Here is a 57,671-nt window from a genome sequence, read left to right as displayed (position 1 = left end):
GCAACAAACATTGCAACCTGCAGGGTGGAGCCGATGGCAATTTCAACCGCGACATCCATTTTATTCTTATAAGCCATTAAGACAGCAGATGCGTGCTCAGCTGCATTCCCTACAATTGCAACGATTATGACCCCGATAAACAGCTCCGACCAGCCAAATGATTCTGCAACATATTCAAACGTATGGACAAGGTGCTCGGAAATAAAAGCAACGGCAAGAGTTGCAATCAACAAGACGGCGATCGCTCTTCCTTTTCCCCATTCCGGCTCCTCATCATGATGCTCTGATGAGGTGTCACTCTGGTATACCCCTCGATGTGTGACCAATTTGAAAAATAATGCAGCTAAATAAAGCAAAATAAGAGTAATGGAAATCCCAGTACTTAATGATAATTTCTTTGTTTCGTTCATATCCGTAGAAAATACTTCAGGGATCACAAAGGCCACAATGATAGCAAACATCAACAATCCCGAATTATGCCGGGCATCGAATACATTAAATTTCTGCCGCTTATATTTCAACCCGCCGACAAAGAAAGAAAGTCCTGCAACCAGCAGAAGATTTCCCAACACAGAACCTGTTAATGAAGCAAGAACAACTCCTACTAAGCCTGCCTTTAACGCAAAAACAGAAATAATCAGCTCAACGGCATTTCCGAACGTTGCATTTAACAAACCACCTATTCTTGGTCCCGCCACAATCGCTAAGCTTTCCGTAGCTCTGCCCATGTAGCTGGATAACGCAATAATCGTTAAGCAGTATAGAATAAATAAAATAATGCTTGGCCAGTGCATGAAAGTCCCAATAATGGAGACAGGTACTCCAATAAAGGTCAACATCATAAAGATTTTATTTGTCACAAACTTTACCTCCAGAATCTATTTCTTTCTATTTCTCTTTCCCCACTTTTACTACAAAAAAACATTACCACTAATATAAATTCTAAAACAACATTTTCCTTGCAAAAAATTAATATTCCCGCTACCATCATTTAAGGAATATTTTACAAATGAGGAAAACTTACATGAAACAAAATCATTTTCTTTTATGGATTCTTGTCTCTCTTGTCGCCATTTCTGGTTTTTCCCAAGGAATGCTGCTGCCATTGATTGCCGTCATTTTTGAAAAAGGTGGTGTGTCATCGTCGTTAAACGGTTTGAATGCTATAGCTCTTTATATTGGGATTTTACTTGTTTCTCCATTCATGGAGCTGCCTCTTAGAAAATATGGATACAAACCAGTCATTATTGTTGGCGGCGGACTTGTAGTGGCCTCGCTTGCGATGTTCCCCCTTTGGAAATCGTTTTGGTTCTGGTTTATTTTAAGGATGCTGATTGGAATCGGTGACCATGCCCTGCATTTCGCCACCCAGACTTGGATTACCTCGTTCTCCCCAGCAGAAAAGAGAGGCCGTAATATATCGTTATATGGTTTATTTTTTGGAATTGGCTTTGCATCGGGACCATTGATGACCCCTCTTGTTAATATTAATGAAGCACTACCCTTTATAGTCTCCTCGATTCTTTGCTTAATCGGCTGGGTATTTGTGTTTACGTTAAAAAATGAACAGCCTGAACAAGTGGTAAACGTTAATTCTTTTTTAGCTGCTTTCATGCAGTTTAGTAAAGCCTTAAAATATGGATGGATAGCCTTTTTACCAGCATTAGGCTATGGCTTTTTGGAATCTTCCCTAAATGGCAGCTTTCCCGTTTATGCATTAAGAATAAATATGAATGTTTCAACCGTCTCTCTAGTTTTATCAGCTTTTGCGATTGGCAGCATTATCACACAGCTTCCTTTAGGAGTGTTGAGCGATCAATTAGGCAGGAGAAAAGTACTGATGACTGTTCTTTTTTTCGGATTCTGCAGTTTTACGGCAGCAAGTTTTTTAGAACATTCTACAATTGGTCTATTCGTAACCCTCCTCGTTTCCGGAATGCTCGTTGGCTCAACCTTTTCGCTTGGAATCAGCTTCATGACGGATTTACTGCCAAAAAGCCTGCTGCCGACAGGAAATTTATTATGCGGCATTTTTTTCAGCCTTGGGAGCCTTTGCGGTCCAATCATCGGAGGCATTTTTATCACATACCTGCAAAATATAAGTTTCTTTTATATTATTAGTACTATTCTTCTATCTCTTTCATTTATTATTTTTATTTTTGGAAAAAGACCTCAGCTTCAGTCCAACTAAGAAAGCTCGATTTAAGTAACAATTTGATACCTTCCCCATACAATGTGTGGTAGAATAAAATTAAATACAAATAGATCATTTAAGAATTTTGCTGTCATCACTTGATGACAGCTTTCGTGTTTTTTAAGGGGAGTGAGGTTGATTATTCTTATCAATTGCACATTGTTAAAAATAATTTTAATTAATAATGATTCTCGATTATATTCAATGAACTTACGCTCTATATCAAACATTATCAATAAATATTTATGAATATCATTCTCAATTAGATATAAATTTTATCAATTAAAATTGACTAGCAAAGTTTATTGCGCTATAATCTGATTCAAGGAGGGGATACAAATGGGTTCTGAAGCAAAGTCCCTGTCAAAAGGGATTCAAAAGGTTAGCTTATTAGATAAAATAAAACCGCATGCCGAGCTGATTGCTGCAGGTTTAAGCGGTGTGTTTATTATTGCTGGATGGCTGTTCGATAAAAATGGTCAAGGTGCAGATTCCATAATTGCCTATTTACTTGCATTTGTAATTGGCGGCTTTGCCAAGGCAAAAGAAGGAATTGAAGCCACCTATGAAAATAAAGAATTAAACGTAGAAATGCTGATGATTTTTGCAGCAATTGGCTCTGCCATTATCGGTTACTGGACAGAGGGAGCTATATTGATCTTTATTTTTGCGGTCAGCGGCGCCTTGGAAACCTATACGATGAATAAAAGCCATAAGGAAATTTCCTCCTTAATGGAGTTACAGCCGGAAGAAGCACTCCTTTTCGTTAACGGAATAGAAAAACGAGTACCAGTCTCTGAGCTCCGTGTTGGAGACCATATTTTGATTAAACCCGGAGAACGGGTACCATCTGATGGGAAGATTATAAAGGGTTACACGAATATTGATGAAGCTGCGATAACAGGCGAGTCGATGCCGGTTTCTAAAGGGAACGAGGAAGAAGTCTTTGCTGGGACCGTCAATTTGACAGGGTCAATCACAGTTCAAGTGACAAAGGCTAGCGGTGATACATTGTTTCAAAAAATCATTCAGCTTGTGCAATCAGCCCAAAGTGAAAAATCACCGTCACAGCTTTTTATTGAACGTTTTGAAGGAACTTACGTAAAGGTCGTCCTTCTAATAGTAATCGCGATGTTTTTCCTGCCGCATTTTTTATTAGGATGGAGCTGGCATGAATCATTTTATCGAGCAATGATTCTATTAGTTGTCGCTTCTCCCTGTGCCCTTGTAGCATCGATTATGCCCGCCACCCTGTCGGCAATTTCAAATGGTGCCCGCCATGGAATTTTGTTTAAAGGCGGTGTCCATTTAGAGAATTTAAGCCATTTAGGCGCCATTGCTTTCGATAAAACCGGCACACTGACAAAAGGAAAACCGGAAGTGACCGAAATCGTCATAAAGAAAGGTCTTGACCAAGAAAGCTTAGTATGGAAAGCCGCTTCGATTGAAAGTCACTCGAATCATCCCCTTGCACAAGCGATTGTCAAATATGCTAAACAATCACTTAAAAAGGAGCTTTTCCATCCCGACTCGCTTGAAGATGTTCCGGGCTGGGGAATTAAAGCTGAAATCAACGGTGAACAATGGAAAATTGGGAAAGCTGCTTTTGTCGGCAAAGACGTTGACCATTTTGCAGATGGAAAAGCAAAAGAACTTGCTGGCCAGGGAAATACCCTCGTCTTTATTGAAATTAATGGTACTTTGAGTGCCATGTTTGCCCTCAAGGATGTAGTTCGTGAGGAGACAAAGGTCGCTATTGACCAACTGAAAAAACAAGGAATTAAGACCGTCATGTTAACTGGCGACAGTGAAAAAACAGCCCGGGCGATTGCCGCAGAAAGCCACGTTGATGAGTTTTTCGCCGAATGCCTGCCTGAAACAAAGGTGGACCATCTTAAAGAACTGAAATCAAAATATGAAACGGTAGCGATGGTGGGGGATGGCATTAACGATGCGCCGGCGCTCGCTGTTGCGAATGTCGGGATTGCCATGGGAGAAGGAACGGATGTCGCTCTTGAAACGGCTGACATCGTTCTAATGAAAAATGACCTTCCGCGAATTGCTGAAGCCGTAAGACTTTCGCAGCGGATGAACAGAATCATCAAGCAAAATGTCATTTTCTCTATCTCTGTCATTATGGTGTTAATCTGTTCCAATTTCTTCCAGTTCATCGACCTGCCATTCGGAGTCATCGGCCATGAAGGAAGCACCATCCTAGTAATACTTAATAGCTTGCGGTTATTGAAATCATAAGACCACATAAATAGATAGACATTTAAAAAACCGGGTAACTAAACCCGGTTTTTTCGCCATTTATACGGTTAGTGATATCCGTTAGAGCCGTTTGCAGATCCGGACGTCTTATTTCCCTTGCTGCCTTTTCCTTTTTGTTTCGTACCGCCATCTTTTTTCGTATGTTTCGTCACTGTTCAACCCTCCCTCAATATGGTGGGGCCCCTGCATTTGCATCAACTAGGCCCTACGTCTAGTTTGAACAGATAAAACATTTTCATAAAGGTAACTATTAGCAATTGTTACGGTATTTTTCACTATAAAAAGCATTTATTTCTCCGCCAAGAATGATAATAAAGGCGGAAATGTACAGCCAGATCATTAACACAATAATTGCTCCAATACTTCCGTAAGTAACCGAATAATTACTAAAGTTTCCAACATAAAAAGAAAAGCCAAGCGAAGAAACAATCCAGCCAAAGGTCGCAAAGGCTGCCCCAGGAAAAGCGCTGCGACAGCGAAACTTCACATTCGGTGCAATCCAGTACAAACCCGTGAAAACAACAAACAAGATGATCGCACTCACAACAACGCTAAGAGTATTCCACAGTTTAAGAAATAATTTGGAATAGCCAAATTGCGAAAAAATAAATTGGCCGATTTCCCGGCCGAATATCGGTAAAATAAGGGCTAATAAAAAAATAAAGATCATTCCAAACGTTAGAAGAATGGCCATCCCTCTTGCGACAAGGAATGATCTGCTTTCCGGGACATTATAGGCCTTATTAAATGCCCTCACAATCGCATTTATCCCGTTCGATGCCGACCAAATGGTACCGATAATACCAAATGAGAGCAAGCCCCCGCTGCGATGTCTCATGATTTCATTGATGGTTTTTTCAATAAACTGCATTGCATCTACTGGAGCAAATTCCCGAATGATTCCCAGCATGTCCTGCTGAGGAATTGGGATATAAGGAATCAACGTAAATAGCACAATCAGAAGCGGGAAAAGTGAAAGAAGAAAATAATAAGCAAGCTGCGCGCTTAACCCCGGAAGATCATCTTCACTAATCCGATGCCAAAGCAAGCGTATTAAAGAGGAGCGAACATTCCCTTTATTCCCCATCATCACCTCTCCTTTTTAATAATTAGTTACTTTTTCTACAAGTAGTTCCTCCATTAACTCATCGTCATTGCTCTTTTTGAAGGTATCCTTTGTTTCCTTTAGCATTTCAGTTACTTGCGGTGTTAATTCACGAATTTCATCCACTTTTTCAGCTAGATAGGAAAACTCTTCACTTACCTGTTTAATCGTTGTTTTTATTTTTGCCACTGTTTCTCCTGGATGGCGAACCGTTTCATACACCTTGCTTGAAGTCTTTTGAACGTTCTCCTTCATTACTTGACGGGTATATTTATCCAATAAACTAACTGCACCGCCAGCAAGAGCGCCAAGAAGCATTCCCTTCCAAAAAAGATTTTTCTTTGTCATATGTACCCTTTCCTTTCCTCAATCAAACATGGTCTTACTATTTATTTTGCTTGATACTGTCTCACGATGCAAGTCCTCTCTTTTACCTATATGGCTTTAGTCAAAAGGTTTGTATTGACAGAATAGGGTTATCGTGAAAAGATGAAACTATTAGCTTGAAGGGGTGGATGTACATGGATTTATCACAAAAAACAGTAGAAAATGTTGAATTTATGATTGAAACAATAAAAGAAAAATTAAGAGTCTTAAACCTAGGAGCCATCAAGCCCTCACACTTTGACGAGGAAATGTATGAAGAGTTAAAAGAAATTTACGAAATGGTTCTCAGAAAAAACTCCTTCAGCCCAAATGAAATGCAAGCCTTGGTAGAAGAATTAGGAAACTTGAGGAAAAAATAAAAAAATTCAAAAGGGCCCCATGTGAAAATTCACAAGGGGCCACTTTTGTTTTTTATCCATCTTGGTCCGTTAGTATTACTGGGCCGTCTTTGGTGATGGCAATAGTGTGTTCGTATTGTGCAGAGTAAGTGCCATCAACAGTTCTGGCTGTCCAGCCGTTGTTATCCATTTTTGTATAATGCATGCCAATGTTCACCATCGGTTCAATTGTAAACACCATGCCTTCTTTAATCCGAGTGCCTTTTCCAGGCAGGCCGTAATGCGGTACATCCGGTTTTTCGTGGATGACCGTACCAATTCCGTGTCCAATAAAGTCCCGAACAACAGAAAGGCCTTCCCCTTCGACATATGCCTGAATTGCATGACCGATGTCTCCGATGCGGTTACCAGCCACAGCTTGTTCAATCCCTTTATAAAGAGCTTCTTTTGTTACATTTAATAAATGATCAACTTCTTTTGATACCTCGCCGACTGCATAAGACCAAGCAGAATCTGCCAGTGCTCCATTATAATTGACAACCATATCAATCGTTACAATTTCACCTTCTTTTAAAGGCTCTTTCCGCGGAAATCCATGGCATATTTCATCATTGATACTAGCGCATGTTGCATATTCATAGCCTTTATATCCTTTTTGCTCGGGAGCTGCATTATGTTCGCTTAAGAATTTCTCTACAAATTGATCTATCTCCCACGTTGTAACTCCAGGTTTAATCATTTTTGCAATTTCTTTATGGCAGGCCGCTAGAATTTCACCAGCCTTTTTCATCGCTTCAATTTCGCGTTGTGATTTCAGAACAATCATTGCACAGAGTCCCCTTCCTTTTTTATTTATTTTATGTATGTATTAACTATTTTTTATCTCGGATACAAGAATACCGCAACTCGTGCAAGCTCATTTGCAGCGAAAACTGGCTTACAAGTAAATATCCTCGATTCATTTCAGTGAACACTATTAATATTAACCTTATCGAGTCTATTTTTCAAAATTGTTTTTTGTTCTTAATATGGTACTTTCTCATTCTTTTTGGTAAAATGAACGTAAATATACTATTTATAGGTGTGTGAGACAAATGATTGGTGACCGCGTAAAAAAATTCCGCTCAGAAAAGAAAATGTCACTATCCGAACTAGCTGAACAAGCCGGCGTAGCAAAATCTTATTTAAGTTCACTTGAAAGAAATTTACAGCAAAATCCTTCCATCCAATTTCTTGAAAAAATAGCTCATGTTTTGAATATTTCTGTTGAACATTTAATTCATGAACAAGTAGATAAAACCGAGTTAGATTATGATTGGATGAATTTAGTTAAGGAAGCTATGAATTCTGGAGTTTCCAAGGAGCAATTTCGTGAATTTCTAGAGTTTAATAAATGGCGTAATAACCAAGGAAATCAATAAATATTCAAAAATGCCGCACCGAAAAAAGCATCCTGCATAAATTGCAGAATGCTTTTTAATTTTTATGTACTCACGAGTTATCTTTTTGTTCCTTCTGATTTAGAAAGGTCTGAACTTCTTCTATTGATAATCCTAACATTTTTGCCTCACATATAAGTTCCAGCCATTCTTCATCCATTACCCCGACCACTCTTTCCTGTACAATCACTCGTTTCACCCCTAAAATACTTTATGTATTCCAGGTAACCCGGCCATCATAGTAAGCATCACTTACCTTAGATCCTCGGCTTTGCGTCCCTATCTTTCAACAGGTTTGCCTTTTTCTGCGTGATATTGCCTCAGTACTACACCCTAAACCTAACAATGTTGGGACTATTTGCTCATTCATTTATCAGTAAGTTCATTATATCTAGTCCTTTTTTATCTGAGTGTTATATTTTGTCACACCTTTTTAATTTTCTAACTACTTTTTCCATCAAATTTTACCAAAATTCTACAAAATGCCAGTTAATCTCATTGGTTCAATAAAAAATAAAGAAAGTTTATCGTCGAAACTTTCTTCGTTTTTCATAAATATTGAAAAATTATCTTCCATTATACTTAAAAAATTTGTCTATTCTGTGACAAAAAGCATATAATATAATCAACACACATTATACCTAATATTATAAATTTTCTAATAATTGGTGGTGAATTTGAATGACAGTTGTTCATGTGCTAAATTTTTCGATTCCTATTGCCTTTATCGTTTTTGCAGGATTCATGCTGGATAAGATGTGCAAGCCCTCTAATCATGAAGAAAAAGCTGGCGAAGAGTGATGTTGATTCTAAAATACACTCTTAATCGCACAGCTTTTTTTATTTTAGCTTGTTTTGTATCTTCACTTCATAGTTTTTAAAAATGGACGAGTTTGTTGTTTTTCTGCGCTTTGACATCAGCTGATTATAGCGGAGAAGTTTTTCATTCAGCCTTTTTTTCAGATTTGCCCGTTCCTTGCTGTCGTCACATTTATTGATTAAGTCTTCAATTGTCATCAATTCCTGACGTAAGCCGCTTTCCTCCTGAGTATACCCTGCATTTTTCAGCAATTTATAGGCCATTCGCAATTCTTCAGGAATACCCGCTAGATCCTCCAGCTTCATTGGTTTACCATACCCTGGGAGGTTGTCAAACTCGCTGTCCTCGTAAGCTTTTTTAATACGGTCTTCTGAGATAATCTGAAACATATCCATGTGTTCAGTCCTCCTTTATAACCATTACTCCCATTATAACAAAAATTTGCTTCTCGTGAAAAAGTCAATGTCAAAATTTTTCGGTAATCATTTCTCCATGATAGGGAATGCTACTGTTGATAACGAAAGGAGTGTTGACTTTGGCACGTGGAGAACATTTTAACCATAAAAACAAAAATCATCCTGGAAATTTCCCTAAGCACGGCCAGCCAGCGGAAAAAACTTCTAAAGAAGAGTTCGGGGACGAGGAATTCCTGGTGACCCGGGAGGCCTTTAAAAATAGAGTAGAGGAAGATGAAACCCGCGGGGATACTGCCCGCTTACTGCCGGAACAAAAAGACTAAAAAGGCGTGAGAAATTTCACGCCTTTTTCTCATTTATTCAGCTCAAATAAACAGCTGCAAATTCAGTTGGTTTTTACGAACTCTTCCGCTTTTTTTAATTTAAGCTCAAATTTCTAGTGAACTTAGAAAATTCAATGGTTCTTAGCCATTGTGCTAATTTTTCAATATCCTGTGAGAAGATTCGATCCTTTTTAATAGATGCGACCTGTTCGCGTCCTTTTGTATAAAAATTCTTCGTTTGAGAAGCCATTTTATCCACACCGCGGTATTCGACCGCCTGCATCGCACAAATCATTTCGATTGCTAAGACTCTCCTTGCATTTTGGATAATCTGATAGGCATGTCTTGACGCAATCGTTCCCATGCTGACGTGATCTTCCTGGTTAGCCGAAGATGGAATCGAATCCACGCTTGCCGGATGAGCCAATGTCTTATTTTCCGAAACTAATGATGCAGCAGCATATTGCATAATCATCGCCCCGGATTGCAACCCAGGCTGGGGACTTAAAAACGGCGGCAGATCATTTAATTGCGGATTTACTAACCGTTCAATCCGTCTTTCAGAAATATTGGCAAGCTCGGCTACCGCAATTTTCATAAAATCCATCGTAAACGCAATCGGCTGGCCATGGAAATTCCCGCCGGAGATAACCATTTGTCCGTCTTTAAAAATCAATGGGTTATCAGTTGCGGCATTGATTTCAATTTCCAGCTTTTCTTTCACATAATCAAGGGCCTGCCAAGAAGCCCCATGAACCTGTGGAATACACCGCAGTGAATAAGCATCCTGCACCCTAAGTTCCCCTTGCTGTGTCGTTAATAAACTGTCACTTAAATATTTGCGGATTCTTGCTGCCGTATCGATTTGCTGTTGATACCCTCTCGCCGTTTGAATTTCCTCAGCAAACGCATCAATAATGCCGTTCAAACCTTCAATCGTCATGGAAGCAATGAGCTCGCTTTCGTATGCCAGCTGTTCCGCCTCCAAATAGCCGACAACCCCCATGGCCGTCATCGCCTGTGTGCCATTGATAAGCGCAAGACCCTCTTTCGCCTCTAACGTAATCGGCAGTAATCCCTCCTGCTGAAGGGCCTCGTGAGCGTCGATCCGCTCTCCTTTGTAAAAAACTTCGCCCTCGCCGATCAATACTAAGGCTAAGTGAGATAATGGAGCCAAGTCCCCGCTTGCACCAAGAGATCCTTGCTGAGGAATGACCGGAATAATATCTTTATTTACCAACTCCAAGAGCATATCAATTACCACCGGGCGAATACCGGAATATCCTTTTAATAAAGCATTCGCACGAAGCAGCACCATAGCCTTTGCAACAACCTCCGGGAACGGTTCACCGACACCGCAGGCATGAGAACGAATTAAGTTTAATTGTAGGTCCTGTACATTTTCTTTATCAATAAGTACATCGCTAAATTTTCCAAACCCTGTTGTAATGCCATATACAACTCTTTCTTCTGAAACAATTTCTTCCACGGCTTGACGGCTCTTAGCAGCAGCCTTGATACTCTCCTCTGATGCACGCACCTTTTGCTGTCGAAATAATACTTCCTTCATTTCTTCTAATGTTAGGCTGTTTCCTGTTAACGTAATCATTTAATCCCACTCCTCTACCACTTTAGTAAAATAAAGAAAGAGGCTGGATTCCTAATCTCATCAGATTTGGAGTCCAGCCTCTCTATTGCCGTTTTCAGATAATAAATTAAAATTTAGGAGATGCAACATGTCCTATCACCTATTCAAAAAATTATTGGTTTGATAATTATTGTATGAGAAGGAAAGCTATAATGTCAAGGTAATTTTCTGAATTTTAGTACAATAGCACTTTAGCAGGATAATAAATGAAAGGGATTAAATGCCGTTTTCTTGTGAGATTTGTTCCCAATTGCCTTCATTAGAAACATTCCGGCCGCTTTCTTCGTGAGTTTTGTTTCCAATAGCCCTCATTGGAAACATTCCGGCCGCTTTCTTCGTGAGTTTTGTTTCCAATAGCCTTATTGGAAACATTCCGACCGCTTTCTTCGTGAGTTTTGTTGCCAATAACCCTCATTGGAAACATTCCGATCGCTTTCTTTGTGAGTTTTGTTCCCATTGCCCTCGTTGAAAGCATTTTTATTTCCGTAAAGAAGAGTGGCAATTTGAACAAAGGGGCAATTCATCATTTTGATAAATTGCCCCTTTGTATAGTGTTAATCAAACTTCAACCCTTTTAATGCTTCAGCCAACGCATTATTCAATGGTTCCTCATCTTTTTGTTGGTTTTTTAGATACTTTTGCACCGTACGTTTATCCACTTTACCAACAGATTCTTTTTTACGGCGTGCTTCGAAAGCAGATAGCTTTTCACGATATCCACATTTACATACGAAAATTTGACCCTCGCCTTCACCGCGAAGCTCTAGTTTTTTATGGCATTGTGGGCAGCGTGCGTTTGTGGTGCGTGAGACATTTTTACGATGGCCGCATTCACGATCTTGGCACACGAGCATTTTGCCTTTTTTTCCGTTTACTTCAAGCATTGGTTTTCCACAGTCTGGACAATTTTTTGTAGAGATGTTGTCGTGTTTGTATTTTTTATCACTTGCTTTAATTTCAGCAACGATTTCTTTTGTATAGTTTTTTATTTCGCTGATAAACACTTCTTTTTTCAACTTACCATGGGCGATTTGATCAAGCTTTTGTTCCCACTCGGCTGTTAAAGTTGGAGATTTAAGATCTTCAGGCACTAAATCCAACAATTGACGCCCTTTAGAAGTTAAGTGAATGTCTTTGCCACGCTTTTCGATTAAGAATGAATTGAATAGCTTATCAATAATATCTGCACGTGTAGCAACAGTACCTAATCCACCAGTCGATTTTAACGTGTCCGCCAGTTGTTTATTTTTTGTTTCCATATATTTCACTGGGTTTTCCATTGCTGAAAGTAATGTTGCTTCATTAAAACGTGCAGGCGGATTGGTTTGACCTGATGTTTGCGCGATTAGTCTTACATTTAAGGTGTCACCTTTTTCGATGCGAGGTAAAATCTGTTCCTTGATGTCATCGGCTGCCTCATCATCTTCAAATCGATTCTCGTATACTTCTTTCCACCCGGTCGATAAAATGGTTTTTCCTTTCGCTACAAAATTTTCATCACCGATTTTTGCTCGAAGTGTTAATTGCTCATATTCAAATGCCGGAAATAACACGGCTAAGAATCGTTTTACTACTAAGTCATAAATTTTTCGTTCCTTATCTGTGAAGGCTGACAAGTTTACATAACCTTCTGTAGGAATAATGGCGTGGTGATCCGATACTTTGCTGTCATCGACAAATGCTTTCGAAGCTTTAATCGGCTTGCTTAAAATCTTATTGGTTAACGGACGGTACTCTCCAATTCCACATGCTCTCAAACGTTCCGGAAGTGTTCCCACTATATCGGATGAAAGGTAACGTGAATCTGTACGAGGATACGTTAAGACTTTATGCTGTTCGTACAGTTTTTGCATAATATTTAACGTTTCCTTTGCAGAGTAGCCAAAGATTTTATTTGCATCGCGCTGTAGTTCTGTTAAATCGTAAAGACCTGGCGAAAATGACTTCTTTTGTTTTTTCTCTATTTCTGTAACAATGGCATTTTGTTTGCCCAGTTTTTTCACAATCGCATCGACTTTCTCTTTATCAAAGCTGCGGCTGTTCCCCTTTGCATCCTGCCATGTCAATTTTAAATTATCTGATGTTTGGGCTTCGATGCCGTAATAGGTTTGTGCTTTAAAGTTTTTGATTTCTTCCTCACGGGCGGCAATCATAGCAACCGTGGGTGTTTGAACACGACCGCAGTTTAATTGGGCATTGAACCGGGTTGTTAATGCACGTGTTGCATTTAGTCCGATATACCAGTCAGCTTCTGAACGTGCGACAGCTGATGCATATAAATTGTCATAAGATTTGCCTGGCTTTAAGTTGGCAAAACCATCTTTAATCGCTTTATCGGTAACTGAAGAAATCCATAGACGTTTAATTGGTTTATTAACTTTTGCTTTATCAATAATCCAGCGTGCAACTAATTCCCCCTCTCTACCTGCGTCTGTAGCCACGATTATTTCTGTGATATCATTTCTAACCAGTTGACTCTTAACAGCATTAAACTGTTTTCCAGTCTGCTTAATTACAGTTAATTTCAAACGTTCAGGCATCATAGGCAGATCTTCTAAATTCCATGTTTTATATTTCATATCGTAATTTTCCGGATCAGCAAGGGTGACTAGATGTCCTAGTGCCCACGTAACGATATATTTATTTCCTTCAAGGTACCCATTTCCTTTTTTATTACAATTAAGCACACGTGCAATATCACGTGCCACAGAAGGCTTTTCAGCAATTACAACACTTTTTGCCATATTTAAAACATCCTTTCGAGTTTCCATAAGTTAAATATAACATACGTCCCTATTGGATTCAGTTATTCCGAAAATTCCAATGCCTTCTATCAAAGGAACATTAAGCTCTATGTGCGCGTCACCATTGCTTTTTCTTTCTAATCTGCTTAAAAAAAAACTTAAAGTATATATTTCCCTCTTGCTATTCCAGAGTTTAGATAAGAAAATCAAACCCAGTCATAAAAGTTCAAAAACCTGTCGCAAAATTGTACTAAAATGTTCACAACTATACCTTTTAGTACTATAATCAGAGTATAAACAACTTCAAATTAATAGGCGGTGGAATCAATGGAATTATCGCAATTCATGGCTCCAACTTCAATTTCTGGCATAATTACATTTATCGTATTATTTTCCACGGGTGTTTATTTCAATCTAAAAGTATATGGCAGCAAACTTCAGTAAAGACAATATCTTTACTGTTTTTTTATACCTTTTTCTACTATAGCTTTCGGTTTATTTTTCCAAATAAAACCGCTACAATAATAAAAAGAAGATTTTGAAAAAGGAGATTATACATATGAGTGATTTTCAAATGAACCTGGAAAAATACGCAGAGCTTGCCGTTAAGGTAGGCGTCAATGTTCAGAAAGGACAAGTATTGGTTATAAACGCTGCAATAGATGCTGCAGATTTTGTCCGCCTAGCGGTAAAAAAAGCATACGAAGCGGGTGCGATGAACGTTATTGTTAACTGGAACGATGATATTGTGTCTAAAACAAAATATGACTTAGCTCCTGACGAGGCTTTCAATGAATATCCAGAATGGCGTGCAAAAGAACAGGAAGAGCTTGTGAAAAAGGGTGCCGCCTTCATGTCAGTTGTTTCCTCCAGTCCTGATTTATTAAAAGGGGTAAATCATGAGCGAATTGCTAATTTTAATAAAGCTGCTGGTAAAGCGCTCTCAAAGTTTCGCCAAGCAATTCAATCAGACAAAATCAGCTGGACTGTGGTAGCTGCCGCTTCGCCAGCCTGGGCTGCCAAGGTCTTCCCTGACGTGCAAAGCGATCAGCAGGTCTCCATGCTCTGGGATGCTATTTTTAAAGCAGTCCGTGTTGATACTGATAATCCTGTGGAAGCTTGGAAAAAGCATGACGAAACACTTCATGAAAAGGTTAACTATTTAAATGAAAAACGTTACGCTAAGCTGCATTACAAAGCACCCGGCACTGATTTAACAATTGAGCTTCCGAAAAGCCACCTATGGGTCGGTGCCGGCAGCATCAATGAAAACGGTGTTGAGTTCATGGCCAATATGCCAACTGAGGAAGTTTTCACTGTGCCGCTTAAAACAGGTGTCAACGGAACCGTCGCCAGCACGAAACCGCTTAGCTACGGCGGAAATATCATCGACCGCTTTTCAATTACATTTGAAAATGGAAAAATTGTCGGTGTGAAAGCAGAGGAAGGCGAAGAAGTTCTTAAACATCTAGTTGAAACCGATGAAGGTTCACATTATCTGGGTGAAGTTGCGCTTGTCCCTTATGACTCGCCAATTTCACAATCTAACATTCTTTTCTTTAATACATTGTTTGACGAAAATGCCTCAAACCATTTGGCTATTGGCAGCGCCTATGCCTTCTGTATCGAGGGCGGAAAGAAAATGTCCTCCGACGAACTGAAGGAAAATGGCCTGAATGAAAGCATTACACATGTTGACTTTATGATTGGTTCCGCTGATATGGATATTGACGGAATTACCGCTGACGGAACAAGTGAGCCGGTCTTTAGAAACGGAAACTGGGCATTTTAATATAAAAAAAAGAGCGGGTCCGCCTGCTCTTTTTTCATTAGGGTAAAAATACTATTGCTAAATGCTCCTATCTATGGTTAAAATTTGATTCATGTAAGTAAAGTTGGAGGTACATTGTATGTGGAATGAATTTAAACAATTTGCAGTGAAGGGTAACGTCATGGATCTCGCTGTCGGGGTAATCATCGGGGCTGCTTTTGGTAAAATCGTTTCCTCGCTGGTGGATAATATTATTATGCCTATCATTGGCTTAATTGTGGGTAAAGGTCATATCGACTTTACCAAACTTGCCTTTGGAAACATAAAATACGGTCTGTTTATACAAAACGTTGTAGATTTCTTTATTATTGCCTTCTCCATTTTCATTGTTATTAAATTCCTTAACCGTTTCAAAAAGAAAGAGGAACAGGAAGAAGCTGTCGTTGAAGAAGTTCCTGATCGTACGGAAGTGCTTTTAGCTGAGATTCGTGATCTTTTAAAAGAAGATAAAGAAATTTTACGAAAAAGTGAAACATCTTGACCACTTCTTCGTATAACTTAATGTAAGACATTATTGATGAGGTGAAGAAAATTGTATAATACACAAACATCGTCTGAATTTATGCCTTCTGTATTACGGACATTTGCCTTTTCACTTGCCATCGCCTTCTTAGGTACCATGGCTGGTGTGTACGTGCCGCCTAGTTTATTTTTACCATTAGCAATTCTAGAATTAGTGATGATTTTCTCAGCTGTATTTTTCAGAAGGAAAAAAGCGATTTCCTATTCGTTCTTATATATCTTTACGTTTATCTCGGGGATAACTTTGTATCCGATTGTCGCCTATTACGCCTCAACTGCAGGTGCTAATGTTGTCGCAATGGCCTTTGCCACTACAACGGTTGTATTTACAGGGATATCTATTTATGCGGCGAAATCAAAGAGAAACTTTTCCTTCTTAGGCGGATTCCTATTTGCTGCCTTGCTGGCATTAGTGGCAATTTCAATTTTCAACATCTTCTTTCAGCTTAGTTCAACCGGAATGCTTGCCTTCTCCTTTATCGGAGTATTAGTATTCAGCGGCTACGTTCTGTTTGATATCAGCCGAATGAAACACTACGGCGTAAGACCAGAAGAAGTGCCAATGATGGCATTAAGCTTATATTTAGACTTCATCAATCTATTCATCAGCATTCTGCGTATTTTCGGGATTATGGGAAGCAGAGACTAACACAAAAGGGAGCTTGAATTTTCAAGCTCCCTTTTTCGTTAATACACCTTTCATGAAAAACGTGACACCGATTTTTTTACAAATAGTTAAATAATGCATTAAAGCTAACAAGACCGACCCTGTATTCATCCCGATAATGACCCCATCCATCCGCCATTCCTGCATTGAGCCGAGCCAAAGAATAAGACCAAAAGAAATTACCGTCGACCAAATAATATGAATGAAGGCCTCTTTGATCATATCAAGACCGATCATAAACGCCTGCAGCGGCATCACAAAGTAATGAAACAGGAAAAACGGCCAGAGCAATTGCAAATAAATAGCGGATGTATTCGATTTGAAAAATAACGAAGTCAACTCAGGTGCAAAAAAGTAAAAGATAGCTACGGCAACAATTCCGTACCCAAGCGTAAGAACCATAACCTGCTGAAGTATTTTTTGCAGGCTGGAAAAATCCCGGTCCGAATGTATCTTAGAAACGGCTGGAATCAGGACAATTAACAACGAATGGGCAATAAATCCCGGGAAAAAGCCGATTGATATCGCTACTCCCATCAGCATGCCGAACTGTTCTGTTGCCTGCATAGCCGAAACCCCGGAATGTACTAAGGCAGCCTTAATCAGGAAAGGCTGGATGGCACCAGTGAAAGCAGAAAACAATCGCATGCCGGTTGTGGGAATCGACACTGCCATTAAATTCTTTCTCACTATTTTTCTATTGATGTTGGAAAACGGCTGTTTTTTCATCTGCTGGAACTGGATAATGAACATAAAAACCAAATATAGAAAAACAACGATTTCACTGCCAATTAATGTTCCAATAGCGATGAGCAGCGAGGATTCCGCATTGAATTCGAATAACCGAAACACCCCAAAAAGCACTGCGAGCTGAACAATTTTTCGTAAAAAGTTAGAGATTGCAATTTTCCCCATCTGCTGCCCGCCCATAAAATAGCCTCTGGCCACCGATGTAAAAGAAATAACAGGAATCAGAATGATAACAAGCCAGCGGACATAGGGATGATACGAATTGAAAACGGGAATGAATGGCAGCAGCATGGTCCCGATCACTAATAAAAGACAGGTAAAAATAATCGTAATCGAGATCGCGTGATACAAAATATTACGATGGTAGCGCTCCTCACGTTCAGCAATAAACTTCGAGATCGACACCGGCAATTCAAAGCTGGAAATGAGGACAATTAAGAAGATGGTTGGCAAAATGGACATATACAAACCCAAACCATGCGACCCCAGCTGCCTTGCAAGAATCATATTTACTAATACTTCAATTCCCTCTCCTAAAAATGCAGTTACGGCTAAAAACAAAATACCTCGATAATAAATTGCCAATTTTAGATTCTCCCTTTGCTGTAGTCTCACTGATTAAAGAATTACATTATAAGTTATGAGACAAGTCCGGAGAATAGTATAAAAAAGGGTGTCAGGCACCATGTGAAAAATTTACATCGTGCCTGACACCCTTAAGGTTACGCATTTTTGGCAGCCGCTCGTTTTTTAACCATCCACGTCATAAACAAAATAATGGCAATCAGGAGTATTTGAATTAAGAAGGTTTCCCATGTTGGGTACATTCCAATCCAATCAATATATGGCAGGCTCTGTACTGTGCTCATAGATAGCACATTTGAAATCTGCAGGGCATGGATGCTTACTCCTAAAATTTTAAAGGCCAAAAGGTAAATTAGAATCGTTGCCGCCTTAAAGAAAAGACGGATTGGAATCTTAACACTGTAGTGAATAATCAAAAAGCCTACAACGCCAAGAATGACGATCGCTAAGACCACACCGATTATCAGCTGCTGTAAACTGATATACGGAGTAATTCCAGTATAAAAAATAATCGTTTCGGCCCCTTCCCGAAATACCGATAGGAAACTAATAAACGCAAAGGATATTAGACTTCCTTTGGCAATTGCCTGCTGCATTTGTTGGTTGATATATTTATTCCAGTTACCAATGCTTGATTTATTATGAAGCCATGCCCCGACCGTCAGCATCATCAATACGGCCACAACACCTGTAATTCCTTCAATATATTCACGGCTGGAGGCAGCAACAATTTTTGAAAAAACAAGATTGATCACAACGGCGAGGACCGCGCTGGCAAGGATCCCTGCTGCAACCCCGGCCCATATCCACTTTTGCTTGCTTGCCTGACCCATTTTCTTTAGAAAAGCAATCAGTGTACCCACAATTAAAATCGCTTCTAACCCTTCTCTAAGCAAAATAAGCGCGGCGTCCCACAAGCTATAATCAGTCTTACTCGTTAAAGGTACAAGCCTTGACTGAAGATCCTTTAGGATTTCTCCAGCCTTATCAGTATCAACCATTTTAGAGTTTAAGAGACTAATCGCAGCCGGAATTTTGGTTTCGATATCATTGTACAGCTTGCTGTCCCTTGTTTGGACGTCGCCTTCAACCATTGGCCAAATATTGAGAATTTCATTTAAGACTGTACTTGCTTTTTGGAAATCCTTGTCCGAAACTGCTGTTTCCGCACTGTTTAATAAAGCAGAAACATCTGTCAAAGTGTAGTTCCCTTTTACACCCTTTGCAGTTTTCCCGGCAAGGAAATTATCCACTTCTTTCTTTAGTTCGTCGGCATTAACATTTGCTTTTTCAAGATCGGCCGGTTCTTGTGTAATCGCAATTCGAATAAGTGCATTATATTTTTCGATATTCCCATAAGCGGCAATACTCACATCATGAACCACCTTTTCCAACACAGTCCATTGATTCATGATTGCTTGGTATCGTGCCTTAAGTACAGCCCGATCCCCTTTTGCCAATGAATCTTTAAAATTGGCAATCAGCGGCAGCAGCTGTTTCACTTTTTCTTTCGCCTGTTCCTTATCCAAAGGATTTTGTTCCTGGTCATATAAAACTACTGCACTTGACAGCGCCGATAGGCTTTTGGACAATGCTTGGCTGTTTACCTTTTTATCCGCCACCAGCCCTTGGACCTTTTTTAGTTCTTCGTCCACGTTTTTTGCCTGCTGGCTGTCTTTCTTTTTGATTGTCGCCCATTCATGTCCAAATTGCTCCATATTTTTCACAACAGTTTCTACATCTCTGGCTTTTGCCTTCATCAGGCTGTCACCGATCAAAACGAAGAGTTCGTCGTGATTCTCGGAGGCTGACACTGCCTCAAAGTTGGATGTTTGGAATAAAAGCATAAACGCAAACAGCAAAATAAATAGCTTCCCTATTTTCATCATGTCTCTCCCCTTGGTTCAAAAAACACAAGCGCTCATGAGAAGAGCGCTAGACTTTTAATAAAGGAAACTACTAATTAAAAAGTGTTTCCCCGATATAACCGCCCTTTATCGTCCCAGGTAAGCAGGCAAAAATCGCACTGCCGCGGTGTGATGTGTATTCATTCAACTTATCCATTTGGGCAAGCCGCTTTTGAATCGGAATGAATTGCTTACTTGGCGTACGTTGAAAACATAAGAACAATAACCCAGCATCAAAGCTGCCTGTTTTTACATCCATTCCGTTTGAATATGAATAGGCACGGCGTAATATTTGCTGCGACCCATCCCCGTGTGATAAGCGGACATGAGAATCAACTGGAATTACGTACTCTCCGTTCTCCTTTTTACTCTTTAAATCTAGTTTATCGAATTCATTACTTTGACCTAAAGGTGCACCGCTGTCACGGTATCTCCCAAACGTATTCTCTTGTTCTCTTAAATTCGTTCTGTCCCACACCTCAATGAACATTTGAATTCTTCGCACAACCAAGTAACTTCCGTCAACTAACCAGTTAGGTCCATCACCAGGCTGAACCCAAACCTGCTTGTTCAGCTGCTGTTCATTTTTAAAATTAGGGTTAACTGTACCGTCTTTAAACCCGAACAAATTTCTTGGCGTTTCCCCCTTTGGATCCGCCTGCTTTGTCCGTTGAAATCCCGGCTGGGCCCAGCGTAAAATCGCCTTTCCTCTGGCAATCCGAATTAAGTTTCTGACAGCATGAAAGGCTACCTGCGGATCATCTGCACAAGCTTGAATACAAAGGTCTCCCCCTGTCCATTCCTCTTCTAAAGCATCGAGTGGAAATTTAGGCAAATCGACTAATTCTTTTGGCCGCCTATGTTTTAAGCCAAAACGATCCTTTCCATCTTTTACAAAAAGACTTGGTCCTACCCCAAAGGTAATCGTTAAATTGGATGGAGAAAGACCTGCTGCTTCGCCTGTATCTTTTGGGGGTAAAAATTCATTGCTGGATAGTTCCCCGACAGGCTTTCCTTCTGTCATTAAGGCCGCTGCCTCCGTCCAGTCCTTAAAAAGCTTTACCAAAGCTGGCTTTTCATATGCCGTCACATCTAAAGCCGCAAAATAGACATGGTCCTGCGTCTTTGTGGTAATACCGCTTTGATGTTTTCCATAGAAAGGGATTATATCATTTTGCACGGTATCGGTTGCTTTACTTTCTGTAATCGAAAGCAGCCCGCCGAAACCTGATGCCCCAATTAGGACACCGATTCCGCCAATACCGGCTGTTTTCAACACATCTCTGCGCGAGATTTTTTTCGTTTCAGTAGAAGATTTTTCTAAGTTGTTGTTACCGGTTGTCATTTAAGACGCCTCCGTTACAATTCCTATTTGGGATAGTGGTTCGGCTAGTGCATCAATGGCCTGGCTTAACGCTTTTACCTCTTCTTTTGAAAGGTCAGTATAAACTTTATAGCCGTCACCGTTTTTATGCTTTTCTAGTAAGCTGTAAACATTGGCAAAACGAGTTTGAATTTCTTTTGAAAGCTCTGCGTCTTTCTTCTGTAATGCTGGATTTAATAATTGATAGATTTTTTCTGCGCCTTCAACATTTGCTGCAAAATCATATAAGTCTGTATGCGAATAGCGATCCTCTTCCCCGGTTACTTTGGAAGTTGAAACCTCATTTAATAGGTCAACTGCACCGGTAATTAATAGATCCGGTGTAACCTCAACCGTGTCGACTTTTGCTCGTAAAAGGTTAACATCCTTCATCAACTGGTCAGCATATTGTTCATATCCTTTTGTTGTGTTATCTTCCCATAAACCTTTTTCAATTCGGTGGTATCCGCCCCACTCCGCCTCTGAGACATCACCTGCACGGGCATCAATCTTCGGATCTAAATCACCGAATACTTCCGCAATCGGCTCCGCCCGTTCATAATGCATCCGTGCTGGTGCGTAAAGCTGCTTCGCTTTTTCTATATCACCGTGTTTCACCGCAGTTGTGAACGCGTCTGTTGCTTTAACAAATTCCTCAATCTCTCCAATCGCATATTCACGATATTCATCCGTTACTTCTTTAAAGGAATCTTGAGAAGACGCAGTTGTTTCTTTAGCCTGATCTTTGGCCGGGGCTGCACCTTTATCAGAATTTGAACAGCCAAATAACAAGCTGCTTGAGATTAATAGAATGCTAGATATTTTTAAAAATTTCATATGTATAAAACCTCCAATTCGATAATGATAATCATTTTCATTAAATATAATACCACTCATTGAAAATGATTTTCAATTACTTTTTTTAACCATGATAAAGAAAAGGGTGTCAGGCACCATGTGAAATTCACATGGTGCCTGACACCCTTAATGGAATCCTTATTTCGTTAACGAATGCTTAAATGCGTAAATGACTGCTTGGGTGCGGTCTTGGACGTTTAGTTTGCTTAGGATGTTGCTGACGTGGGTTTTGACGGTTTTGAGTGCGATGAATAATTCGTCGGCGATATCCTGATTTGTTTTCCCTTCGGTCATAAGAAGTAAAATTTCCATTTCGCGGCTGGTTAAGTCCTCGTGTGGCAGGTGTTCCGGCTTCTTGCGCATTTTCATCATCATTTTGCCGGTAACCTCTGGTTCTAATACCGACTGCCCCTGATAGGTGGCTCGAACGGCTTTCGCTATTTCACTTGCCTTTGAAGTTTTTAGCATATAGCTTGTCGCGCCGGCCTCGAGTGCAGGATACACTTTTTCATCATCTAGAAAGCTTGTCACAATAATAATCTTCGCTTCTGGCCATTGTTCAATGATTTGCCTTGTTGCTTCAATCCCGTCCATTTCCTTCATGACCAAGTCCATCAAAATGATATCGGGGCGAAGCTTCAGCGCTAGTTCTACACCTTTTTTTCCATCTTCAGCCTCACCGACCACATCAATATCCGGCTGTGCGGAAAGATAGGACGAGACCCCAATTCTCACCATTTCATGATCGTCAACAAATAGTACACTAATCATTTGTATCCACTCCATTAACCATTACCGGGACCTTCACTTCCAGCCGCGTCCCTTTATTTTTCACACTTATTACCTTAAGCGCCCCGCCAATTTCCAAGGCCCGCTCATTCATGTTCTGCATCCCGTAGGATCCCGCTTTTCCTTCGTCCATTTCAAAGCCAACGCCATCATCGACAACTCGTAAAATGACTAAATCATCTCTTTTAATTAGCAGCACATCAAGTTTTTCTGCTTTTGCATGCCTTAGTGTATTAGAAATCGACTCTTGGAGAATTCGGAATAAATGATCCTCCACACCTTTATCAAGCGGGAAGTCTTCCACTTTCCATTTTATCTCCATTTCTACTTTTTGTGATAATTCGATTAACAGCTCCTCAATTCCTTCCTGAAGCGATTTATTCTTTAAGGCAACAGGTCTTAAATGAAGCAAAAGTGCCCTCATTTCAAGCTGAGACTGATGAATCATCTCTTCAACCATCTTTAATTGTTTCGATTCGGGAGTTTCCTCTTTATCCTGTTTGGTTTCATTAATTGCTGACATCATCATCGACGCAGCAAATAGCTGCTGGCTGACAGAGTCATGTAGTTCACGGGCAAGTCGATTCCTCTCCTGCTCGATAATTTCTTGGATTCTGGCTTCCTGATCTTCGACTTTTTCGGTCGCAAGCCTCTGGGCGTGTCTTGCCTGCTCTGCTATTTGTTTGCCGATTTTCTCCATCCGTTTCGCAATGGTTTGCATTTCACTGACGGAAGAGAAGGCTTCCATTTTTATATCATGATATCTTCCTTCTTCTAATTGATGAAGTGAATGTTCGATTAGCCCCAATCGATTTCTCCAATAAACTCCTGCAGCGGTGCCAACAAGAATACCCATGGCAATGCTGAAGGCCGGAATAAAAACAACAATCGGAATATCCATGAAATGTCTCGTCCACAGTTCAGACCAGCTATTTAAGGGAAAAACGAAAAAAAATACGATACTGATAAAAATGGCCATCAAAAAAGCAAAAGAGACAACCCAGACAATTTGTCGCCCAGTCGTACTCATATCCGGCTCACCTCAATATTACCGACGATGAGCGAGGTAATGATTTTGACCTTTTGCTCTGCTCCTTCAAAGCCGGGAGTTTTTACTTGAAAAACTTGATTGAACATCCTGCTGTTTTCATTTTCAAACACCTTCGTCCTTCCAATTAGCGAAGAGTGATTAACCGTTACTTCAAGATCATACGGGACAAGAATTTGTATATTGCCAATTAAATTGCGGATCAAAATGACACTTTCCCCTTTTGGAAGCATGGTGTAACTTAAATCAATAATAGTGTCGCCAATGCCGGTCTGAATATTGACATCATTCCACTCATAGACCCCCTGCGGCGTTTTTTGCTGGCCAAGAAAAATATTTTCAAATAACGGCTTTATTTGAATAAGGGATTCCGGCTTCACCGTTTGATCCGGTTCAATAAGTTCAGGTGTCATTTTATTAGGCTGCTTTTTTGTATTTAAAAATTGAATAAAAAAGTGCAATAGAACTGCTAATAATAAAAACTTAAATGTCATCATGTTAAAGACACTGACGGCAAAAAAGAAAATCCCGCCGTAAAACAGCCATTTTCCAAACATTCTTCCCCGTCTTTTTCTGCCTAAATAAATCATTCCACCCGAAACAAAAAGAGAGAAAATCAGCCCATGGTTGAAAAATAGTACTTCCAACAGCAGAATAACTACACCGAATACAACCAGCCATCCCACATAGTCGTTTTTGTAGTTTTTAAACACGGCTCACCCTCCCTTTTTATCGATGAAAATTTTAGATATTTAATATGGCCAAAAGGCGCAGAGACTCTACGCCTTTCTAAAGGATATCATGTTTAACCTTTAAATGGACTTGCTTTCTTCCAATTTTGCATTTTTTTCTAACTCCGCAATTTTGGCATCAATTGTGCTGCGGTAATAGGAACTGTTCACTTGATGTTCCAAGCGGTCCAAATAGTTTTCAATCTCTTTAAAGCGTGAGTAGGATTTATCGGAATACGAATCAGATTCTAACACTTGGTTAATCCGCTGATTGGCACGTGTAACATTCTCACGACCCATCAGCTCCATCCGGCGCAGCTGCATATCCTTTAATTTATGTTTCATTTCCTCATATTTACTTTCTAACTCCGAAAGCTGTCCGTTAATCTGTTCCAATGAAGCCTTTAAACGCTCAGCCCGGTCAGCAAATTGCTGATGCTCTCTAGAGGCAAATTGAACTAGCTCTGTTTCCCCTGCTTTTGAAGCAATTTCTGCTTGATACTTTCTTGTTTCAGCGAGCTGAAGTGCTTGATGATATTCCTTCGTAAACTCCTCTTTCAATTTGTATTGGCGCTCCACCAATTTCCTTACCTTTTCTGTTTCTTGTTCAGATTGACGAAGGTACTGGTTCAGCAGCGCAATTGGATTTTTGTTTTCTTTATGATCTAAAGCCTCATGCAAATCAGCCATCACAACGTTTTTAATTCTTGTAAATAAGTTTGACATATTTCATTCTCTCCTTTAGTTTTAAGAATGTTTCAATTCATTCCACTGTTTTTCAAAATTAGTAAATGGGTCGGATTCTTCTTTAACCTTGTTGTGCTTTTGTCCGTTCCATTTTTTATAAACGAGATAAAGCACATATGCTGCAGCAACGCCGATGACGGCAGGTACATTGTGAATCGATGCTGCAAGGACAATCACCCCAACAATCGCCAGGCCAATTTTGGCTCCTGTGGATTTCGCTTTTAAAAATTGTTTCACGATGAAGTACAGAAGCACTAAGCTGACTGCTAACCCCACCATCGGGCCGATTGTTGAAAGTAATACAACTGCGGCAATCCCGCCCGCTGCCAGTAATCCAAACTTTCTCATTTTAATCTTCCACTTCCTTTCGCTTTCTTGATATCATCTTACCTTGATTACCGAATTTCCATAATTGCGCTAGAGCTTGATTTTTGTCTCGGTCCTAAGACGTAGAAAGGGTCAGTCTCTTTAAGAAACTGACCCTTGACCAATTTATTTTGCGATAAACATTTGTACCCAGTAATGTCCGTACGCGCCGCCTTTAGCATACCCAACACCAATTTGATTGGTCGATGTACTTAATATATTGGCGCGGTGTCCCGGGCTGTTCATCCATGCCTTAACAGCGGCAGCCGGAGTAGTTTGTCCTGCCGCGATATTTTCAGCAGCTGAACGGTATGAAATTCCGAAATTCTTGATCATGTCAAATGGGCTTCCATAAGTTGGACTTGTATGGCTGAAATAGTTTTTATCCCGCATATCCATCGCTTTATAACGGGCTACACGTGATAGCTCCCAATTTGCTGTTAGTGGCTTCAGTCCATATTTGGCCCGCTCTTGATTGGTTAATTGAATCACTTGGGATTCAATTGATTTTACGCCGCCTAGATCAGGAATATTTACCTTTTGTCCAGGGTAGATCAGGCTTGGATTTTTAAATTGCGGGTTGGCACTAATCAATTCCGAAAGACCCACCTGATATTTGACGGCAATTTTCCAAAGTGAATCACCCGGCTGAACAGTATAAATTTGCTGAGCAAATGAAACATTTGGAATACAGAAAAGAGAAAGTATAAACAATAAACCTAACCAAAAAGATTTTTTCATTTTTTCGCCTCCTCCGAATATATATTTTTGATTTCAGGCTCAAAATATACAAAGGGTGCAGAACTATTTTTTAGATGAATAATTATCAGCCTGATTGTTTTATTGGAGGACTTATAATGAGAGACATTTCTTGGATAACCTATGTTATGCTCATATTAGCAAGCTATCGATTAACCCATTTAATTGTATTCGATAAAATTACCGAATTTATCCGCAGGCCATTTATGAAGCAGGTCCAGGTGAAAAATGAAAACGGGACATTGGAAACAAAAGAAGTCCCTAAATCTATGTTTGGTTATCTTTTGAAATGCTATTGGTGTGCCGGTGTATGGAGTGCCGGTATACTAGGAGCAGGGTATTTGCTTTTCCCTGATGCTGCCTTTATATTTATCCTGATTTTTTCTATTGCCGGCGGTCAATCGATTATTGAAACATTTGTTGGTGTCAATATTAAAAAGGTTGATTATTATTCGGAACACAAGAAAAGGCAATAACGGGTCAGACCTTCTATGCAAGATTGGCTCTGTTTAGGCATATATCTTTAGATAGCAATATTTACATGGTAGAATTGTTAAAAAAGGAGGAAAGATCGAGATGGGTTTGTGGTGGATAACGTTGATTGGTTTAGTAGTAATCATGTTGATTGCTGGAGGGACAATTATGCATTTCCTAAGTCAGGCACTTAATACAGAAGATGCTAACCGGGTTGATAAAATTAATAACAATGACTCCAACCAATCGTAAGTTCCTCAGAACCTTGGACACCCAAGGTTCTTTTTTATGGAAAAAATAAACCCTCTCCACTACATGATTTTTTCATTTTAGGAAAAATTAAACATGAGTTAATTATGAAACAGGAGGGTCATTATGAGTGCATCTGAAAAACTTCCTCAATTCCCAAAACCATATTGGCGTGAAATAGAATTACCAGCCTTTGAACCGTTAAAAGAAGATCTAACCGTTGATGTAGCGATTGTCGGTGCCGGAATCACCGGAATTACAGCAGCCTATTTACTTTCAAAAGAAGGGTTAAAGGTTGCGCTTATAGAAGCGGACCGGGTGTTAAATGGAACCACGGGTCACACAACTGCCAAATTAACTGCTCAGCATAACATTATTTACGATGAATTTATTAATCACTTTGGCGAGGAAAAAGCAAGGCTTTATTACGAATCACATATGAGCGCGATTCAATTTGTCGAAAACGAAGTAAACGAAAAAGGTCTTGACTGTGATTTCAGTAAACAGGATGCTTATATTTATGCAACAACTGAAGAATACAAAAAGAAGCTGCAAACCGAAATGGATGCTTATTTAAAATTAGGAATTGATGGTGCCCTGAAGGATACCATTCCCTTCAACATACCGATAAAAGGCGCCCTATTAATGAATAATCAAGCACAGTACCATCCGCTAAAATTTTTAACCAGTTTATTAAACGAAGCTGTGAATTCCGGCTGTTCAGTGTATGAACAAACAACTGCTACAGATATTGCAGATGACAAAACAGAGCCAAAAGTGTTTGTCAAAGGCGGCCATAAAGTTACATGCAAACACCTTATTATGGCGTCTCACTTCCCATTTTATGATAAATTTGGACTCTTTTTTGCCAGAATGTATGCAGATCGATCATACGCGATTGCGATTAAAACGGACAAAGAGTACCCTGGCGGCATGTATATCAGCGCTGATAGCCCGTCACGGTCCATCCGCTCGACGCCGCTGAATGGAGAAACTCTCTGGATTATCGGCGGGGAAAACCACAAAACCGGTCAAGGTATAAATACAATGAAACATTATGAGGCAGTGGCAGACTTTGCCTTTCAAACTTTCGGAGCCAAAGAAATCGTATACCGTTGGTCTGCACAGGATTTGGTTACACTCGATAAGCTTCCGTATATCGGACCAATTACAGAGGATCGTGATAAGGTTTTAGTTGCAACTGGTTATAAAAAATGGGGCATGACTACCGGAATCCTTGCTGGCCATATTTTAAGGGATTATGTATTAGGCAAGGAAAATCCCTACAAAGCGCTTTACGAGCCATCAAGATTTCAGGCTGACCCTGATTTAAAAAGTGCTGTCACAACGGTCGGAGATATAGCCAAGCATTTTATTAAAGGAAAATTGGAGTACACTGAAAAAGATACCGATGACTTGCAGGCTGGCGAAGGCTCTGTAGTAATGTTTAACGGTAAAAGAGCCGGTGCCTACAAAGACGAAAACGGAAAATTGTTTGTGGTCGATACAACATGTAAACATATGGGCTGTGAATGTGAGTGGAATGCGGGGGAAAAGACATGGGATTGCCCTTGCCATGGCTCAAGGTATTCCTTTAATGGCGAGGTTATTGAAGGCCCTGCATTAAGTGGGCTTGATTTACTGGAAGAACAGTGAATGTCGCTTATGCTTTTTTTAGACTTAGGCTTAAAGGATATCTACACTGTTTAAGAAGATATCTACACTTCAACACCGCTCAAAAAAAATTACGCCTCCGAGCATCAGCACTGGAGGCGTTTCACATCTATTTATCTCTCGGACGATTTCGTTTCATATCTTCGCCAGTCTCGAATTCAACAAGTTCTGAGCTTGTTTTCATCGCTTTTTTACGATTATTATTGCGCTGTGCATTAGCATTCCCTAGCTTTGTTTTACCCACACAATCAACTCCTTTTTAAGAAATCATTGATAGTATGAGTGAAAACAAGCGGACTTATTCTTTTTCAAGAAGCGGCGGCTTGCGGAATTTTGTTGCTTGCTCATAGGCATAAGCGGCTTCAATTAACACCGGTTCACTAAAGGCATTTCGTGCAAAAGTAATCCCGACCGGCTCCCCGGCTTCAGTATACCCTGCTGGAACAGCGATTGACGGATAACCTGCTTTGGCACTAATAATTGACCCTTCATCTGCCGGGAAAACAATTGCATCTAGATTGTATTTGTTTAATGCAAAATCAAGCCCCTGCACTTTGGCATGATATTGATCAAATGCCAGTGTTTCGATGTATTTCGTTTCTTTCAGTGTACCGCTTGTTGCCTCCGATTCCAGCAGCACAGACTGACCATACTTCAGCATCTTCGCTTCATCCTGTTTATTAAATTCAATCACATCTGCCAATGTTCTTACCGGAACACTTGAGTGGAGCCGGCTTAAATAGGCATTGAGGCCTGGTTTAAATTCATATGTTAATACATCATATGACCATTGCAGCTTAGCACTTGGGATCTCAATATTATCGATCACCTCTGCTCCGGTTGTTTTTAAAACTTCCATTGCATCTTCGAAAACTTTTCTCTTTTCTTTCGTAAGAAATTCGATAAAACCATTAACTGCAATTCCTATCCGCTTTCCCTTTAAGCCATCCTTTTTCAAATGCTTGGTAAAATCAAGCTCACTGATTGGATTGGTATGGGTAATCGGATCCTGTTCATCCATGCCGTTCAGGACTGACAACAAAATAACCGCATCTTCTACTGTCCGGGCCATTGGACCAGCGGTATCCTGAGAATGGGCAATTGGAATAATCCCGCTCCGGCTAATCAGACCAACAGTCGGTTTGATACCGACCAGCGAGTTTTTGCAGGACGGATTTAAAATGGATCCGGACGTTTCTGTACCGACAGCTGCTGCCGCTAAGTTTGCCGCAATCGCTGCCCCAGAGCCTGAACTAGAACCGCCGACATCAAATTTACCAGGACCATACGGATTCAATACCTGTCCGCCGCGAGAACTGTAGCCGTTTTTCATTCCAATGGCCATGAAATTTGCCCACTCGGTCATATTAGTTTTTCCAATAATCACCGCCCCAGCCTTTCGCAATTGCTCGGCAACAAAGGAATCTTTCGGGGCAAACGAATCTTTTAGCGCAAGCGAACCGGCACTTGTGTGCATTTTGTCGAACGTATCGATATTATCCTTGATTAAAATCGGAATCCCGTGTAAGCGGCTGCGCGGTCCCTTTTCCTTTCGTTCTGCATCGAGCGCTTCCGCAATTTGTAAGGCATCTGGATTTACTTCCAATACCGAATTTATTTTTTTATCATAGGCTGCTATTCTCCGTAAATAGAGTAACGTCAGTTCTTTTGACGTCAAATCACCGCTTTCTAATTTTTCCTGAAGCTGATGGATCGTTACTTCTTCAAGCCATTCGTAATTTTGCACCATATTCCCTCCGTTCCTACTTAATTATTCAAGAAATATCGCAGAAATCCTTTATTCGTATATCCGTTAAAAAATTTAGTGGAATTTTTGTCTGTACATAAAAATAGAGTAGAAAAATGTAAAAAATGAAAGTAAATTGGAGATAAAAACTATGTTACAACCTTAAAGATAAGGGGAAATAAAGAATAAACAGTTTTTTGAATATTAACCATTTTTTGAGGGAGGAAAGGATCATGAAATTCTATACATGTGAATGGCTTTCTCTTAGTAAGGAAATAAAGTTAAAACTGATTCGTTTAGCCATTTTGGAAAACAGGAACAGTTCGCGTTCGTAATTAATTATCATCTATCACTTACTAATATCAACAAAAGAGCTTGCACAATTTTGTGCAAGCCTTTTTAGATTCATTCGTTTACACTCATAAAGCTTAATCATCATCACGCTGGTTACTGCGTGACTTACCGCCTTTTTCTCCGATTTCTTGATAAAACTCTTTATCATGGTTCTCGGATGTGGCCTCTCCGCCTTTTCTTCCGATCTCTTGATAAAACTCTTTATCATGATTCTCCGCTGTGGTTTCTCCGCCTTTTCGTCCAATCTCTTGATAAAAATCCTTATCATGATTCTCGGATGTGGCCTCTCCGCCTTTTCTTCCGATTTCTTGATAAAACTCTTTATCATGATTCTCGGATGTGGCCTCTCCGCCTTTTTTTCCGATCTCTTGATAAAACTCTTTATCATGATTCTCGGATGTGGCCTCTCCGCCTTTTCTTCCGATCTCTTGATAAAATTCTTTATCATGATTCTCTGCTGTAGCTTGTCCACCCTTACGTCCTATTTCTTCCATACTTTTATTATTATTATTATTATTGTTAGCCATTTTTTCTTCCTCCTTTAATATTTTAAAAAATATGGTTTCTATAAGGTTGATTCGCTGCAACCTTGATTGTGATGTACCACCTATATACAGGTACAAAACTCCATCTATTTTTTAAAGTCGATTCGCAATATTTATAATTTTGAGAGAGTTAACCCTTTATTGGGAACACAAAAAAAACAACCCCAATTTCTAGAGTTGTTTTTTCATGAATAATATATAGCCAAAGTTGCCCAATATAGTTTTTTCACTGCTGATTAACGCTGGACTTTTTGTTCTTCCGCTGTAATTTGTCCCTTAAAGAAAATTCGTTTATGAAGCGGAACATTCAATTCGCGGCAAAAGCGTTTTAATTCGCGTTCTTCCCTTTCCGTTACAAGCGAGATGACCGTACCGTCAGCACCCATTCTTCCGGTTCTTCCAGAGCGATGCACGTATTGTGATAGGTCCCTAGGATGATCAACCTGTACAACATGAGTAACGCCTTGAATATCAAGGCCTCGTGCTGCTACATCAGTCGCTACAAGCATTTTCATCTTTCCATCCCGAAAGTCTTTTAATGCCGCCTGACGATCTAGTTTTTTCATATCGCTATGAAGAACTCCGACGGAAAGATCTTTAAAATGCAGTTTTTCCTTGAATACTTCAAGCTCGGCAATATCATTGATAAATGCCAGCGACTTTGTACCATCCAAACGGGCGATTTTTTCAAGCAGCTTGATCTTATCTCTCATCTCACAAAGAAAATAAAGATGCTCGACTTCCCCTGATTCAGCAGCCGCTTCTGCTTTCGAAATTCTAATCATTTCAGGCTCTTTCGTCATTTCCTTCGCCAATTTCTCCGTTGCTGGCTTCAAAGTAGCCGAGAATAACACCACTTGGCGGTCGCTCATCGTTGATTTGACAATGTCTTGGACGTAGCTAAGATGTTCAGGGATTAACAACTGATCACCTTCATCTAAGACAATTAGTTTCACTTCATGCATCTTTACTTTTTTCTGCTTTATCAGCTCTAAAAGACGACCAGGTGTTGCAAAAATAACCTGCGGGCGTTTTTTTAATTTTTCCAGCTGACGTTTCGGATTAGCGCCGCCGATGATTGAGGTTCCTCTGATGCCGCTGCCCTCTGACCATTTTTGAAATTCCTGAAAAATCTGCATCACAAGCTCCTGAGAAGAAGCTAAAACAACGGCCTGTAGCCCTTGCTTACTGGAGTCGATTTTATGTAATAATGGCAGTAAGTAAGCCAGAGTTTTTCCCGTCCCGGTAGGAGACTCTGCAATAACATCTTTTCCCTCTAGGATAATCGGGATGGCTGTCCCTTGAATCGCCGTTGCTGTTTGAAAACCCGCCTTGTTCCATACTTCCTGTATAAAAGGTTTTAAATTATTTAACATGATTTACTCCTTTTGTTCACTCAATTTCCTAAAGTTGATACTATCCTAATTGGCGATTGGTGTCTAGTAATCGATTGCTCATGCTGAGTTGTTTAGGTAGAGAACCATCCAGACCAAATGATACAGAAGGACGGAAAAATACAGAGCGCAGGCTGAAACCAATAAAATTCTGACTCTTCCTTTTATTGGGCGAAGAAAATATAGGCCAAGCAGAAGGAGTGGAAGAAAAATTTTAATGAAATAAAAATGGGACCAGCTTTTTTCAATTACAATTTTCATCATCGGATTCGCTTCTTCAACGATTCCCAGCGCCACCCCCACATGGGTCAAAATAGCATCCAGCGTACCAGCAACCAGCAGAAACAAGCAAAATCTCATACGCTCCTCCCTTCTTAAAATCAGTCTTTCTTCTAATTCATATGCTGATACATTGTAAATAAATTTTATCATATAAGGGATATTCTGTTCTGTTTTAAGAACAAAATAAATAAAAAAAAGCCCCTGGCGGGCAAATTAATCAAATGTTTTATGTGCTAAATGGTGAATCCTTTGATGAATCTCATCACTCTTTATCGTTTCCTCACTAAATTTAATTTGAAGCTTGCCGGTGCCGGTTAGAATTTTCACCTCCTTCACACCATTGAATTTTTGAGTTCCACGCTTAATCCTTCGAATGCAGCCCGTACAGGCAATATGGTTTAAAGGTACTTCAATAATCGTCATTATAGAAATTCTCCTTTCATTTCAGCTCCAGTGAACAGGAGAGCCTTCCCCATGCTCCATTCACAAAGGATTTGCCGTATTGAACGCATTGTTCTTTTTCTTCTGGTGTTGGGGCAAGGTCTATTTTTAAGCCGTTGAGGATGATGTTTGCTTCTAGTTCGGTTAGTTTTTCAGTTAGAATGTCCACTGCCCCGCCTCGATGTTCGTAATAGGAGTCGCAAGAGCCAAAGACTGCGGCGGGTTTCCCTTTGAGCTCCAATGTATCCATCGCCTCGTAAAAATCCAGAAACTCATCCGGAAGATTTCCATCATCCCATGTATAGGCACCTAATAGGATACCGTCAGATTGTTTCAGATCGACCGGTTCTGCCTGCAAAATATCTTTTATCTCAACAGTTGCTCCGGCCTCACGGATGCCTTTTGCAATTTCATTGGCGATTTCCTCCGTATTCCCAGACATGCTGGCATAAACAATTAAACAAGATGCCTGCTTCATGAAGATCACCTCATGTCTTATTCTTTATTTTAATGAAATTAGTTCTCAATTACCTTGATTTACGTCAAGAAGTTGATATAAATCACTACTCTGTCAGACGGTTAGAGCTACTATTAGGTTAAATAAGTTTGTTCAGGGAGTGGTTGAAATGGGCTGTACACATAACTGCTCACATGAGTCTTCTTGTCTTGCTTCTGTTCCTGTGTTTAAAGGGCTGAACGAGAAAGATGTTCAGGTACTGCAGCGGGTTACGAGAAGCCATACATTTCTGAAAGGGGATTTTATTTTTCGTGAAGGTGAACATTCCGAGACATTATTTGTTGTCAATTCAGGACTGATTAAGCTGACAAAAATGTCTGCTGAAGGAAAAGAACAAATAGTCCGGCTTTTGTTTCCCGGAGACTTCTTTGGGTTATTTTCCTTATTAAAAAATGAAAAACATTACGTCAATGCCGAAGCACTTGGCAACACAGTGATATGTTACCTCGAAAAAAAGGATTTTCTGAAAACAATGGAAAGCAATGCCGATTTATCCTACCGCTTTTTACTTGAGGTTAATGAACGACTGTATGAGGCAGACGAATCGGTGAGTTTGTTAAGCTTAATGGAAGTCGAGCAGCGATTGGCGCGGGCGCTTGTCCTGTTTCACGACAAAATGAATGCGAAAGACAGTTCCTTTACCTTGCCAATTACGAAAAAGGATTTAGCAAGCTATATTGGAACAACGCCAGAATCTATCAGCCGTAAGCTTTTGTCTTTTATGACCCAAGGGCTGATTAAGATGGATGGGCGGCGCAGTATTCAAATTGTTAAGCTTGCGGAGTTAAAACAATTAGCTGGATTGGATTAATCCTCTCCAGCTTTTTCTTTTAAAATTGATCCAGTTTTACCGCCATTAGACGGAAATGCATTGGTTCTATTTCATTGACAATGACATTCATTCCGAATGACTGCAGGTTAGCAACAAGCGGTTCTGCCCTGTGAGGCAGGTGAATTTCAAAAACAGTACCAATCGGTGCCGATTTGATTGCATTTAATATTTCACGGCGCGGATGTTCTCCCTTTGCAATCCGCTCACGTACGTCAATAACTAATCTTTTGCCATCCAATTGAAAGGTCTCGCTCATTTTAGAGTCTCCTTTATGAAAGATTTGGCTTCAGTATAACACCGCGTTTAAGTTTTGAAATTGATTTATATCAACATTACTCGAAATCTAACAGCTCTAACCCATTTGGGGCTGATTGATCGGGGATATTAGTAAATTAGAAAGCTTTTTCAAAAAAACGATTAATGTCCGATATACCTTGCCCCTGGAATCAACTCTTTCCAATCTTCATAAGTCAAAATCGTCTCCCAGTGTCCGGTTATTTTCGCAATCCCCACTACAATGAAAAATAAAACAATAAACCCAACAGGAATAAACCACTTATTGACCTTTTTATTGACAACCGTCATGTTCAACGTATCTTTAATCGGGCATGCCTCAACACAAGACATACATGCATTGCAATTGGGTGATACAACCGCCTTTTTCGTATGTACCTTAATCCGCTGCGGGCACACCTTGGTGCACATTTCACAATTTGTACAAGTATCTTCATTCCGATATACTTTTGTTACTCTGAAAATCGAACTAAGTCCAATCATCGCCCCGTACGGACAAAGGAAACGGCACCAGAAATTCCGGAAAAACAAAGATAAAACAAAGAGGACAAGAATAAACTTCAATGCAAAACCGCCAATATTTAAAAAGAACAGCATCATTTTCACATCGGAAACTTTATTATATGGATCTTCTAGAAACGCACTCGCCTGAAAAACCGGCATCGAAATGATCATGCTGATAAAGAAATAGAGCAGTAAATATTTTAGCGGAGTTAATAGCCATACAAGCCAGGTCGGAATTTCAAAATTCCTTTTTAACATTTTTCTTCCAAGCCATGCGGTCATTTCACTTATGGTTCCAACCGGACAGAACCAGCTGCAAAATGATTTTCGAAAAATAATTCCTGAGGTGACAAAAAAGGTAAACAGCACTAAACCGGCCGGGTGGATCATATCAAATCCTCCGCCCTTCAGCCACACCTTTAAGGCAACCAGGGCACTGATTGGCAAGAATCCTTCAACGGCTGCCGGCCGTTCAACAAATGGTGTTGACCCGCCTGTTTCAAAATGCTTGTAAAACTGATAGAATTGCAGACCCACAAATAATACAAACAACAGAAAAAATCCTTGCACTACATATCGCGTAATTTGAACCGGCTTCCGTTTCAACTGCTTCTTATACCAGGCTTTCGACTTCATTCACGTTCCCTCCATTCCTACTATCCCTACTATATGGAACTGAAAAAACAGGGAATGTGATATTAATCAATCGGAGGATGCATTTCATAAAGATGTCATACTCGCGTCTAAAATTTGTCAAAAATATTCGGCAAGGCCTAAAAATTTTCAAAAAAACTCTTGCAAAACTATCTGAAAATAATATAATTACTTTAACAAATTCATTTCTGACTTTTTTTAAAAATCAAAATCGATGACGAGAAGAGTAGCTTGTCCTTCTTTTGACCACAGAGAGCCGGCGGTTGGTGAAAGCCGGTGTCAGGAAACAGGTGAAAATCATCTCTGAGATGCAATGCTGAAAATTATTTTAGTAAGTATTGCCGGATTGCCTGCCGTTACAATTGGACGCGTATGATAGTACGTTGAACGAGAGCCGCAACGATATTTTTTGATTTGCGGAAGTAGGGTGGTAACGCGAGCTAGCTCGTCCCTTCATTAGGGGCGGGCTTTTTGTTTTTTTCAAAAAGCCAATGAAAAGGAGAGGGAAAAGATGAAGAAGAGAGATACGTTTTTTGTAGGGTTAATGCTATTTTCAATGTTTTTTGGAGCCGGAAACTTGATTTTCCCGCCGTTCCTTGGAATGGGCGCAGGAACATCCTTTTGGCCCGCCATTATTGGCTTTATTATTACCGGAGTCGGGCTGCCGCTTTTGGTCATTTCAGCCATTGCACTTGTGAAAGACGGCGGCAACGCCCTTGGAAACAGGGTTCATCCTTGGTTCGGAGCTGCTTTCACCGTAATGGTTTATTTATCCATCGGACCATTCTTTGGTGTGCCCCGCAATGCCAACGTTGCCTTTGAAATGGGCTTCAAGCCTTTCTTAGGAAATGTTCACGTGAACCAGTCGTTGCTATTACTTAGTTTCACGGCCGTATTCTTTTTACTTGTTTTTCTATTAAGCTTAAATCCGTCTAAAGTGGTCGACTATATGGGGCGTATCATCACCCCGACATTATTACTGTCAATTGTTGTCCTTTGTGTAACCGGCTCTTTCAAATTAGATAAGCCATTACAGGGACCAAACGAAACCTATCAAACGGCATCATTATTTAAAGGTTTTATCGATGGATATTCGACAATGGATGCACTAGCCGCGCTTGCGTTCGGGATTGTTATTTTAACAACGATCAAGCAAAAAGGCGTTACTGATCAAAAACAATTAACAGCTTATACTGTTAAAGCCGGTTTTGTTGCCGGTGCCGCCCTTGCCCTTGTTTACGCGGGAATCGGTTTTATCGGGGCGCGAATGGCCTCTTACGGGTCCTTTGAAAACGGCACAGCACTATTATCTTCTGCTGCAACGATTCTCTTAGGCAATAGCGGGAAAATTCTTTTAGGCTTTATCTTTACATTAGCCTGTTTTACAACCTGCGTCGGGTTAACGATCGCCTGCGGTCAGTACTTTTCAAAAATGGCACCAAAATTAAGCTATCGCACTGTGGTTACATTAGTTACTGTTGTCAGCTTCTTAATTGCCAATCTAGGCTTAAATCAGATTATCTCGATTTCCGTGCCATTCCTTGTCATGGCTTATCCGTTAACAATCGTGCTTGTGACACTAGCCTTCCTCCATCGCTTCTTCGGCGGAGCGCAAAAAGTATATGCCAGTGCGATGTTCTTAACTGGGTTTGTAAGCTTATATGATGGATTAAAAATGTTTGGCTTAGAATGGAGTGTACTAGAAGCATGGATGAGCGTGCTCCCGTTTGCATCAGTTGGACTGGGCTGGGTAGTCCCTGCGGTTGTCGGCGGTTTGGTTGGGTTTGTGTTAGAAAAGCTACGCCCGACTTCTGCACGCAGCGAAGCGTTAAAATTGAAAAAGATATTATAAAGGAAAAAAGCCGGTGGATTCACTCTCATCCACCGGCTGCTTTTATTTTTTCCACCCCAAACACAATTCCACTTTGCCGACGCGCTTCTTCAGTAATCTGCAAAACAGCTATACTCCAATTTTTCAATGCCTTGTATTCTATATCATCTCTAGTTTCAATAATTCTCGCAAACGTTCTGCATTCATAGACCATATCCTTTTTCTCTTGCGCCACACTCAAGACCTGAGCTTCCTTAGTATGACTATCATAAAAGGTAATCTGAGAAATCGGTGCCGCATCGGCTAACACAAACGTCCCTTTCTCTCCATGTATCTCACACGGAAGGATCGAATGAGAGACCTTGGAGCAAAGAATCGTACAAACAAACCCATCATATTCTAGTACAAGCGTGCCGCTGCCATCGACCCCAGTTCTTAGCAAAACGGGGTGATAGGAAACCTTTCGTGGCTCGCCAAACAGCCCAACTGCTAGAAATAAAGGATAAACACCTAAATCCACCAATGCCCCGCCTGAAAATTCAGCCGAGAAAACATTCGGGTTCTCCCCTTTTAAAAACGCATCATAGCGGGAGGAATATTGAATATACGGCAGCATCGTGCTTCTTAACGAGCCAGCCAGATGAAGCTTTTCCTTCAAAATCTGAAAATTTGGCGTATGGATATTCCGAATTGCTTCAAATAAATAAACACCGTTTTCCTCTGCTGTCCGATATGCCTCCTCTATTTCCGCCATATTTGAAAAAATCGGCTTCTCACAAATGACATGTTTTTTATTTTTCAAGAAGACCAACGCCTGTTTTAGATGAACCGAATTCGGTGAAGCAATATAAACAACATCAATTTCCGGATTAGCCGCCATTTCCTCAATATCTGTATAAAATTTAAGGGCTTGATATGTATCCGCGAGTTGCTTCGCTTTTTCACCCGACCTAGAGTACACCCCGGCAAGTCTTAACTGCTTGCTTTCTTGTGCTGCTTGAATAAACGACTCGGTAATCCACCCGGTTCCAATCGTTGCAAAGTTAAGCATTTTAATGCTCCTTTCTATTGAACACTATTCAAATTATCATTGTATTCCTTTTAATGACATCTTTCCATTAAAAAAGTACCCCTTCCCGCTGTTTTTCCTCTGATTTGATGGGAATAATGGAAAAATATCAATATTTATGGTATTTATAAAGAAGAGACAAGATGAAAGAGGTTGAAAAGAGTGGACAATCAAAACTCTAATTTTATAAAAGATATTATGATAAAGGATTTAGAATCGGGCAAACACGAAACTATCATGACCCGCTTCCCGCCCGAGCCAAACGGTTATTTACATATTGGACATGCTAAATCCATCATTCTTAATTTTGGCTTAGCGGATGATTTTAACGGAAAAACGAACCTTCGCTTTGATGATACAAACCCTGCAAAGGAAGATATTGAATTCGTCAATTCGATAAAAGAGGATGTAAAATGGCTTGGCTTTGAATGGGATAACTTATTTTTCGCATCCGATTATTTCGATGAAATGTACAACCGTGCCGTCCTGTTAATCAAGAAAGGGCTAGCCTATGTCGATGACTTATCAGCTGATGAAATACGCGAGTACCGCGGTACACTCACTGAGCCTGGTAAAAACAGTCCTTATCGCGACCGCTCCATCGAAGAGAACCTTGATTTGTTCGAAAAGATGAGAAATGGCGAGTTTGGGAACGGAGAAAAAGTACTAAGGGCAAAAATTGATATGGCATCGCCAAATATCAATTTGCGCGACCCTGTTATCTACCGTATCGCCCATGTTACTCACCATAATACAGGTGATAAATGGTGCATCTATCCGATGTACGCCTTTGCTCACCCGCTTGAAGATGCCATTGAGGGGATTACTCACTCCATCTGTACGATTGAGTTTGAGGACCAGCGTCCATTTTACAATTGGGTTGTAGAACAATGTGAGATGAAAAGCCAGCCGCAGCAAATCGAATTTGGACGCTTGAACTTAACGAATACAGTAATGAGTAAACGTAAGCTGAAACAGCTTGTCGAGGAAGAATTTGTGGATGGCTGGGATGATCCACGGATGCCGACGATTTCCGGAATGCGCCGCAGAGGCTTTACACCAGAATCCATCCGTACTTTCGTTCGTGAAACAGCTGTTTCAAAAAACAATGCAACTGTAGATTTTGAAATGCTCGAGCATTTTGTCCGGGAAGATTTAAAATTAAAAGCACCGCGGACAATGGGCATCATTAACCCATTAAAAGTAGTTATTACCAATTACCCGGAAGGCCAAATTGAACTGCTTGATGCTGAGATCAATCCAGAAAATCCGGAAATGGGTATGCGGAAAATTCCATTCTCTCGTGAAATTTATATTGAGCAGGATGATTTCATGGAGAACCCGCCAAAGAAGTATTTCCGCCTCTTCCCAGGCAACGAAGTCCGCTTAAAGCACGCTTATTTCATCAAATGTGAAGAAGTCGTCAAGGATGCCGACGGGAATGTAGTGGAGCTGCGCTGCACCTATGATCAAGAAACTAAGAGCGGCTCAGGCTTTACCGGAAGAAAAGTTAAAGGTACAATTCACTGGGTGGAAGCAACGCATGCCGTTCCAGCGGAATTCCGTCTTTATGAGCCGTTGATTTCAGATGCCTCAGAAGAGGATGAGGAAGGCACATTCCTTGACCATGTGAATCCTAATTCACTGCAAATCTTCCAAGGTTTCGTAGAGCCAAACATGAAGGAAAGCCGTCCGTATGATAAATTCCAATTCTTCAGACACGGCTATTTCAATGTTGACCCGAAACATACAACAGTCGATAAACTTGTGTTTAACCGAGTTGTATCATTGAAAAGTTCATTCAAATTATAAAAAGAAAAGCTGCAGACCTAGCAAAGGCTGCAGCTTTATTATTCTATTCATTATTTGTATTAGGTGCTTCTAAAATAATTCTCGTTCCTTTTCCAGGGGATGAATGGATGGATAAGGTACCTCCAACAGAGCGGGCACGCTCGTCCATACTAAAAAGACCAACACCAGGAGATTTTGCCCTCAAATCTAAATTAAATCCTTTCCCTTTATCCTCAATCATCACCCGGACAACATCATCCATTTCTCGTACCGTAACGACTGCTTCTGTTACTCCTGCATACTTACGAATATTGGTCAACGCTTCTTGGATGATTCGGTAAATCGTTAATTCAATGCTGATTTCAAGGCGCTGATGGAGGACACAGTCAAAATAAACATCAATATTGTAATGATCGGAAAATCTAGTGAGATACGAGCGAATCGCTGGCACAAGGCCAAGGTCATCCAGGACAGACGGACGAAGCTCCCATGAAATTTCACGAATTTCTTCAATTAATTGTGTGGCTTCCTCCTGCATCTGATGAAGAAGAGGATGGTCCATCTCCGAAAGAAGCCGATTAATCGTAATTAAATGACTGTATAGATTCTGGCCAATTCCGTCATGCAAATTACGTGAAAACCTCTTTCGTTCTTCTTCCTGAACATTAATGATTCTAGTCATCATCTTCTGTAATTCTTGCTCGACCCTTTTTCTCTCGGTAATTTCATAGCGAATCGCTAAATACTGATAAGGTTTTCCGTTCTCGTTTAAAAATGGAACAATCGTTGTATCAACCCAATAGTAGGTACCATCTTTTGCCCGATTACAAATCTCGCCTTTCCAAACCTCTCCAGAACCAATTGTCCGCCACATTTCTTTGAAAAAACCCTTAGAATGATGTCCTGAATTAATAATTCGGTGGTCCTGGCCTAATAATTCCTCACGGGAGTATTTCGATATATGACAAAATTGATCATTCACATACTTAATTACACCGTGGGAATCGGTGATGGCCACAATGGAAGAGGCATCAAGCGCAAATTTATAGTCTAATAACTCATTTTTCGTCTGCTGAAATTCCTTGTCCATTTTAAATCCCCCTCATCTAAAGATTTGCTCCTTTAAGAGCTGTTCCAGGACGAGAGCAGAATCGTCTACCATTTGCTGGACCTCTTCACTAAACACATGTGATTCCCTATTCCCTACTAGCAAAACTCCTTTTGGGACGTAATTAAAAAATAAAGGAACCGCATAGGAAGAAATAAGTTTTTCAGCCAGCATAATGGGATAATCGGTAACTTTTCCAAAAATTTGATTTGGAAAATCACTGATCATCATCTTACTGCCGCTTGAAATAATTTTTCCGGCGATTCCTTTTCCGAAACGGACCGTGATTCGTTTGTATTTATCGTTCAAATTTCCGGAAGCATAATGCCATCTGACATCAGGGCCAGTTTCATTCTGGAGGGCAAGTCCGACAAACTCGCAGGCTGCTGCCGTTTTTAACTTTTCACATACCTCAATTATTGCTGGAAGTTCTCTAAGTTCTGTCATCCTGGATATTCTCCTTAAATGCTATAGCCTAATAAACCTTTTTTAACGGCATATTCCACTAATTCGGGCCGAGTTTTCAGCTGCAGTTTTTCCATTAAGTTGCTTTTGTGAGTTTCAACTGTTTTCACACTGATGACAAGCTGTTCCGCAATTTCCTTGTTAGCGTACCCTTTCGCAATTAAAGTCAATACTTCCTTCTCCCGTTCAGATAAAAGATTGTAAGTGTCATTGCCATCATTTTTCACGCCTGATAAGTATTCTTCCATTAATCGTTTTGTGGCGGATGGATGCAGATAAGCATTTCCTTTTGCAACCGATTCGATGGCCGACATTAATTCATCGTGCGGCGCACTCTTTAAAATACAGCCTGACGCCCCGCCTTGAATCGCACGAAAAAGATATTCTTCGTCATCATGCATCGTTAAAATCAAAATATTAACCCCAGGCATTTGCTGCTTTAATTCTGCCGTTGCCGAAAGACCGTCTTTTCCGTGCGGCATGCTTAAATCCATTACGACCACATCTGGCTCCAGCTTTAATGCCTTTTTAATTCCTTCATTTCCTTCAGATGCTTCTCCGACCACTTGCATTTCTGGATTTGTTTGAAGAAGCATTTTTAAACCGCTCCTAACAACTGCATGATCATCAACTAATAGGATTCTTATCAATCTAAACTCCCCTTACTCTACATTTAGTGGAAGAGATAATTCTATCAGTGTTCCCTCTCCTATTTTAGAAGATATAGTACACCTGCCGCCAGTATGAAGCATTCTTTCCTTCATGGCCGAAAGCCCTGAGGTATGCTGAAGATTTAGTGATTCTGGCTCGAACCCGCTGCCAAAGTCACGAATTGTAATGGTTAACTCTTCTTCTTTCCAAATAAAATTTACTTTTATATTGGAGGAATCTGCATATTTGGCAATATTCATAAAAGCTTCTTGGCATACGCGAAAAACAGCAATTCGGCGTTTCTCCGGTATTGGTTTCTCAACACCAAAAGATTCCAGATCGACTAAAATGCCGAATGTTGAAGTATATAGCTTACTATAGCTTTTCACTGCTGGGAGTAGGCCTAGAGTGGTAAGAGCAGGCGGATGTAATTCAACAGATAACAGTCTAATCTCTTGAATTGTTTTTTCTATCAAAATGGTCATTTCATGGAGGTAATTTTTCATCTGCGGCTCTTTTGTTCCAGATTCAACAAACTGTAATCCTGTTAAAATACTATACAGATTTTGTCCTACTCCTTCATGCAGCTCATGGGCAATTCTTTTAATTTCTTCTTCCTGGGTATCAATAATATAAGAGCTGATCTGCTGTTTTGATTTTTGTAAATCCATTTAGCCTGCCCTCCTTTATTTGATTTAACGAGTAGTTTTGGTAATATATCTGCAAAAACAAAAATTTATAAAAAAGGCAGGCCGCATTATTAGACCTGAACCTTTTTAAAAGTATAAGTTAACCCGCTTTCTGAATCAAATGCGGCCCATTGTTCGTTTGACCAGCTTACATCACTGGCGAGCGGGACAGCGAGAAAATAAAAGTCATCAAAATAAAAGCGAAGATGGGTCGAGTCCGGGCAAAGCTGGACCTTTTTTATTGTTTTTTTGACAGCCGGAGCCTGGTCGCTGCCTTCCTGGTCGTGGATAAAAATTTCAACCTTTGCTCCTTCGGCAAATCGTTTTACATCATCAAGACTAATGGACGCCACAGCTGCCACATCCTCTCTTTACGGGATAGATGAACATTTTATAGCCCTGCAGATACTGCCAGAACTTTTCACCTGCGTTTTCCTCGAGGAACTGAATGGTCTCATCCTCAGAAGTCCAATCGCTCATCCCTTTTATCTCGGCAATCACCATCTCAGCACTATCAACTGTCTTTTCCTCAAGGTACCAATTCAAGCGTTTCTTCTCAAAGGTATTTTTCAACAGCTCATCAATTTCTTTCGAAAAACCGCCTGCCGCAGGACGGACAAAGCAAAAATCGATATACGTTTCACTAGTCATTAACATTCACACCTTTTTTATAAATGAGGAAGGCAATTGGAAAAAGGATCACATTAATCACGGCGGCTATGATTGTATTCGTATAATGTTCATAAAAATATTGATGAACCATGTACTGAGTAAAAATGATATTTAGGAACAATACAGCGAGAAGCAGGGCAACAGGAACGTAACTACGCTTCATAACGCTTCACCCCCACGGCATAAACGGCGCCGTTCTGGACCTTCACATGAATTTCCGGAAGCGGACGTCTAGGCGGTCCGGCAATCGGTTCACCTGTTTCCACATCAAATTTTCCGTGATGGCAAGGACAAATCATTTCCCCCTCTGCCTTTTCCCAAAATACTGGGCAGCGAAGGTGAGTGCAAGCATTTTGATAAGCAACATATTTACTTTCAGAAAGCCTGATTAAGATAGCACTGTCATGCTCACTAGGAAAAGCAAAATCTACAGCATCGCCAATTGCGATTGAGTTGACATCAGTAATTTTATGCTTTGGATATTTCTTATCACTAAGACCAGTAAGCTCCTTTGCGGCAATGGCTCCCCATGGAAGGGAAGAGATGGCAAACACACCAGCTGCCCCAACCAAAGTTTTCATAAAACCTCTACGGTCCAGCTTTCTTTCATTATTCCGATTTATATTATGTGTATAGTTATCTTCATTAAATGGGATTTTGTTATTTTTGTCGTTCATCATGAATCCCTCCTAGAACAATTTCGTGACACCCTGCAGGATTCCAGGGAGATTCACTCTAACATTTGTTTCGCCTTCTAAGTAAGGCATGCTTGTAACCCACTTGCCATTATCAAGGTTAAATTGCTTTTGTTTTGCTTCGATTTCTTCATCTGTCAGCCATTGCAGCGTATTGGATGGACATACACTCGCACACATCGGCGGGATGCCGTCCTTTGTCCGGTCAATACATAGATCACATTTGTACATTAAATTCTGCTCGGTATCAAACTTCGGAATGCCGTATGGGCAGGCAATTGTACAGTTTTGACAGCCGATGCATTTTTCCACAAGAGCCGAAAGAACGGCCCCTGTTTCATGGATTTGAATAGCTTGCGCCGGGCAGCTTCTCGCACACGCAGGATTCACACAGTGAAGGCACATAAGCGGCATCGTCTGACGGTTCACCAGTGGATTTACATCGTAAACATAGTTACGGTTCCGCTGTTCGTGCCCGCCGCACTGCGTACAGGCAGCTAAGCAGGAACGGCACCCGATACAATTTTCAAGTTCAAGATATAACCTCTTCTTCACCACTTTACTGCACCTCAGTTCTGTCTAGTTTTTCAATCTGCGCGGCACATGCCTTAAACTCCGGCATCCGGGAAATCGGATCAAGCGCGGCAATCGTTAGTAGATTAATAGATTTATCGTGACCAAAATGGTATGGAACAAAAACGGTATCCTTTCTAATGGCCTCGGTAATTTTCACTTTATATTCTGCCTCCCCTCTTCGTGTGTAGAGGCGGACATATTCTTCATGTTCAATCATGTATTTCGCTGCTGTTTCGGGATGTACTTCTACATATGGCTCAGGACACATGTCGCGTAAAAATTGAATCCGGCGTGTTTGGTTCCCTGACAGATAGTGATACACAACACGACCTGTAGTTAAGCGTAATGGATACTCTACATCCGGCTCTTCTGCAGGCGGACGGTAAGGCAGTGCACAAATTTTCGCCTTTCCATCTGGATGATAGAATTTTTTATCTAAGAACATATGTGGTGTTCCTGGATCATTTTCATCACGGCAAGGCCAGAACACACCATCTTGTTTTTCAATCTTATCCCACGTTGCTCCGTAGTAATCTGCATAACCGCCTTTTGAAGCTAAGCGGAATTCATCAGCGACATCGCGGGCTGTTTTTAAATGAGAGAAGTATTTTCCTCTGCCAAGATATTCAGCAAGCTCAGCTTGTATCTGCCAGTCAGGCTTGGATTCGCCGAGCGGCTCTTGAGCCTTATTAATTTTAATGATCCGTCCTTCAATATTGGTTACCGTTCCTTCATCTTCTGACCATGTTACCGATGGAAGGATAACATCAGCAAATTCTGCGGATTCAGAAAGATAGAAATCAGAGCAAACCATGAAGTCCAAACCTTTAAGTGCTTTACGGACAAAGTTTTGATTTGGCGCAGATACTGCCGGGTTTGAGCAAAGCAGATATAATCCGCGGATCGTTTTTTGTTCCATTAGTTCAAACATTTCATAAGCAGATACACCTGGCTGCGGCATTTCTTCAGGCGTGATGCCCCAAACCTGACATACTTCTTGGACATGTTTCGGATTGGTAATTTTGCGATAGCCTGGAAGCAGATCAGATTTCTGCCCATGCTCACGGCCGCCTTGCCCGTTTCCTTGACCAGTAAACGTCGCTACCCCTGATTTAGGACGACCGATTTTTCCAGTTACAAGAGCCATGTTCGTATAACCTGATACGTTATCTACTCCTTTATGCTGCTGTTCAATACCACGGGCAAACATAACAACTGCATTCGGAGCCATTCCATAAATTTCTGCAGCACGAATAATTTTTTCAGGTGCAACGCCAGTAATTTGGCTCGTATATTCTGGTGTAAATTCTTTCACTAATTCTTTTGTTTCTTCAAAGCCGTTTGTATGGCTGCTAACGAATACTTCATCCACATACCCGTTTTGAATCAGCAGGTTAACAATCCCGTTTGCCAGTGCAAGGTCTGTTCCGGGTCTTAAATCTAGGTGAACATCTGCCCGTCTTGCAATTGGTGTTTCACGAGGATCGGCAACAATGATATATCCGCCGCGTTCCTGAACGTTCCAGACACGGAACATAGAGGTTGGATGGCATTCAGCCGTGTTGCTTCCAGCTATGAACAAGCAATCTGTTTCATGGATATCTGTCCATGGTAATGTCGAACCGCGGTCAACCCCGAAGGAACGTAGGAATCCACCAGCAGCACTTGACATACAGAATCGTCCGTTGTAGTCAATATACCGTGTTCCAAGAGCAACCCGCGCGAACTTACCGGTCAAATAACATTTTTCATTCGTCATCGAAACACCACTGAATACAGATAACGTATCTTTACCATACTGCTCCTGCAGTTCGATAAATTTCTTTGCAATTAAGTCATAGGCTTCGTCCCAAGAAGCTTCCCGGAAGCCTTGTTGCGTACCTTTTAATGAAGCATCATCGCGGATTAACGGTTTTAGGATACGATCCGGGTGATTTGTCTGCTGGTAAGCGGTAACCCCTTTAGGACACATTTTCCCAACCGTTACCGGCCAGTCATAACGAGGTTCAACCCCAATAATTTTATTTGTTTTTGTATTAACACGTAAATTCATCCCGCATTGCATGCCGCAATAGCTGCAGTGCGTCTTTACGAGCGTTTCATTTGGGTGACGCACATTTTCAATTTCCTTGAAAAATTTATCTCTAGGTCCCTTTACATTAACCTCTTGCATTCTGATTTGCCTCCTTGACCTTCACTTGGTGTGTAGGGCTCCCTGAAAATCTTGCAATACGATATTTTCTACGGCATGGCAGGCACAATTCTGCTAAATTGAAGCCGTCTTTTTCCATATTAAAGTTCATTTCATTCACATCAAGTACATTGATAACATCATTCGATTGTTCTACTGAAACAAACTTTTCACCGCACACTTTACATTCCTTCATATGCTCATCACCATAATGTTCACGATAGTTTCTTGCAAACACGCTCATCGGACGGAAAGGAATATGAGCAAGCTTGCCAAATGGTAAATAGATTAATGTGACTATTACAGAAAACTGGTGGATCAGCGACATTTGCGGCTGCATCCATCCGTGTAAAAATACATTTTGAACGGTTAATAACAAACCTGTTACAGAAATAAACAACAAAAGGTAAAGCGGCAAAAAGTCATACACAAACTTTTGCTCGGCTCGTGCCTGCATGTTTTTCATCCGGCGGTAAAGTGCCATCGAGACCCCGGTAATTACCATGATGGCGGAAATATTTAAGGCATTATAAGAAAACCATGCGATAATTCCATCTGCTTTAATGTTTATTAGATCCATTCCCATTAAAACAACTGTGTAGTAGCCGTTGTCTGCCATCGTAAAATACATCCAGCTGAACACGAGCGGGAAAGTTACTAAACAAGCAAGGACACAGCCCCAACCAATTAACACGTGCTGCAGCCAGCGGTAAAATCCACGTTTTTTGATAAAATCATAGATAGCTAAATGATTCACTGCTGTTTTAGCGGTGCTTTTTCGAAATAACAGCTTTAAGCCCTTTTTAATAATGATTTTGGTTGGCGGTCTTTCACCCCAGGCAATAAAGCGGTAGAAGAAGCCGCCAATAAAGGTAATCGTACCTACCATGTATCCATAAAGATTCAAGTCAATATGAGTAAACATTCTTGTACCAATAAACACTAAAATCGCAAGTCCAACAATTGATAAAAACATCGATTTGGCATATTGGGATGCAAACGCATTGTTAATAGAGCGCTCCGGTCTTTTAGTCGCAGAAATAGTAGACTGCATTTTTGATCCTCCTCAAAAAAAATAACACTTCCGTTTTCTTATACTCATTGTAGGAAAACGGAAGTGTTATCTATATCAGGGAAATCCCCTAACTGGTGGAGGAAAAACCCCTATAAATTTTATTTTTGACAAAAGTCTGTCACATTTGCATTTGAAGGTATTTTTTTCGCCACGAATAAAGCAGTAGCAACAATCCAATAAGTAATTGCAGGGTGAAAATGACCGCATCCCAAAAAGGAAGGGTCGCTGTCCCTTGGAAAAACCCCGGCATTATCTTTTTCAAAGCAAATAACAATTGAGGAATATAATAACAAACAAATAAATACAGTGTAAATCCGATACCAATAAAATAAAAAATGGTATAGAGAAGAACGGTTCTTTTCTCTTCAGCAAAAATGACTTCTTCTTGAGCAGCGGATTTTACAAATGGTACAAAACTGTTTATTTGCTGCTGGGCATTTTCCATTAAATTGTAGGATCCGGAGACGTTTTCGAAAAGGTAATACAAGTCTGTTTTCATATAAATACAGCACTGGTAGACCATACGAATGAATGTATCTAAGACAATTACATGCAGGATGCTTAAGTAAATGCCCGAAGCGTTTGAAAATAAAAACAGGCAGGTAAGTGCGATAAAAAGAATCACAGTATCAAAACAAAGTCCTGCTAAATATAAGACATTTCTATTCTTTGAAGGCAGCTTCCAAACTAGGCTCATATCGGTTTCTAACACCACGAAGAACAACCGGTGGCCAATCTCCAATCGAGTCGGCAGATTATAGGCACGCATCGCCAGCACATGACCGAATTCATGAACTAATACTAATACAAATGATAAGAACATCCATATTGGAATATTTAAAAACATATAGTCAAAGATAAATAGATCTTTAAAATTTGGGAATAATGAAGGATTAGTAACAAAAAAAGAAACGTTTACAAAAAACAAAATAATGTAAATCAATAAAGCGGTTTTATTAAAAAAGAATTTACCAAATTGAGGGGAGATCCATAAATAGCCAAGGCTTTGATTTTCCTTTTTACAAATTTCAACCTTTACACCATCAATTTCTGCAACCAGCTGTAATTCTAGAAGCTGCTCTGCAAAATCAAGCATATCTACTTCTTCGAGAGGATATTTTCCTTTTATCTGGTTTTCAATTTCACCTAAAGTTATACCTTTACTCATTAGCTCAATTGCAATTACACAAACTTCAGGCATTTCGTAAAACTCACCTGAGGTTTTATCTTCAACGATATAGTGTTTTTTATCTTTGCGGATTTCGAGAGGAATTAAAGAAAAACTTGAATTAAGAAGCTGCATCCTTAGGCCCCCTATAATCAAATAATTATAGAATAAGGATGCTAGCTTTCGCTAACACCCTTATATCTTATGGCTTAATTCCAATAAAGGCACACCACCAACACGTTGTTTTAATTTTCTTAAGCTTGCGGATTTTCATAACTCCACCTCCTAGTGTTTATTCCAAGAATAATTCTTGTGAAATTCAGCCCAAGAAGGGAATACCTTCTTAAATTCTTCCACCAAAATGGGATCAAATTGGGATCCCTTTCCATCAATGATTCGCTTATAAGCTTCCTCTATTGGTAATGCTTCACGATATGAACGAGATGAGGTCATTGCATCAAAGGCATCTGCTATGGACGTCACTCTAGCAAGGAGTGGGATTTGCTCCCCCAATAACTGATCAGGATAACCTTTGCCGTCCCATCTTTCATGATGTGACCTGATTACACAAATACATTCGTTTATTCCTTCGACATTTTTAACTGCTTCTGCACCCACACTAGGATGAGTTTTAATAATTTCAAATTCTTCCTTTGTCAATCTGCCAGGTTTCATTAATATTTTATCAGGGATATGGACTTTCCCAATATCGTGTAGCAGACAAGCATAATAAAATGATTTTTGCTCATTCTTTGAAAATTTTTCTAATTGTTGAACTAATTGTAAAGCATAACCGGCCACTCTCTCACTATGACCTCTTGTGTACGGATCTTTTAATTCAAGGGTTGCTATAACTGCTTTTACAATTCCTTGTAATTGATTATCATATGAAGTACTAATTGCCTTGACATAATTCTGAAATCTTAATAATAAAAAGAATGCCACTATGGATAAAATTATAAATAATATAATTGGCATTACCAAAAAGAACGCTTTTAATATAATAGCTGTTAAAATGTATTTTACTACGACACCTATACTAACTAACCAAAAATATCTTTTATTTAGAAATAGCGGTACTGTTAAAATCAGAAACACCTCTACCACATTTCCACTAGAATATGACTCTCCTCTTCCATTGAAGCTTATTAAATCAACAATAAAGACTGTCAACAAATAACATATAAAAAAAACATATTTAATATAAGATTGTTTATTTCCCTTATTTAAGAAATATATGACAGGAATCAATAGAATCAAAACTATATAGTTAATATTCCAGATATCACTAGGTAAACTTTGCTCCTTGTGAGAGATATAAATAGGTACAAGATAGTAATAAAAAAAGTCATAACCAAACATTATAATATAAAAGAATATTAGAAACCATTTTATAGTGCGTTTCTCTTCATGTGGTATCATAGAAACCTCCAAGCGTGTTCATCACATCACTAAAATCATCGGAATTACAAAATTTATCAAATTTCATCATTCCTCTTCATTATATCTCATAAGGAAATCCCAAGAAATAATTTATTTTGACGATTTTTGTATATTTATAGAACTATAGTTTTTGCCTAATTGGTAATGTTACAGTTACTTTTGTTCCTATTCCCAAATCACTGTCTATTTTTATTGCACCGTTATGTTCCTTAATAATTTGGTTTATTACTACTAATCCTAATCCTGTACCACTTTTTTTAGTAGTATAAAAGGGAGTCGTTAGATTCGGAATATCTTCACTTTTGATGCCACAGCCTTCATCAGAAATTGATATGTTGATTTTTCCCTCTTCTAAAAGCTGTACATTAATTTTTATTGTTCCACCATTCGTGGTTGCCTCAATAGCATTTTTTATTAAATTGATAAACACCTGTTTTAGCTGTTTTTCATCACACTCAACCAGCGGTAGATGTTCGGCATAACTTGATTCAATTATAATATTTTGTGCATCCGCCTGCTGCGACATGATTGAAATAGTATATTCGATTATTCCTTTTATATTTATTTGCTCTATCCAGATAGCTTTTGGTTTTCCAATATACATCAAATCATTAACAATAACATCTATCCGATCTATTTCCTGAATCATTATCGGATAATAAGCATTCTGGTTCGGAAATTGCTCATGCTGCAACTGAGCAAAGCCTTTAAGAGATGCCAATGGGTTACGGATCTCGTGTCCAATTGTCGCCGCCATTTGGCCGATTATCACTAATTTTTCCTTTTGGCGAAGCTCTTCATGAACAATATTTAACGACTGAATATAAGAAAAAAAACGGATTAGTAATATATACGAAATCGCTATTAATATTGCTATTACTGCAATTGGATTTAAAACATCCATCTCTTTCAAAACTACTCCAATAAAGCAGTATTTTCCAATCATTCCTATTGAGACAGCCCAAAAATATTTTTTATTTACAAATATAGGGGCAAAAAAAACAAATAACAATTCAACAATATTTCCTGATGCAAACGGCTTTGTCGTACCATAATATCTTAAAAGTAAATCTGTAAGATCAATTATTATATAACTAAATAAAATAAAATATTTAATAATATAAGGACTTTCCTTTTTAAGAAAATACAATGAGATGGGTAACATGGCCATAATAGAAATATACAACCAAACACCTAGGCCTTCATTAAAATAATCAGCGTTCCCATAAGTAGTGTATTTAGGTATAATTAAGGACCAAAAAACACTATATGTTATAAAAAATATATAGAATAACCCCAAAAAAAGTTTTATCGCTTTTTTCTCTTCATATATTAACTTAGGGCTATGGCGACCTTCATTCATCTTAAAACTCCTTAATTTATGTAATCTTTCAAAAATTACGACAACATTCACAATCTTTCTCGTACTATTTTACCATTTTCTATTAGAAAATCGATGTTTTTCGACAAAAAATGTACTTGGGAAAAATTTATTGGCACGCTTATTTAATGTCCCCTTTTTTATTTCTTGTATAATTAGATTAGTTTGGGCTACTAATTATGAAGCCCAAAGATAATCCTGCTTACAAATGTAATTTTCCAAATCCTTTTCCTGTCATTGACAAACACTAAATTTACCTTTATAATATAAAATTGTGCTTTACTTTCAAGTAACTTGGATCAAATCAGAAGACAATGTAGGAATATTATCTGGCTTTCCACGAATGTTTTATCGGAAAGACTTATTCACACTGGAACGGCTTCGGAGCCGTAAGGATGTAAGAGAGGTAGGGCTTATATCGTTTAGGTTATAAAACCTACAGTGGAAAAATGTACCGCGGCAAATGTATATAAACGTTATTTTTACATTATGAAAGCAAACAAATAAAACTTGCAGTATTCAAGTTACAAATATAGTTATAATATATAAAATAAAGCAAAATCGAAGGCAGGGGAAATTTCCTCTGCCTTCGTCCAATTCTATACCATTTTATTTTTCGATGACAACTGCCTGACTGCCCATTTGCTCCCACGCTTTAATGAAACTTTCTCGGTCGCACTTTCGATTTTTCACCCCGTATGGATCATTTACATAAATATACTTGTCATCATATCCAGTTATGGCGACGCTGTGCTCACTAAAGGTAATTTCAATTTTCCCTTGGGGAGTATTCCAAGTTTCAAACACTGAAACCGGTGCAAAGCGGGAAGTTGTAATAATCCAGACTGGAAGTCCTTGACTGACCTTTTTTAACAAATCGGTAAACGGGCTGTTTGTTAAATTGACAGCTTTATCCCCTGCATATTTTTTAGCAAGATCATATATCGGGCCATTGTAAACCCCTAGTCCTGGCCCTTTTGCCATATTCCCTACAAACCCGGCATTCGGATTTCCTTTTAATCCATTTGAATAGGATAACGGAACCGTTTTAATTTTTGCTGCCAGCTCGTTCTTCGAAACTTTCACACCATGGTAATTCAAAATCATCGCAAGGCTTGTAACTTCACAGCCATTATAAAGCATTGGATGGTCCATCTGATTGATGAACGGGACATCCAACAGTTTGTTTTTGGGCAATATCGGGCCGTCTTTTTGAAGCGCAAATTGACGAGACTTAAGCGGCGGTGCTTCTTTTACTGTTACTGGCGCAGCTTGATTTGCCTTCACAGCTAAAATTGTCTTAGCTCCAAAAATTGATATGGCTAGAATTATAACGAACATTAACCATTTCTTCATACCATCGTTTCATTCCTTGTCAAAATCATGGTAAACCTATAGTATTTCATTACTACCATATCAAAAGTTTCTAAGGTAATAAAGAGTTAATTTTCAAACAATAGAACTAGAAAGCTTAATTCCTAACTTCGCTTTTACCGATTTTCCGTATAACTTGGTTAATTACCTCTGAAAAGACAAGTCCAAAAGCAATGGTCCCTGCCAGCATAAAGACTTTTGCTGCCAATCCTAATGCTGAATTATAATCGTTCTCAACAAAATTTCGCATCGAATCATAAGCGAGTCCGCCGGGAACTAATGGAATAATTCCGGCAACGCTAAAAATAATAACTGGAGTTTTATAAAACTTTGCTAATTGCTGACTTAAAACTGCGATAAAAATCGTTGCTGCTAACGTGGCCAGAACTGCATTTTCTGAATAACTGTTCAGAATATAATAAATCATCCAGCCGCCCATACCGATCAACCCGCATTTGATTAACGTATTTTTCGGAGCATTAAAAATAACTCCAAAGGCACTGGTTGCAATAAAGCTGGTGAATAATTGTATGAATAAATCCACTTTAATTTCCCCTCCCTTACAAAAATGATACAACAAAGGCTATTCCAGCCCCAATCGCAAAGGCTGTCAGAAATGCTTCCGCTCCCTTTGACAATCCGGCAACTAAATGCCCTGCCATTAAATCTCTTATTGCATTCGTCACTAACAGCCCGGGAACTAACGGCATGACAGAGCCTATAATAATTTTGTCCAATTGTTGTCCCATACCCATATGGACAGATAGGAACGATAGCAGCCCAATGACAAACGCAGCTAGAAATTCGGAGAAAAATTTGACCGAGACAACACGGTTAAAATAAACAAAGCTTAAATATCCTGCCCCTCCGGAAATCAATGCAGGAATAAAGTCATTCCAGCCGCCATTATACATAATCATGAAACAGCCGCTTGCCAGTGATGCCGCTGCTGCCTGGACCAAAATCGGAAACGTTAAATTCATGGAGTTAATTTCGTTTAATTGATCGATTGCCTGTTTTAGATTAATATCACCACTGCTAATTCCTCTTGAAATACTATTAACCATCGCCACCTTTTGTAAATCGGTTGATCGTTCAGAGATCCTGATTAATTTGGTCCTGGTAGGTCCATTCCCTTCAGCTGAAAAAATAATTCCCGTCGGTGTGACAAAGCAGTTCGTGTTTTCAATACCAAAAGCAGCTGCCATCCTTGTCATCGTATCCTCTACCCGGTACGTTTCTCCTCCGGATTGGAGCATGATTTTCCCCGCCAGCAAACAAACCTCCATAATCTCTTTTGTTTTTACTACTTGTTCTTCCATTTTCTCACCACATAACCTTATCATTATTCATTTAGTCTAAATCAAAACAAGTTCCTGAATCAATCCTCATTGCCATTTTAAGCCATATATCAGAAAAGGCTGAAAAGACAAAAAAAGGAGCGCTCCTCTCATGTACTTTCGAAGGTTTTTTCTCTGGGCTTTTGACCATAGTATTTTCTGTTTTAGACTGCTGCATCTAAATCAGGACAATCAGCGGGGTTGAATAATTTGAAAATTTAGGTATTATAATATTTAGTAAGTCGAAGCAATCAACAGAAAGAAGTGTTATTCTGTGAATCAACAGGGAAAGGCGAAGCGTAATTTATGGATTATGTGGTTTGCTAACTTCTTTGTATCCGGCAGCATGACCATGGTCCTTCCGTTTATCTCATTGTATATTGAGTCATTCGGAAATTTCTCAGTAACATATGTTCAGCATTGGTCCGGTCTGACATTTGCTATAACATTCGTATCAGCCTTTATTTTCTCACCTATCTGGGGAAAAATCGGCGACCGTTACGGCAGGAAAAAAATCTTAATTATTTCTGGACTCGGCATGGCCTTCTCCATTTTTCTAATCGGATTTGCCCAATCCGTGTGGCAGTTATTCTTTCTCCGCTTTTTCATGGGCTTTTTCTCAGGCTTCATTCCGATGTCGCAAGCATTTATCTCCACCCAAACACCGAAGGAAATTGCGGGGCGGGTTCTTGGCACTTTACAAACAGGAAGCATCACCGGTTCTTTGTTAGGGCCAATGCTCGGCGGAGTATTAGCTGATACTCTTGGGTATTCGACCACCTTCAAATGGACGTCAATTGCCATTTTCATTTCAGCCCTGCTGGTGATGACCACAAAGGAATTTCGCATTGAGGTGCGTTCTGGGGCAAAATCTCATTATTCCAGTAAAGAGGTTTTAATGCATATCACGAGAAATCCAATCTTGTTAACGGTTTTACTCATATCTGCACTTGTACAAATTGCCCATTTCAGTATCCAGCCGATTCTATCTTTATTCGTCAGTGAACTGCATGGTAAGTCAAATATCGCTTTTTATTCAGGGATTGCTTTTTCAGTTGCTGGGTTGGGTAATTTACTGATGTCGCGGAATTGGGGGAAAATCGCAGATAAGTACGGGTATATTAAAATTCTGGTAATCCTCCTCTTTGCAGCTGGAATTATTTATCTACCTGGGGCTGCGGTGACAAGTTTTTGGCAATTAGTTTTAATCAGATTTTTACTAGGGGCCGCAATTGGCGGTATTATTCCGGTAAGGATAGCCTATATCCGTCAGGAAGCTCCGATTGCAATGCAGGGTGAGGTGCTGGGGTATAATAACAGTTTGCGGTTTCTGGGTAATATTATCGGACCGATGCTCGGCGGTTTCGTTTCCGGCTACCTCGGTTTCTCGGCGGTATTTATCAGTACAAGTATGCTGCTCATTATCAGCGGTTTCATTTTGCTAGTAACCATGAACCGGAATCCAAAGCTGGTAAAACGTCCGGCATGATGGTGAGTTCATGAGAACTTAAACATGGAAATATAAAGGAATGTTGTTGTCATGAACCATCTATGAGTACTAAGCCCAGTGGTAATATGTC

General features: G+C 39.8%; 61 protein-coding genes, 1 riboswitch and 1 other annotated feature (1 of these 63 running past the window's edge). Of the genes, 15 read left to right on the top strand and 46 right to left on the bottom strand.

Translation table 11 applies throughout. The features are described 5' to 3' along the window. A protein-coding gene (gene cax, locus IE222_RS19060; RefSeq protein ID WP_191275629.1) for a calcium/proton exchanger crosses the window boundary here: on the bottom strand, positions 1-842 show its 5' portion. 196 nt of this gene lie to the left of the window's left edge; only the first 842 of its 1,038 coding nucleotides appear in the window; its start codon is at positions 840-842; its stop codon lies off the left edge, out of view. Between the two features lie 182 nt (positions 843-1,024). Between cax and IE222_RS19055 the strand changes: the two genes are divergently transcribed. Both IE222_RS19055 and IE222_RS19050 read left to right on the top strand, forming a co-directional pair. Continuing rightward, complete coding sequence (locus tag IE222_RS19055) at positions 1,025-2,191, top strand: MFS transporter (protein ID WP_240009786.1); 1,167 nt, start codon at positions 1,025-1,027, stop codon at positions 2,189-2,191. Positions 2,192-2,533: 342 nt separating this feature from the next. Beyond that, entirely contained in the window at positions 2,534-4,447 is a 1,914-nt protein-coding gene (locus IE222_RS19050; RefSeq protein ID WP_191275586.1) for a heavy metal translocating P-type ATPase, read from the top strand. Between the two features lie 271 nt (positions 4,448-4,718). On the opposite strand, the gene IE222_RS19045 is transcribed toward IE222_RS19050, so the two are convergent. Next, complete coding sequence (locus IE222_RS19045) at positions 4,719-5,555, bottom strand: YihY/virulence factor BrkB family protein (RefSeq protein WP_191275584.1); 837 nt, start codon at positions 5,553-5,555, stop codon at positions 4,719-4,721. Between the two features lie 15 nt (positions 5,556-5,570). After that, positions 5,571-5,921, bottom strand: a complete 351-nt coding sequence (locus IE222_RS19040; protein ID WP_191275582.1) for a YtxH domain-containing protein — start codon at positions 5,919-5,921, stop codon at positions 5,571-5,573. 173 nt (positions 5,922-6,094) lie between these two features. Between IE222_RS19040 and IE222_RS19035 the strand changes: the two genes are divergently transcribed. Then, positions 6,095-6,319, top strand: coding sequence for a DUF1128 domain-containing protein (locus IE222_RS19035; RefSeq protein WP_191275580.1), 225 nt, complete (start codon positions 6,095-6,097; stop codon positions 6,317-6,319). Between the two features lie 52 nt (positions 6,320-6,371). On the opposite strand, the gene map is transcribed toward IE222_RS19035, so the two are convergent. Beyond that, complete coding sequence (map, locus tag IE222_RS19030; protein ID WP_191275578.1) at positions 6,372-7,124, bottom strand: type I methionyl aminopeptidase; 753 nt, start codon at positions 7,122-7,124, stop codon at positions 6,372-6,374. A gap of 268 nt (positions 7,125-7,392) precedes the next feature. On the opposite strand from map, the gene IE222_RS19025 reads away from it, so the two are divergent. After that, positions 7,393-7,719, top strand: a complete 327-nt coding sequence (locus IE222_RS19025; protein WP_191275576.1) for a helix-turn-helix domain-containing protein — start codon at positions 7,393-7,395, stop codon at positions 7,717-7,719. Positions 7,720-7,789: 70 nt separating this feature from the next. Here the strand turns inward: IE222_RS19025 and sinI are convergent, their stop codons facing one another. Together sinI and IE222_RS19015 are read right to left on the bottom strand one after the other, a co-directional pair. Continuing rightward, complete coding sequence (gene sinI / locus IE222_RS19020) at positions 7,790-7,927, bottom strand: DNA-binding anti-repressor SinI (protein WP_308435613.1); 138 nt, start codon at positions 7,925-7,927, stop codon at positions 7,790-7,792. Positions 7,928-7,957: 30 nt separating this feature from the next. Then, positions 7,958-8,047: riboswitch (cyclic di-GMP riboswitch) on the bottom strand. 530 nt (positions 8,048-8,577) lie between these two features. After that, on the bottom strand, positions 8,578-8,952 hold the full coding sequence (locus IE222_RS19015) for a DnaJ family domain-containing protein (RefSeq protein WP_191275575.1): 375 nt from the start codon (positions 8,950-8,952) through the stop codon (positions 8,578-8,580). Between the two features lie 140 nt (positions 8,953-9,092). Between IE222_RS19015 and IE222_RS19010 the strand changes: the two genes are divergently transcribed. After that, positions 9,093-9,296: a hypothetical protein gene (locus IE222_RS19010; protein ID WP_191275573.1), complete on the top strand. Its 204-nt coding sequence runs from the start codon at positions 9,093-9,095 to the stop codon at positions 9,294-9,296. Between the two features lie 94 nt (positions 9,297-9,390). On the opposite strand, the gene hutH is transcribed toward IE222_RS19010, so the two are convergent. From hutH to IE222_RS18995, 3 genes are all read right to left on the bottom strand, one after another. Further along, a complete protein-coding gene (gene hutH, locus IE222_RS19005; protein WP_191275571.1) occupies positions 9,391-10,905 on the bottom strand; it encodes a histidine ammonia-lyase in 1,515 nt (504 codons plus the stop codon). 255 nt (positions 10,906-11,160) lie between these two features. Next, complete coding sequence (locus tag IE222_RS19000) at positions 11,161-11,349, bottom strand: hypothetical protein (RefSeq protein ID WP_223282810.1); 189 nt, start codon at positions 11,347-11,349, stop codon at positions 11,161-11,163. A 149-nt stretch (positions 11,350-11,498) separates the two neighbouring features. Beyond that, entirely contained in the window at positions 11,499-13,688 is a 2,190-nt protein-coding gene (locus tag IE222_RS18995; RefSeq protein WP_191275567.1) for a DNA topoisomerase III, read from the bottom strand. 559 nt (positions 13,689-14,247) lie between these two features. Between IE222_RS18995 and IE222_RS18990 the strand changes: the two genes are divergently transcribed. The 3 genes from IE222_RS18990 to IE222_RS18980 all read left to right on the top strand — a co-directional run bounded on the left by IE222_RS18990 (position 14,248) and on the right by IE222_RS18980 (position 16,690). Then, complete coding sequence (locus IE222_RS18990) at positions 14,248-15,480, top strand: aminopeptidase (protein WP_191275565.1); 1,233 nt, start codon at positions 14,248-14,250, stop codon at positions 15,478-15,480. Positions 15,481-15,598: 118 nt separating this feature from the next. Further along, positions 15,599-16,000 carry a large conductance mechanosensitive channel protein MscL gene (gene mscL / locus IE222_RS18985; RefSeq protein WP_191275563.1) on the top strand — a complete coding sequence of 134 codons (402 nt, stop codon included), beginning with the start codon at positions 15,599-15,601 and terminating at the stop codon, positions 15,998-16,000. Between the two features lie 51 nt (positions 16,001-16,051). Beyond that, positions 16,052-16,690, top strand: a complete 639-nt coding sequence (locus IE222_RS18980) for a Bax inhibitor-1/YccA family protein (protein WP_223282809.1) — start codon at positions 16,052-16,054, stop codon at positions 16,688-16,690. 21 nt (positions 16,691-16,711) lie between these two features. On the opposite strand, the gene IE222_RS18975 is transcribed toward IE222_RS18980, so the two are convergent. From IE222_RS18975 to safA, 10 genes are all read right to left on the bottom strand, one after another. Further along, a complete protein-coding gene (locus tag IE222_RS18975; RefSeq protein WP_191275561.1) occupies positions 16,712-18,043 on the bottom strand; it encodes an oligosaccharide flippase family protein in 1,332 nt (443 codons plus the stop codon). Positions 18,044-18,180: 137 nt separating this feature from the next. Then, on the bottom strand, positions 18,181-19,932 hold the full coding sequence (locus IE222_RS18970) for an FTR1 family iron permease (protein WP_191275559.1): 1,752 nt from the start codon (positions 19,930-19,932) through the stop codon (positions 18,181-18,183). Positions 19,933-20,002: 70 nt separating this feature from the next. After that, positions 20,003-21,295 (bottom strand): iron uptake transporter deferrochelatase/peroxidase subunit, encoded by a 1,293-nt coding sequence (gene efeB, locus IE222_RS18965; protein WP_191275557.1) that lies wholly within the window; start codon positions 21,293-21,295, stop codon positions 20,003-20,005. Beyond that, positions 21,296-22,150, bottom strand: a complete 855-nt coding sequence (gene efeO, locus IE222_RS18960) for an iron uptake system protein EfeO (protein WP_191275555.1) — start codon at positions 22,148-22,150, stop codon at positions 21,296-21,298. A 159-nt stretch (positions 22,151-22,309) separates the two neighbouring features. Further along, positions 22,310-22,942, bottom strand: coding sequence for a response regulator transcription factor (locus IE222_RS18955; protein WP_191275553.1), 633 nt, complete (start codon positions 22,940-22,942; stop codon positions 22,310-22,312). Then, complete coding sequence (locus IE222_RS18950) at positions 22,935-23,990, bottom strand: sensor histidine kinase (RefSeq protein ID WP_191275551.1); 1,056 nt, start codon at positions 23,988-23,990, stop codon at positions 22,935-22,937. The genes IE222_RS18955 and IE222_RS18950 overlap by 8 nt, the downstream gene beginning before the upstream one ends. Beyond that, positions 23,987-24,721 carry a cell wall-active antibiotics response protein LiaF gene (gene liaF, locus IE222_RS18945; protein WP_191275549.1) on the bottom strand — a complete coding sequence of 245 codons (735 nt, stop codon included), beginning with the start codon at positions 24,719-24,721 and terminating at the stop codon, positions 23,987-23,989. The genes IE222_RS18950 and liaF overlap by 4 nt, the downstream gene beginning before the upstream one ends. A gap of 99 nt (positions 24,722-24,820) precedes the next feature. Then, on the bottom strand, positions 24,821-25,465 hold the full coding sequence (locus IE222_RS18940) for a PspA/IM30 family protein (protein ID WP_191275548.1): 645 nt from the start codon (positions 25,463-25,465) through the stop codon (positions 24,821-24,823). A 21-nt stretch (positions 25,466-25,486) separates the two neighbouring features. Beyond that, positions 25,487-25,834 (bottom strand): lmo0954 family membrane protein, encoded by a 348-nt coding sequence (locus IE222_RS18935; RefSeq protein WP_191275546.1) that lies wholly within the window; start codon positions 25,832-25,834, stop codon positions 25,487-25,489. A gap of 144 nt (positions 25,835-25,978) precedes the next feature. Continuing rightward, the gene (safA, locus tag IE222_RS18930; RefSeq protein WP_191275544.1) at positions 25,979-26,593 is read right to left on the bottom strand and encodes a SafA/ExsA family spore coat assembly protein; all 615 of its coding nucleotides are present in this window, start codon (positions 26,591-26,593) and stop codon (positions 25,979-25,981) included. 116 nt (positions 26,594-26,709) lie between these two features. On the opposite strand from safA, the gene IE222_RS18925 reads away from it, so the two are divergent. The 3 genes from IE222_RS18925 (at position 26,710) to IE222_RS18915 (ending at position 28,990) form a co-directional block, all read left to right on the top strand. Beyond that, positions 26,710-27,087 (top strand): DUF1360 domain-containing protein, encoded by a 378-nt coding sequence (locus IE222_RS18925; RefSeq protein ID WP_191275543.1) that lies wholly within the window; start codon positions 26,710-26,712, stop codon positions 27,085-27,087. 100 nt (positions 27,088-27,187) lie between these two features. Then, positions 27,188-27,337 carry a hypothetical protein gene (locus IE222_RS18920; RefSeq protein ID WP_191275542.1) on the top strand — a complete coding sequence of 50 codons (150 nt, stop codon included), beginning with the start codon at positions 27,188-27,190 and terminating at the stop codon, positions 27,335-27,337. A gap of 123 nt (positions 27,338-27,460) precedes the next feature. After that, complete coding sequence (locus tag IE222_RS18915; RefSeq protein ID WP_191275541.1) at positions 27,461-28,990, top strand: FAD-dependent oxidoreductase; 1,530 nt, start codon at positions 27,461-27,463, stop codon at positions 28,988-28,990. 127 nt (positions 28,991-29,117) lie between these two features. Here IE222_RS18915 and ypzF read toward each other — a convergent pair whose 3' ends face one another. From ypzF to IE222_RS18885, 7 genes are all read right to left on the bottom strand, one after another. Next, on the bottom strand, positions 29,118-29,252 hold the full coding sequence (gene ypzF / locus IE222_RS26740; RefSeq protein WP_269085705.1) for a protein YpzF: 135 nt from the start codon (positions 29,250-29,252) through the stop codon (positions 29,118-29,120). Positions 29,253-29,306: 54 nt separating this feature from the next. Then, a complete protein-coding gene (locus IE222_RS18910; protein WP_191275540.1) occupies positions 29,307-30,758 on the bottom strand; it encodes an amidase family protein in 1,452 nt (483 codons plus the stop codon). A gap of 425 nt (positions 30,759-31,183) precedes the next feature. Next, positions 31,184-31,636: a glucose starvation-inducible protein GsiB gene (gene gsiB / locus IE222_RS18905; protein ID WP_191275539.1), complete on the bottom strand. Its 453-nt coding sequence runs from the start codon at positions 31,634-31,636 to the stop codon at positions 31,184-31,186. 254 nt (positions 31,637-31,890) lie between these two features. Then, positions 31,891-33,030 (bottom strand): DEAD/DEAH box helicase, encoded by a 1,140-nt coding sequence (locus IE222_RS18900; protein ID WP_191275538.1) that lies wholly within the window; start codon positions 33,028-33,030, stop codon positions 31,891-31,893. Positions 33,031-33,108: 78 nt separating this feature from the next. Further along, a complete protein-coding gene (locus tag IE222_RS18895) occupies positions 33,109-33,408 on the bottom strand; it encodes a DUF5658 family protein (RefSeq protein WP_191275537.1) in 300 nt (99 codons plus the stop codon). A gap of 135 nt (positions 33,409-33,543) precedes the next feature. Next, complete coding sequence (locus IE222_RS18890; protein WP_191275536.1) at positions 33,544-33,753, bottom strand: heavy-metal-associated domain-containing protein; 210 nt, start codon at positions 33,751-33,753, stop codon at positions 33,544-33,546. A gap of 16 nt (positions 33,754-33,769) precedes the next feature. Beyond that, positions 33,770-34,249, bottom strand: a complete 480-nt coding sequence (locus tag IE222_RS18885; protein ID WP_191275534.1) for a flavodoxin — start codon at positions 34,247-34,249, stop codon at positions 33,770-33,772. Between the two features lie 148 nt (positions 34,250-34,397). Between IE222_RS18885 and IE222_RS18880 the strand changes: the two genes are divergently transcribed. After that, the gene (locus IE222_RS18880; protein WP_191275532.1) at positions 34,398-35,099 is read left to right on the top strand and encodes a Crp/Fnr family transcriptional regulator; all 702 of its coding nucleotides are present in this window, start codon (positions 34,398-34,400) and stop codon (positions 35,097-35,099) included. A 19-nt stretch (positions 35,100-35,118) separates the two neighbouring features. Here the strand turns inward: IE222_RS18880 and IE222_RS18875 are convergent, their stop codons facing one another. Next, positions 35,119-35,376, bottom strand: coding sequence for a DUF2249 domain-containing protein (locus tag IE222_RS18875; protein WP_191275530.1), 258 nt, complete (start codon positions 35,374-35,376; stop codon positions 35,119-35,121). Positions 35,377-35,537: 161 nt separating this feature from the next. After that, positions 35,538-36,554 (bottom strand): 4Fe-4S binding protein, encoded by a 1,017-nt coding sequence (locus IE222_RS18870; RefSeq protein WP_191275528.1) that lies wholly within the window; start codon positions 36,552-36,554, stop codon positions 35,538-35,540. A 223-nt stretch (positions 36,555-36,777) separates the two neighbouring features. Next, positions 36,778-37,028: a binding site (T-box leader), on the top strand. A gap of 55 nt (positions 37,029-37,083) precedes the next feature. Here IE222_RS18870 and brnQ point away from each other — a divergent pair. Beyond that, a complete protein-coding gene (gene brnQ, locus IE222_RS18865; protein ID WP_191275526.1) occupies positions 37,084-38,424 on the top strand; it encodes a branched-chain amino acid transport system II carrier protein in 1,341 nt (446 codons plus the stop codon). A 25-nt stretch (positions 38,425-38,449) separates the two neighbouring features. Here the strand turns inward: brnQ and IE222_RS18860 are convergent, their stop codons facing one another. Beyond that, positions 38,450-39,454: a Gfo/Idh/MocA family protein gene (locus IE222_RS18860; protein WP_191275524.1), complete on the bottom strand. Its 1,005-nt coding sequence runs from the start codon at positions 39,452-39,454 to the stop codon at positions 38,450-38,452. A gap of 180 nt (positions 39,455-39,634) precedes the next feature. Here IE222_RS18860 and IE222_RS18855 point away from each other — a divergent pair, with 180 nt between their 5' ends. Beyond that, entirely contained in the window at positions 39,635-41,284 is a 1,650-nt protein-coding gene (locus IE222_RS18855; RefSeq protein WP_191275522.1) for a glutamine--tRNA ligase/YqeY domain fusion protein, read from the top strand. 43 nt (positions 41,285-41,327) lie between these two features. Here IE222_RS18855 and IE222_RS18850 read toward each other — a convergent pair whose 3' ends face one another. The 17 genes from IE222_RS18850 to IE222_RS18770 form a co-directional block, all read right to left on the bottom strand. Continuing rightward, the gene (locus tag IE222_RS18850) at positions 41,328-42,353 is read right to left on the bottom strand and encodes a PAS domain-containing sensor histidine kinase (protein WP_191275520.1); all 1,026 of its coding nucleotides are present in this window, start codon (positions 42,351-42,353) and stop codon (positions 41,328-41,330) included. A 12-nt stretch (positions 42,354-42,365) separates the two neighbouring features. Then, positions 42,366-42,818, bottom strand: a complete 453-nt coding sequence (locus tag IE222_RS18845) for a GAF domain-containing protein (protein WP_191275518.1) — start codon at positions 42,816-42,818, stop codon at positions 42,366-42,368. A gap of 14 nt (positions 42,819-42,832) precedes the next feature. After that, a complete protein-coding gene (locus IE222_RS18840) occupies positions 42,833-43,486 on the bottom strand; it encodes a response regulator (RefSeq protein ID WP_191275516.1) in 654 nt (217 codons plus the stop codon). Positions 43,487-43,498: 12 nt separating this feature from the next. After that, entirely contained in the window at positions 43,499-44,158 is a 660-nt protein-coding gene (locus IE222_RS18835; RefSeq protein WP_191275514.1) for a sensor histidine kinase, read from the bottom strand. Positions 44,159-44,247: 89 nt separating this feature from the next. Then, positions 44,248-44,529: a hypothetical protein gene (locus IE222_RS18830; protein WP_223282808.1), complete on the bottom strand. Its 282-nt coding sequence runs from the start codon at positions 44,527-44,529 to the stop codon at positions 44,248-44,250. Continuing rightward, positions 44,516-44,827 (bottom strand): hypothetical protein, encoded by a 312-nt coding sequence (locus tag IE222_RS18825; protein ID WP_191275512.1) that lies wholly within the window; start codon positions 44,825-44,827, stop codon positions 44,516-44,518. Before IE222_RS18825 ends, IE222_RS18830 begins: the two co-directional genes overlap by 14 nt. Beyond that, positions 44,820-45,011, bottom strand: coding sequence for a hypothetical protein (locus IE222_RS18820; RefSeq protein WP_191275510.1), 192 nt, complete (start codon positions 45,009-45,011; stop codon positions 44,820-44,822). The genes IE222_RS18825 and IE222_RS18820 overlap by 8 nt, the downstream gene beginning before the upstream one ends. Then, entirely contained in the window at positions 45,001-45,525 is a 525-nt protein-coding gene (locus tag IE222_RS18815) for a Rieske (2Fe-2S) protein (protein ID WP_191275508.1), read from the bottom strand. The genes IE222_RS18820 and IE222_RS18815 overlap by 11 nt, the downstream gene beginning before the upstream one ends. A 12-nt stretch (positions 45,526-45,537) precedes the next feature. Beyond that, a complete protein-coding gene (locus IE222_RS18810) occupies positions 45,538-46,098 on the bottom strand; it encodes a 4Fe-4S dicluster domain-containing protein (RefSeq protein ID WP_071354772.1) in 561 nt (186 codons plus the stop codon). Between the two features lie 4 nt (positions 46,099-46,102). After that, positions 46,103-48,292 carry a molybdopterin oxidoreductase family protein gene (locus IE222_RS18805; protein ID WP_191275506.1) on the bottom strand — a complete coding sequence of 730 codons (2,190 nt, stop codon included), beginning with the start codon at positions 48,290-48,292 and terminating at the stop codon, positions 46,103-46,105. Continuing rightward, positions 48,279-49,364 (bottom strand): hypothetical protein, encoded by a 1,086-nt coding sequence (locus IE222_RS18800; protein ID WP_191275504.1) that lies wholly within the window; start codon positions 49,362-49,364, stop codon positions 48,279-48,281. The genes IE222_RS18805 and IE222_RS18800 overlap by 14 nt, the downstream gene beginning before the upstream one ends. Positions 49,365-49,503: 139 nt before the next feature. Beyond that, a complete protein-coding gene (locus IE222_RS18795; RefSeq protein WP_191275502.1) occupies positions 49,504-50,688 on the bottom strand; it encodes a hypothetical protein in 1,185 nt (394 codons plus the stop codon). A 150-nt stretch (positions 50,689-50,838) separates the two neighbouring features. After that, entirely contained in the window at positions 50,839-51,975 is a 1,137-nt protein-coding gene (locus IE222_RS18790) for an HD-GYP domain-containing protein (RefSeq protein WP_191275500.1), read from the bottom strand. Between the two features lie 142 nt (positions 51,976-52,117). After that, entirely contained in the window at positions 52,118-53,359 is a 1,242-nt protein-coding gene (locus IE222_RS18785) for an ATP-binding protein (RefSeq protein ID WP_191275498.1), read from the bottom strand. 627 nt (positions 53,360-53,986) lie between these two features. Beyond that, positions 53,987-54,733, bottom strand: coding sequence for a C39 family peptidase (locus IE222_RS18780; RefSeq protein WP_191275496.1), 747 nt, complete (start codon positions 54,731-54,733; stop codon positions 53,987-53,989). A 115-nt stretch (positions 54,734-54,848) separates the two neighbouring features. Beyond that, positions 54,849-55,295, bottom strand: a complete 447-nt coding sequence (locus IE222_RS18775; protein WP_191275494.1) for a threonine/serine exporter family protein — start codon at positions 55,293-55,295, stop codon at positions 54,849-54,851. 16 nt (positions 55,296-55,311) lie between these two features. Beyond that, positions 55,312-56,073 (bottom strand): threonine/serine exporter family protein, encoded by a 762-nt coding sequence (locus IE222_RS18770; RefSeq protein ID WP_191275492.1) that lies wholly within the window; start codon positions 56,071-56,073, stop codon positions 55,312-55,314. 331 nt (positions 56,074-56,404) lie between these two features. Here IE222_RS18770 and IE222_RS18765 point away from each other — a divergent pair, with 331 nt between their 5' ends. After that, positions 56,405-57,580: an MFS transporter gene (locus IE222_RS18765; RefSeq protein ID WP_191275625.1), complete on the top strand. Its 1,176-nt coding sequence runs from the start codon at positions 56,405-56,407 to the stop codon at positions 57,578-57,580. The last annotated feature ends 91 nt before the right edge of the window (positions 57,581-57,671 follow it).

This window comes from Neobacillus kokaensis (genome assembly GCF_014656545.1).
In the GTDB taxonomy this organism is placed as follows: Bacteria; Bacillota; Bacilli; order Bacillales; family Cytobacillaceae; genus Neobacillus; species Neobacillus kokaensis.
This window is presented reverse-complemented; position numbering and strand designations above follow the sequence as displayed.

Excerpts from the sequence above, each read along its gene's own strand:
- IE222_RS19055 (WP_240009786.1), top strand. The coding sequence starts at position 1,025 with ATGAAACAAAATCATTTTCTTTTATGGATTCTTGTCTCTCTTGTCGCC.
- IE222_RS19050 (WP_191275586.1), top strand. The coding sequence starts at position 2,534 with ATGGGTTCTGAAGCAAAGTCCCTGTCAAAAGGGATTCAAAAGGTTAGC.
- IE222_RS19045 (WP_191275584.1), bottom strand. The coding sequence starts at position 5,555 with ATGGGGAATAAAGGGAATGTTCGCTCCTCTTTAATACGCTTGCTTTGG.
- IE222_RS19040 (WP_191275582.1), bottom strand. The coding sequence starts at position 5,921 with ATGACAAAGAAAAATCTTTTTTGGAAGGGAATGCTTCTTGGCGCTCTT.
- IE222_RS19035 (WP_191275580.1), top strand. The coding sequence starts at position 6,095 with ATGGATTTATCACAAAAAACAGTAGAAAATGTTGAATTTATGATTGAA.
- map (WP_191275578.1), bottom strand. The coding sequence starts at position 7,124 with ATGATTGTTCTGAAATCACAACGCGAAATTGAAGCGATGAAAAAGGCT.
- IE222_RS19025 (WP_191275576.1), top strand. The coding sequence starts at position 7,393 with ATGATTGGTGACCGCGTAAAAAAATTCCGCTCAGAAAAGAAAATGTCA.
- IE222_RS19015 (WP_191275575.1), bottom strand. The coding sequence starts at position 8,952 with ATGGATATGTTTCAGATTATCTCAGAAGACCGTATTAAAAAAGCTTAC.
- hutH (WP_191275571.1), bottom strand. The coding sequence starts at position 10,905 with ATGATTACGTTAACAGGAAACAGCCTAACATTAGAAGAAATGAAGGAA.
- IE222_RS18995 (WP_191275567.1), bottom strand. The coding sequence starts at position 13,688 with ATGGCAAAAAGTGTTGTAATTGCTGAAAAGCCTTCTGTGGCACGTGAT.
- IE222_RS18990 (WP_191275565.1), top strand. The coding sequence starts at position 14,248 with ATGAGTGATTTTCAAATGAACCTGGAAAAATACGCAGAGCTTGCCGTT.
- mscL (WP_191275563.1), top strand. The coding sequence starts at position 15,599 with ATGTGGAATGAATTTAAACAATTTGCAGTGAAGGGTAACGTCATGGAT.
- IE222_RS18970 (WP_191275559.1), bottom strand. The coding sequence starts at position 19,932 with ATGATGAAAATAGGGAAGCTATTTATTTTGCTGTTTGCGTTTATGCTT.
- efeB (WP_191275557.1), bottom strand. The coding sequence starts at position 21,295 with ATGACAACCGGTAACAACAACTTAGAAAAATCTTCTACTGAAACGAAA.
- efeO (WP_191275555.1), bottom strand. The coding sequence starts at position 22,150 with ATGAAATTTTTAAAAATATCTAGCATTCTATTAATCTCAAGCAGCTTG.
- IE222_RS18955 (WP_191275553.1), bottom strand. The coding sequence starts at position 22,942 with ATGATTAGTGTACTATTTGTTGACGATCATGAAATGGTGAGAATTGGG.
- IE222_RS18950 (WP_191275551.1), bottom strand. The coding sequence starts at position 23,990 with ATGAGTACGACTGGGCGACAAATTGTCTGGGTTGTCTCTTTTGCTTTT.
- IE222_RS18940 (WP_191275548.1), bottom strand. The coding sequence starts at position 25,465 with ATGTCAAACTTATTTACAAGAATTAAAAACGTTGTGATGGCTGATTTG.
- IE222_RS18935 (WP_191275546.1), bottom strand. The coding sequence starts at position 25,834 with ATGAGAAAGTTTGGATTACTGGCAGCGGGCGGGATTGCCGCAGTTGTA.
- safA (WP_191275544.1), bottom strand. The coding sequence starts at position 26,593 with ATGAAAAAATCTTTTTGGTTAGGTTTATTGTTTATACTTTCTCTTTTC.
- IE222_RS18925 (WP_191275543.1), top strand. The coding sequence starts at position 26,710 with ATGAGAGACATTTCTTGGATAACCTATGTTATGCTCATATTAGCAAGC.
- IE222_RS18920 (WP_191275542.1), top strand. The coding sequence starts at position 27,188 with ATGGGTTTGTGGTGGATAACGTTGATTGGTTTAGTAGTAATCATGTTG.
- IE222_RS18915 (WP_191275541.1), top strand. The coding sequence starts at position 27,461 with ATGAGTGCATCTGAAAAACTTCCTCAATTCCCAAAACCATATTGGCGT.
- IE222_RS18910 (WP_191275540.1), bottom strand. The coding sequence starts at position 30,758 with ATGGTGCAAAATTACGAATGGCTTGAAGAAGTAACGATCCATCAGCTT.
- gsiB (WP_191275539.1), bottom strand. The coding sequence starts at position 31,636 with ATGGCTAACAATAATAATAATAATAATAAAAGTATGGAAGAAATAGGA.
- IE222_RS18900 (WP_191275538.1), bottom strand. The coding sequence starts at position 33,030 with ATGTTAAATAATTTAAAACCTTTTATACAGGAAGTATGGAACAAGGCG.
- IE222_RS18895 (WP_191275537.1), bottom strand. The coding sequence starts at position 33,408 with ATGAGATTTTGCTTGTTTCTGCTGGTTGCTGGTACGCTGGATGCTATT.
- IE222_RS18890 (WP_191275536.1), bottom strand. The coding sequence starts at position 33,753 with ATGACGATTATTGAAGTACCTTTAAACCATATTGCCTGTACGGGCTGC.
- IE222_RS18885 (WP_191275534.1), bottom strand. The coding sequence starts at position 34,249 with ATGAAGCAGGCATCTTGTTTAATTGTTTATGCCAGCATGTCTGGGAAT.
- IE222_RS18880 (WP_191275532.1), top strand. The coding sequence starts at position 34,398 with ATGGGCTGTACACATAACTGCTCACATGAGTCTTCTTGTCTTGCTTCT.
- IE222_RS18875 (WP_191275530.1), bottom strand. The coding sequence starts at position 35,376 with ATGAGCGAGACCTTTCAATTGGATGGCAAAAGATTAGTTATTGACGTA.
- IE222_RS18870 (WP_191275528.1), bottom strand. The coding sequence starts at position 36,554 with ATGAAGTCGAAAGCCTGGTATAAGAAGCAGTTGAAACGGAAGCCGGTT.
- brnQ (WP_191275526.1), top strand. The coding sequence starts at position 37,084 with ATGAAGAAGAGAGATACGTTTTTTGTAGGGTTAATGCTATTTTCAATG.
- IE222_RS18860 (WP_191275524.1), bottom strand. The coding sequence starts at position 39,454 with ATGCTTAACTTTGCAACGATTGGAACCGGGTGGATTACCGAGTCGTTT.
- IE222_RS18850 (WP_191275520.1), bottom strand. The coding sequence starts at position 42,353 with ATGGACAAGGAATTTCAGCAGACGAAAAATGAGTTATTAGACTATAAA.
- IE222_RS18845 (WP_191275518.1), bottom strand. The coding sequence starts at position 42,818 with ATGACAGAACTTAGAGAACTTCCAGCAATAATTGAGGTATGTGAAAAG.
- IE222_RS18835 (WP_191275514.1), bottom strand. The coding sequence starts at position 44,158 with ATGGATTTACAAAAATCAAAACAGCAGATCAGCTCTTATATTATTGAT.
- IE222_RS18825 (WP_191275512.1), bottom strand. The coding sequence starts at position 44,827 with ATGACTAGTGAAACGTATATCGATTTTTGCTTTGTCCGTCCTGCGGCA.
- IE222_RS18820 (WP_191275510.1), bottom strand. The coding sequence starts at position 45,011 with ATGAAGCGTAGTTACGTTCCTGTTGCCCTGCTTCTCGCTGTATTGTTC.
- IE222_RS18815 (WP_191275508.1), bottom strand. The coding sequence starts at position 45,525 with ATGAACGACAAAAATAACAAAATCCCATTTAATGAAGATAACTATACA.
- IE222_RS18805 (WP_191275506.1), bottom strand. The coding sequence starts at position 48,292 with ATGCAAGAGGTTAATGTAAAGGGACCTAGAGATAAATTTTTCAAGGAA.
- IE222_RS18800 (WP_191275504.1), bottom strand. The coding sequence starts at position 49,364 with ATGCAGTCTACTATTTCTGCGACTAAAAGACCGGAGCGCTCTATTAAC.
- IE222_RS18795 (WP_191275502.1), bottom strand. The coding sequence starts at position 50,688 with ATGCAGCTTCTTAATTCAAGTTTTTCTTTAATTCCTCTCGAAATCCGC.
- IE222_RS18790 (WP_191275500.1), bottom strand. The coding sequence starts at position 51,975 with ATGATACCACATGAAGAGAAACGCACTATAAAATGGTTTCTAATATTC.
- IE222_RS18785 (WP_191275498.1), bottom strand. The coding sequence starts at position 53,359 with ATGAATGAAGGTCGCCATAGCCCTAAGTTAATATATGAAGAGAAAAAA.
- IE222_RS18780 (WP_191275496.1), bottom strand. The coding sequence starts at position 54,733 with ATGAAGAAATGGTTAATGTTCGTTATAATTCTAGCCATATCAATTTTT.
- IE222_RS18770 (WP_191275492.1), bottom strand. The coding sequence starts at position 56,073 with ATGGAAGAACAAGTAGTAAAAACAAAAGAGATTATGGAGGTTTGTTTG.
- IE222_RS18765 (WP_191275625.1), top strand. The coding sequence starts at position 56,405 with ATGTGGTTTGCTAACTTCTTTGTATCCGGCAGCATGACCATGGTCCTT.